The 56029-nt window shown below is 69.2% G+C and carries 52 protein-coding genes (1 of these 52 cut by a window edge); 21 read left to right on the forward strand and 31 right to left on the reverse strand.

The window, feature by feature from the left end; all coding sequences use genetic code 11:
* The 4 genes from AC0IY1_RS22330 to tesB form a co-directional block, all read right to left on the reverse strand.
* Window positions 1–1038, reverse strand: a 1038-nt coding sequence (locus AC0IY1_RS22330) for a DNA translocase FtsK 4TM domain-containing protein (protein ID WP_471772504.1), incomplete at its 3' end; no start/stop codon positions are given.
* 434 nt (window positions 1039–1472) lie between these two features.
* On the reverse strand, window positions 1473–2978 hold the full coding sequence (locus AC0IY1_RS22335; protein ID WP_055948313.1) for an ammonium transporter: 1506 nt from the start codon (window positions 2976–2978) through the stop codon (window positions 1473–1475).
* 90 nt (window positions 2979–3068) lie between these two features.
* Window positions 3069–3407, reverse strand: coding sequence for a P-II family nitrogen regulator (locus AC0IY1_RS22340; RefSeq protein ID WP_055948310.1), 339 nt, complete (start codon window positions 3405–3407; stop codon window positions 3069–3071).
* Between the two features lie 343 nt (window positions 3408–3750).
* Window positions 3751–4629 carry an acyl-CoA thioesterase II gene (gene tesB / locus AC0IY1_RS22345; protein WP_471772507.1) on the reverse strand — a complete coding sequence of 293 codons (879 nt, stop codon included), beginning with the start codon at window positions 4627–4629 and terminating at the stop codon, window positions 3751–3753.
* Window positions 4630–4917: 288 nt separating this feature from the next.
* Here tesB and AC0IY1_RS22350 point away from each other — a divergent pair, with 288 nt between their 5' ends.
* A complete protein-coding gene (locus AC0IY1_RS22350; protein WP_471772509.1) occupies window positions 4918–6174 on the forward strand; it encodes an FAD-dependent monooxygenase in 1257 nt (418 codons plus the stop codon).
* Between the two features lie 84 nt (window positions 6175–6258).
* Here AC0IY1_RS22350 and ppa read toward each other — a convergent pair whose 3' ends face one another.
* The 3 genes from ppa to AC0IY1_RS22365 form a co-directional block, all read right to left on the reverse strand.
* Window positions 6259–6807, reverse strand: a complete 549-nt coding sequence (gene ppa / locus AC0IY1_RS22355; protein WP_055948297.1) for an inorganic diphosphatase — start codon at window positions 6805–6807, stop codon at window positions 6259–6261.
* A gap of 124 nt (window positions 6808–6931) precedes the next feature.
* Window positions 6932–7261 carry a hypothetical protein gene (locus AC0IY1_RS22360; protein ID WP_471772511.1) on the reverse strand — a complete coding sequence of 110 codons (330 nt, stop codon included), beginning with the start codon at window positions 7259–7261 and terminating at the stop codon, window positions 6932–6934.
* A gap of 76 nt (window positions 7262–7337) precedes the next feature.
* Entirely contained in the window at window positions 7338–7844 is a 507-nt protein-coding gene (locus AC0IY1_RS22365) for a GNAT family N-acetyltransferase (RefSeq protein WP_055948291.1), read from the reverse strand.
* Window positions 7845–8060: 216 nt separating this feature from the next.
* On the opposite strand from AC0IY1_RS22365, the gene AC0IY1_RS22370 reads away from it, so the two are divergent.
* Window positions 8061–8786, forward strand: a complete 726-nt coding sequence (locus tag AC0IY1_RS22370) for a fused DSP-PTPase phosphatase/NAD kinase-like protein (protein WP_471772513.1) — start codon at window positions 8061–8063, stop codon at window positions 8784–8786.
* 85 nt (window positions 8787–8871) lie between these two features.
* Here the strand turns inward: AC0IY1_RS22370 and AC0IY1_RS22375 are convergent, their stop codons facing one another.
* The 5 genes from AC0IY1_RS22375 to AC0IY1_RS22395 all read right to left on the reverse strand — a co-directional run bounded on the left by AC0IY1_RS22375 (window position 8872) and on the right by AC0IY1_RS22395 (window position 12860).
* Entirely contained in the window at window positions 8872–9030 is a 159-nt protein-coding gene (locus AC0IY1_RS22375; protein ID WP_156375529.1) for a hypothetical protein, read from the reverse strand.
* 234 nt (window positions 9031–9264) lie between these two features.
* Complete coding sequence (locus AC0IY1_RS22380) at window positions 9265–9465, reverse strand: hypothetical protein (protein WP_471772515.1); 201 nt, start codon at window positions 9463–9465, stop codon at window positions 9265–9267.
* A gap of 178 nt (window positions 9466–9643) precedes the next feature.
* Window positions 9644–10930: an oxalate/formate MFS antiporter gene (gene oxlT, locus AC0IY1_RS22385; RefSeq protein WP_103710692.1), complete on the reverse strand. Its 1287-nt coding sequence runs from the start codon at window positions 10928–10930 to the stop codon at window positions 9644–9646.
* 304 nt (window positions 10931–11234) lie between these two features.
* Entirely contained in the window at window positions 11235–12092 is an 858-nt protein-coding gene (locus tag AC0IY1_RS22390; RefSeq protein WP_471772517.1) for a prephenate dehydratase, read from the reverse strand.
* Between the two features lie 24 nt (window positions 12093–12116).
* Window positions 12117–12860: a 3-deoxy-manno-octulosonate cytidylyltransferase gene (locus tag AC0IY1_RS22395; RefSeq protein WP_103710634.1), complete on the reverse strand. Its 744-nt coding sequence runs from the start codon at window positions 12858–12860 to the stop codon at window positions 12117–12119.
* Between the two features lie 370 nt (window positions 12861–13230).
* Between AC0IY1_RS22395 and AC0IY1_RS22400 the strand changes: the two genes are divergently transcribed.
* The 6 genes from AC0IY1_RS22400 to AC0IY1_RS22425 all read left to right on the forward strand — a co-directional run bounded on the left by AC0IY1_RS22400 (window position 13231) and on the right by AC0IY1_RS22425 (window position 20663).
* Window positions 13231–14124, forward strand: a complete 894-nt coding sequence (locus AC0IY1_RS22400) for a c-type cytochrome (RefSeq protein WP_471772520.1) — start codon at window positions 13231–13233, stop codon at window positions 14122–14124.
* Window positions 14125–14368: 244 nt separating this feature from the next.
* Window positions 14369–16252: an extracellular solute-binding protein gene (locus AC0IY1_RS22405; RefSeq protein WP_471772579.1), complete on the forward strand. Its 1884-nt coding sequence runs from the start codon at window positions 14369–14371 to the stop codon at window positions 16250–16252.
* On the forward strand, window positions 16249–18108 hold the full coding sequence (locus AC0IY1_RS22410) for an extracellular solute-binding protein (RefSeq protein WP_471772522.1): 1860 nt from the start codon (window positions 16249–16251) through the stop codon (window positions 18106–18108). Before AC0IY1_RS22405 ends, AC0IY1_RS22410 begins: the two co-directional genes overlap by 4 nt.
* A gap of 9 nt (window positions 18109–18117) precedes the next feature.
* Window positions 18118–19227: a microcin C ABC transporter permease YejB gene (locus tag AC0IY1_RS22415; protein ID WP_471772524.1), complete on the forward strand. Its 1110-nt coding sequence runs from the start codon at window positions 18118–18120 to the stop codon at window positions 19225–19227.
* A complete protein-coding gene (locus AC0IY1_RS22420) occupies window positions 19224–19727 on the forward strand; it encodes a GNAT family N-acetyltransferase (RefSeq protein WP_471772526.1) in 504 nt (167 codons plus the stop codon). Before AC0IY1_RS22415 ends, AC0IY1_RS22420 begins: the two co-directional genes overlap by 4 nt.
* A gap of 45 nt (window positions 19728–19772) precedes the next feature.
* On the forward strand, window positions 19773–20663 hold the full coding sequence (locus AC0IY1_RS22425; RefSeq protein ID WP_471772528.1) for an alpha/beta fold hydrolase: 891 nt from the start codon (window positions 19773–19775) through the stop codon (window positions 20661–20663).
* A gap of 4 nt (window positions 20664–20667) precedes the next feature.
* Here the strand turns inward: AC0IY1_RS22425 and AC0IY1_RS22430 are convergent, their stop codons facing one another.
* Genes AC0IY1_RS22430 through AC0IY1_RS22445 form a run of 4 tightly spaced genes read right to left on the reverse strand, consistent with a single transcriptional unit; the run spans window position 20668 to window position 27551 of the window.
* Window positions 20668–22749, reverse strand: a complete 2082-nt coding sequence (locus tag AC0IY1_RS22430; protein ID WP_471772530.1) for a hypothetical protein — start codon at window positions 22747–22749, stop codon at window positions 20668–20670.
* A gap of 28 nt (window positions 22750–22777) precedes the next feature.
* Entirely contained in the window at window positions 22778–25597 is a 2820-nt protein-coding gene (locus tag AC0IY1_RS22435) for a DUF4159 domain-containing protein (protein ID WP_471772532.1), read from the reverse strand.
* Window positions 25598–25607: 10 nt separating this feature from the next.
* Complete coding sequence (locus AC0IY1_RS22440; RefSeq protein ID WP_103710643.1) at window positions 25608–26543, reverse strand: DUF58 domain-containing protein; 936 nt, start codon at window positions 26541–26543, stop codon at window positions 25608–25610.
* A gap of 3 nt (window positions 26544–26546) precedes the next feature.
* Window positions 26547–27551: an AAA family ATPase gene (locus AC0IY1_RS22445; RefSeq protein WP_055948250.1), complete on the reverse strand. Its 1005-nt coding sequence runs from the start codon at window positions 27549–27551 to the stop codon at window positions 26547–26549.
* A gap of 239 nt (window positions 27552–27790) precedes the next feature.
* Here AC0IY1_RS22445 and AC0IY1_RS22450 point away from each other — a divergent pair, with 239 nt between their 5' ends.
* The 4 genes from AC0IY1_RS22450 to AC0IY1_RS22465 are packed head-to-tail and all read left to right on the forward strand — an operon-like array spanning window position 27791 to window position 30534.
* A complete protein-coding gene (locus AC0IY1_RS22450) occupies window positions 27791–28369 on the forward strand; it encodes a DUF1285 domain-containing protein (RefSeq protein WP_471772535.1) in 579 nt (192 codons plus the stop codon).
* Window positions 28366–29007, forward strand: coding sequence for a CoA pyrophosphatase (locus AC0IY1_RS22455; RefSeq protein ID WP_471772537.1), 642 nt, complete (start codon window positions 28366–28368; stop codon window positions 29005–29007). The genes AC0IY1_RS22450 and AC0IY1_RS22455 overlap by 4 nt, the downstream gene beginning before the upstream one ends.
* Window positions 29008–29041: 34 nt before the next feature.
* Entirely contained in the window at window positions 29042–29299 is a 258-nt protein-coding gene (locus AC0IY1_RS22460; RefSeq protein ID WP_055948241.1) for a DUF6111 family protein, read from the forward strand.
* Entirely contained in the window at window positions 29296–30534 is a 1239-nt protein-coding gene (locus AC0IY1_RS22465; protein WP_471772539.1) for a CCA tRNA nucleotidyltransferase, read from the forward strand. Before AC0IY1_RS22460 ends, AC0IY1_RS22465 begins: the two co-directional genes overlap by 4 nt.
* Window positions 30535–30553: 19 nt before the next feature.
* On the opposite strand, the gene atpC is transcribed toward AC0IY1_RS22465, so the two are convergent.
* The 8 genes from atpC to AC0IY1_RS22505 form a co-directional block, all read right to left on the reverse strand.
* Window positions 30554–30955 carry an ATP synthase F1 subunit epsilon gene (atpC, locus tag AC0IY1_RS22470; RefSeq protein ID WP_055948233.1) on the reverse strand — a complete coding sequence of 134 codons (402 nt, stop codon included), beginning with the start codon at window positions 30953–30955 and terminating at the stop codon, window positions 30554–30556.
* An 82-nt stretch (window positions 30956–31037) separates the two neighbouring features.
* Window positions 31038–31286, reverse strand: a complete 249-nt coding sequence (locus AC0IY1_RS22475; protein ID WP_055948230.1) for a hypothetical protein — start codon at window positions 31284–31286, stop codon at window positions 31038–31040.
* A gap of 4 nt (window positions 31287–31290) precedes the next feature.
* A complete protein-coding gene (gene atpD / locus AC0IY1_RS22480) occupies window positions 31291–32751 on the reverse strand; it encodes a F0F1 ATP synthase subunit beta (RefSeq protein WP_055948229.1) in 1461 nt (486 codons plus the stop codon).
* A gap of 45 nt (window positions 32752–32796) precedes the next feature.
* Window positions 32797–33672 carry a F0F1 ATP synthase subunit gamma gene (locus AC0IY1_RS22485; protein ID WP_055948226.1) on the reverse strand — a complete coding sequence of 292 codons (876 nt, stop codon included), beginning with the start codon at window positions 33670–33672 and terminating at the stop codon, window positions 32797–32799.
* A gap of 121 nt (window positions 33673–33793) precedes the next feature.
* Window positions 33794–35323, reverse strand: a complete 1530-nt coding sequence (atpA, locus tag AC0IY1_RS22490) for a F0F1 ATP synthase subunit alpha (RefSeq protein ID WP_055948223.1) — start codon at window positions 35321–35323, stop codon at window positions 33794–33796.
* A 69-nt stretch (window positions 35324–35392) separates the two neighbouring features.
* A complete protein-coding gene (locus tag AC0IY1_RS22495; RefSeq protein ID WP_055948220.1) occupies window positions 35393–35965 on the reverse strand; it encodes a F0F1 ATP synthase subunit delta in 573 nt (190 codons plus the stop codon).
* Window positions 35966–36220: 255 nt separating this feature from the next.
* Window positions 36221–36931: a DsbA family protein gene (locus AC0IY1_RS22500; RefSeq protein WP_103710648.1), complete on the reverse strand. Its 711-nt coding sequence runs from the start codon at window positions 36929–36931 to the stop codon at window positions 36221–36223.
* A gap of 102 nt (window positions 36932–37033) precedes the next feature.
* Window positions 37034–37660 carry a 2-hydroxychromene-2-carboxylate isomerase gene (locus AC0IY1_RS22505; protein ID WP_055948216.1) on the reverse strand — a complete coding sequence of 209 codons (627 nt, stop codon included), beginning with the start codon at window positions 37658–37660 and terminating at the stop codon, window positions 37034–37036.
* Between the two features lie 208 nt (window positions 37661–37868).
* Here AC0IY1_RS22505 and AC0IY1_RS22510 point away from each other — a divergent pair, with 208 nt between their 5' ends.
* A complete protein-coding gene (locus tag AC0IY1_RS22510) occupies window positions 37869–39110 on the forward strand; it encodes an argininosuccinate synthase (protein ID WP_471772543.1) in 1242 nt (413 codons plus the stop codon).
* A 38-nt stretch (window positions 39111–39148) separates the two neighbouring features.
* Here AC0IY1_RS22510 and AC0IY1_RS22515 read toward each other — a convergent pair whose 3' ends face one another.
* The 4 genes from AC0IY1_RS22515 to mtgA all read right to left on the reverse strand — a co-directional run bounded on the left by AC0IY1_RS22515 (window position 39149) and on the right by mtgA (window position 42256).
* On the reverse strand, window positions 39149–40045 hold the full coding sequence (locus tag AC0IY1_RS22515) for an NAD(P)H-hydrate dehydratase (RefSeq protein WP_103710651.1): 897 nt from the start codon (window positions 40043–40045) through the stop codon (window positions 39149–39151).
* Window positions 40042–40806: a histidine phosphatase family protein gene (locus AC0IY1_RS22520; protein ID WP_055948208.1), complete on the reverse strand. Its 765-nt coding sequence runs from the start codon at window positions 40804–40806 to the stop codon at window positions 40042–40044. Before AC0IY1_RS22520 ends, AC0IY1_RS22515 begins: the two co-directional genes overlap by 4 nt.
* 80 nt (window positions 40807–40886) lie before the next feature.
* Complete coding sequence (locus AC0IY1_RS22525; protein ID WP_055948929.1) at window positions 40887–41453, reverse strand: hypothetical protein; 567 nt, start codon at window positions 41451–41453, stop codon at window positions 40887–40889.
* Between the two features lie 104 nt (window positions 41454–41557).
* A complete protein-coding gene (gene mtgA, locus AC0IY1_RS22530) occupies window positions 41558–42256 on the reverse strand; it encodes a monofunctional biosynthetic peptidoglycan transglycosylase (RefSeq protein WP_471772581.1) in 699 nt (232 codons plus the stop codon).
* 117 nt (window positions 42257–42373) lie between these two features.
* On the opposite strand from mtgA, the gene AC0IY1_RS22535 reads away from it, so the two are divergent.
* Both AC0IY1_RS22535 and leuB read left to right on the forward strand, forming a co-directional pair.
* Window positions 42374–43336 carry a polyprenyl synthetase family protein gene (locus AC0IY1_RS22535; RefSeq protein WP_471772545.1) on the forward strand — a complete coding sequence of 321 codons (963 nt, stop codon included), beginning with the start codon at window positions 42374–42376 and terminating at the stop codon, window positions 43334–43336.
* 62 nt (window positions 43337–43398) lie between these two features.
* Window positions 43399–44505 carry a 3-isopropylmalate dehydrogenase gene (gene leuB / locus AC0IY1_RS22540; protein ID WP_471772547.1) on the forward strand — a complete coding sequence of 369 codons (1107 nt, stop codon included), beginning with the start codon at window positions 43399–43401 and terminating at the stop codon, window positions 44503–44505.
* A gap of 89 nt (window positions 44506–44594) precedes the next feature.
* On the opposite strand, the gene AC0IY1_RS22545 is transcribed toward leuB, so the two are convergent.
* Window positions 44595–45002: a hypothetical protein gene (locus tag AC0IY1_RS22545; protein ID WP_055948194.1), complete on the reverse strand. Its 408-nt coding sequence runs from the start codon at window positions 45000–45002 to the stop codon at window positions 44595–44597.
* A 103-nt stretch (window positions 45003–45105) separates the two neighbouring features.
* Complete coding sequence (locus AC0IY1_RS22550) at window positions 45106–45840, reverse strand: hypothetical protein (protein WP_471772549.1); 735 nt, start codon at window positions 45838–45840, stop codon at window positions 45106–45108.
* A 402-nt stretch (window positions 45841–46242) separates the two neighbouring features.
* Between AC0IY1_RS22550 and AC0IY1_RS22555 the strand changes: the two genes are divergently transcribed.
* A complete protein-coding gene (locus AC0IY1_RS22555) occupies window positions 46243–47256 on the forward strand; it encodes an LLM class flavin-dependent oxidoreductase (RefSeq protein WP_471772551.1) in 1014 nt (337 codons plus the stop codon).
* Window positions 47257–47522: 266 nt separating this feature from the next.
* Window positions 47523–48557: an aspartate-semialdehyde dehydrogenase gene (locus tag AC0IY1_RS22560; protein ID WP_055948190.1), complete on the forward strand. Its 1035-nt coding sequence runs from the start codon at window positions 47523–47525 to the stop codon at window positions 48555–48557.
* 596 nt (window positions 48558–49153) lie between these two features.
* On the opposite strand, the gene AC0IY1_RS22565 is transcribed toward AC0IY1_RS22560, so the two are convergent.
* Window positions 49154–49822, reverse strand: a complete 669-nt coding sequence (locus tag AC0IY1_RS22565; protein WP_471772553.1) for a CatB-related O-acetyltransferase — start codon at window positions 49820–49822, stop codon at window positions 49154–49156.
* Between the two features lie 426 nt (window positions 49823–50248).
* Here AC0IY1_RS22565 and rimP point away from each other — a divergent pair, with 426 nt between their 5' ends.
* From rimP to infB, 4 genes are all read left to right on the forward strand, one after another.
* Window positions 50249–51061: a ribosome maturation factor RimP gene (rimP, locus tag AC0IY1_RS22570; protein ID WP_055948187.1), complete on the forward strand. Its 813-nt coding sequence runs from the start codon at window positions 50249–50251 to the stop codon at window positions 51059–51061.
* An 82-nt stretch (window positions 51062–51143) separates the two neighbouring features.
* A complete protein-coding gene (nusA, locus tag AC0IY1_RS22575; RefSeq protein WP_055948184.1) occupies window positions 51144–52745 on the forward strand; it encodes a transcription termination factor NusA in 1602 nt (533 codons plus the stop codon).
* Window positions 52746–52820: 75 nt separating this feature from the next.
* Entirely contained in the window at window positions 52821–53564 is a 744-nt protein-coding gene (locus AC0IY1_RS22580; RefSeq protein ID WP_471772555.1) for an RNA-binding protein, read from the forward strand.
* Between the two features lie 73 nt (window positions 53565–53637).
* Window positions 53638–56029, forward strand: partial view of a translation initiation factor IF-2 gene (gene infB, locus AC0IY1_RS22585; RefSeq protein WP_471772557.1) — the 5' portion only. Its footprint extends 524 nt past the window's final position; the window shows 2392 of its 2916 coding nt (coding positions 1–2392); its start codon is at window positions 53638–53640; its stop codon lies beyond the right edge, outside the window.

Below are 56029 nucleotides of genomic sequence, written 5' to 3' on the forward strand. Positions count from 1 at the left end.
GGCGCAGGCCCTGATGGGCGGGCGCGCGGCCCTGGCGGCGCGCCTCGCCGACTGGCGGGCCGAGCGCGCCGGTGCGGCGGCCTCGACGGGAGGCGCCTCGAGATCGGCCGCGTCGTCGGCGTCCTCGTCGTCGTGGTGCACGGGCGGCGGGGGGCGGCGGATCGCGGACGGCGCCTGCGGCGGCGCGTCGAAGACCGGCTCCCGCCGGCCGTCCGAGGGAGCCACCCGGGCATCGGGCGCGTGGGTCGCCCAGGGGGCGTCTTCGGGCGCCGCAAAGGCGCGCTGTGCCGCGAGGGCCGGCGAGGCACCCGCATAGGCGAGTGCGGTGGCCGCCGCCGCGCGCTCGGCCCGCCAGTCGGCGAGGCGCGCCGCCAGGGCCGCGCGCCCGCCCATCAGGGCCTGCGCCATCGCCCCGAGGGAAACGATGCCGAGGCTCGGCTCGTCATCCTCGTAGCGTCCGTCATGGCTGGCATCGGGCCGGCCGCGCACGGCCGGGCGCGCGGGGGCCGGCGGCGCATCGTAGGCGTCGAAATCCTCGGTATCGAGCTCACCGACCCGGCAGGCACCCGTGAGGCACAGGATCGCGACGCCGGCGAAGAGGAAGCCCGCGAAGGCGTGGAGCGGGGTCGCCACGATGCCGAGCATCATCCGGGCGGCATGCATCAACGCGTCGCCGGCGACGCCGCCGAGACCGGTGGGCAGGGGCCAGCGCGCCGTCGAGGGCAGCGCGCTCGCCACCGCGCTCGCGGCGAAGAATCCGATGATCCAGAGGGTCAGGCGCAGGCCGCCCCGGGGCAGCGCCCGCGTGCGCATCAGCTGGATGCCCCAGAGCGCCGGGGGCAGCACGAAGGCCAGGGAGCCGAGTCCCAGGAGCTGCATCGCCAAGTCCGAGACGACGGCCCCGCCGGTGCCCAGGACGTTGTGGGCCGCATGGTCGGTGGCGTGGTTGAGGCTCGGATCGTCGATCGACCACGTCGCCAGGGCGACCGTCAGCGCGGTGGCACCGGCAAACAGCACGAGACCGCCCAACTCTGTCATTCGCTTGGCCAGGAACGGGCGAAAGCTGTCGACGAAAGTATCGTAGGGCGATGCGGAACGGCGAAGCGAGCGCATGCGGTACCAGACACGATGGGGAACTGTCCGGTGACGGTAGCGTCGGCGGAGTTAACGGCTGGCTAAGGTTGAGACTTCCCTTCGCGCTCCGTCGCAATGCGGTCCTTCGTTGGGTCGTTCCCGCCTGGGATCGTGCCTGCCTCGGGTCGTCGAGGCTCTGCGTCGTTCCGGTGCGATGGGCGCTGGACGGGCCGATGGCGCGCCACCGGGCCGGACCCGTCCCGCGGCCCCGCAACGTCGCCCGAAGCCTGCGGACGGCCGGCTCGACCGGTCCGTCGAAACGAGAAAGGCCCCGGTCACGGCGACCGGGGCCTTTCCTTCCGACGCCCGCGGGCGCCGGAGGCGTTCGTTGCTGCGGCTTAGTAGTTGTAGGCGCGCTCGCCGTGATCGGCGATGTCGAGGCCCTCGCGCTCCTCGTCCTGGGTCACGCGCAGGCCGATGGTGAGATCGACGAGCTTGTACAGGATGGCGGAGCCGACGCCCGACCAGAGGATGGTGAAGCCGACGGCCTTGATCTGGCTCATCAGCGCGGCGCTGGTCTCGTAGGCGCCGACCGCGAGCTCACCGGGCTTGGAGGTGTAGTCCGGCAGGCCGACGCCGCCGAAGTCCGGGTTCACGAGCAGGCCCGTTGCGACAGCGCCGAGGATGCCGCCGATGCAGTGGACGCCGAAGACGTCCAGGGAATCGTCGTAGCCGAGGGCGTTCTTCACCGTGGAGCACATGATGAAGCAGACCGCGCCGGCGACGAGGCCGAGGATGATCGAGCCCATCGGACCGGCAAAGCCGGCGGCCGGCGTGACGGCCACGAGGCCCGCGATGGCGCCCGACAGCATGCCGAGGAGGGACGGCTTGCCCTTCAGCATCCACTCGACGAACAGCCAGGAGAGGGCTGCGGCGGCGGTGGCCACGAAGGTGTTGAGCATGGCCATGGCGGCGGTGCCGTTGGACTCGAGGTTCGAGCCGGCGTTGAAGCCGAACCAACCCACCCAGAGGAGCGAGGCGCCGATCGCCGTCATGGTCAGGGAGTGCGGGGCCAGCAGGTCACGGCCGTAGCCGATGCGCTTGCCGAGCATGAGGCAGCCGACGAAGCCCGCGATCCCGGCGTTGATGTGCACCACGGTGCCGCCGGCGAAGTCGAGGGCGCCCCACTTGAAGAGCAGGCCGGCATCGGCGTTCACCGCGTCGAGGGCCGCCTGGGCGGTCGCCTTCGAGGCGTCGTCGGTGGCAGCGGCCAGCGCCTTGGCGGCGTTGCCGACCGCGTCCGGGCCGCCCCAGTACCAGACCATGTGCGCCATCGGGAAGTAGATCAGCGTGGTCCAGAGGATCATGAACACGACCAGGGCCGAGAACTTCATCCGCTCGGCGAAGGCGCCGACGATGAGGGCCGGGGTGATCATCGCGAACGTCATCTGGAAGCAGATGTAGACGTATTCGGGGATCACGACGCCGTTCGAGAAGGTGGCGACGGTGGAGTTCGGGTCGATGCCCTTCAGGAAGGCCTTCGACAGGCCGCCGACGAAGTCGTTGAGACCGCCGCCGTTGGTGAAGGCGAGGCTGTAGCCGAAGATCACGAACAGCAGGCAGGAGATGCAGGCGATGGCGAAGACCTGCGTTAGGACGGACAGCATGTTCTTGGTGCGAACGAGACCGCCGTAGAACAGGGCCAGGCCGGGCACGACCATCAGCAGCACGAGGGCGCTGGAGATGAGCATCCAGGCGGTGTCGCCCTTGTTCGGAACGGGCACGGCGCTCGCGGCGGCCGGCACGGCCTCCGCCGTCGGCGTCTGCGCAAGGGATGGCTCGATGAACAAGAGTGCCAGCGCGGCACCCCCCAGCCCGAGCGCCAGGGCATTGCGAAGTTTCATGGAAACGAGACTCCCGATCGCGGTGCGATGCTGATGTGAAGAGGACAGGTCAGGGGCGCCCGGACGCGATCGTCCGGACAGGCGGTCGCCTCAGAGGGCGTCGACGTCGGTCTCGCCGGTGCGGATGCGGACGGCCTTCTCGAGGGGCACGACGAAGATCTTGCCGTCGCCGATCTGGCCGGTGCGGGCGGCGGCCGCGATCGCGTCGATCACGCTGGCGACCAGATCGGAGGCCACGGCCACCTCGATCTTGAGCTTGGGCAGGAAGCTCACGGCGTACTCGGCGCCCCGGTAGATCTCGGTATGGCCTTTCTGCCGGCCATAGCCCTTCACCTCGGTGACGGTCAGGCCGTGGACGCCGATGCCGGTCAGAGCGTCGCGGACCTCCTCCAGCTTGAACGGCTTGATGATGGCCATCACGATTTTCATGGGCGACGCCCCCTTAAGCTACGAGTTGAGTTCGACGAGGTGAACCGGGTGGACAGAAACATGCGCGCGTGGAGGCCACCGGCCGGCGCACGCAAGCGTCGCGACACGATCGGACCGGCCGGTGCGCCCGAGCCGCTTCCGACCCGTTCGCCCGCACACATATTCAAGGACTATGCCAACGGAACTTTTTCGCCGGATGCGCATCTGCCCAAGAAGTATCCGGTCATTGACTTAGGACGCAGCGTTTCCACGGCCAAGTTTGCGTGCAAAATAGGCAATACGCTGCCGAAGCAGGCAACTCGTACATCGAAGCAGCGTCTTTCGCAGCTTCGACCGGGCGCGGTCAGGCCTCGGTGCGGCGAGGCCGGATCATGCCTTCCTGGGCCACGGACGCCACCAGCGTGCCGTCGCGCGTGAAGATCTGTCCGCGCGCGAACCCCCGGGCCCCATCGGCACTCGGACTGTCCTGGGCATAGAGCAGCCAGTCGTCGGCCCGGAACGGCCGGTGGAACCACAGGGCGTGGTCGAGGCTCGCCGACTGGATCTCCGGGTCGAACACGGTTTGCCCATGCGGGATCAGGGTGGCGTCGAGCAGCGTCATGTCGGAGGCGTAGGCGAGGACGGCGCGGTGGATCGCCGGATCGTCGGGCAGGCGGTCGACGGCCCGCATCCAGACGTGGAAGCGCGGCTCCCGCGGGGCCCGGCGCAGGTAGCGCTCGATCTCGACGGGCCGCAGCTCGATGGGCCGCCGCCGGCCGAAATAGGACAGGATCGGCGCCGGGATCGCGAGCCCGTGCCGGGCGGCGTCGGCGGTGGCAGCGGGCGCCTCCGGGACCTCCTCCGGGGGAGCCACGTCCGGCATGGTCGCCTGATGGGTCGCGCCTGCTTCCGCGTCGTGGAAGGAGACCGACATCGTGAAGATCGCCCGGCCGTGCTGGTGCGCCACGACGCGGCGCGTGGTGAAGCTGCGGCCGTCGCGGATGCGCTCCACCACGTAGTCGATCGGGGCCTTCGGGTCGCCGCCGAGGAGGAAGTAGGCGTGGAGCGAATGCGGCGGCCGGGTCTCGGGCACCGTGCGGGTCGCCGCCACCAACGCCTGCGCCACCACTTGCCCGCCGAAGACCCGGAACCAACCCGTCTGCAGGCTCTCGCCCCGGAAGAGGTCCGGCTCCAGGCTCTTCAGGTCGAGGATGTCGAGGAGTTCGGTGACGATGCCGGTCATGCCGCTTCCCTGGTCGCCCGGGGATCCCCGGGCCGCGTGGACGCCACGGCGCCTCGGGCGATCCTTCACATGTGAACCATCGCGCTGGCAAGGATGCGACGGCCGGGATCAGTCGGCCAGGATCTGTGGGCTAGCATCTGGGGCAAGGAGCGAGGGGCAAGGTGCGGCGACGGTTTCGCCGACCGGGCCCGGCGACGATGGCGCGGGCTCGATCCCCGACGCCGCGCGTTGCCCCCGGCGCCGGGGAATGGCACTCCCTCCCGGGCAGCGAGGGTGGCGGGGATCGGCATGGACGGATCGGAGAAGCGCGGAAACCAGCGCAGCGTGGTCATTGCCGGCGCCGGCATTCCCGGGCTGACGCTCGCCCTGGCGCTGGCCCAGGCCAACGGCCCGGCCTTGACGGTCACGCTCTGCGATCCCGGCCTCAGCGCCGGAGCCGTGCGCCATGCCGGGCGCGCCTACGCGGTGGCGGCCGGTGGGCGGCGCATGTTCACCCGCCTCGGCATCTGGGATGCGGTTCAGGGCGCCGCGCAGCCGATCCACGACATGGTGGTGAGCGACAGTCGCCTGTCAGACCCGGTGCGCCCGGTCTTCCTCACCTTCGCGCAGGAGGCGGAGGCCGGCGCCCCATTCGCCCATATGGTCGAAGCCGAGCCCCTCGTGGCCGCGCTGCTCGCGGCGGCCGAGGCGGCCGGGGTGGTGTTCGAGCCCACCGGCATCGTCGAGGCTCTGCCGGCTGGCGGCACGACGCGCATCGCCCTCGGCGACGGACGCGTACTGCAGGCCGCGCTCCTGGTCGCGGCGGATGGGGCCCGTTCACGCCTGCGCGAGGCCGCGAAGATCGGCTGGGTCAGCTGGTCCTATCCGCAGATGGGGCTCGTCGCCACGATCGGGCACGAGCGCGACCATGCGGGGCGGGCCTACGAGCACTTCCTGCCGAGCGGCCCCTTCGCCATCCTGCCCCTGGTGGACGGGGGCGCCCTCGGGCACCGCTCGTCCATCGTCTGGACGGAGCGGGCAGCTGAGGTGCCGGCCTTGACGGGCGGCGGACCGGAGGACACCCTGGCCGAGATTGAGCGCCGCTTCGGCCTCAATCTCGGGCGCCTGGCGCTGGAGCGGGGCCCGAGCGCGCATCCCCTCGCCTTCGGCATGGCCCGCAGCTTTCGCGGCGAGCGCCTGGCGCTCCTGGGCGATGCCGCGCACGTCATCCACCCGATCGCCGGCCAGGGGCTGAACCTCGGCCTCGCCGGCGCGGCGGTGCTGGCGGAAGCGGTCACCGACGCTCTCCGCCTCGGTCTCGATCCGGGGAGCCCGGACGTCCTGAGGCGCTACGAGCGGGCGCGCCGCTTTGACACCGTCGCGATGGGGGCTGTGACGGACGGGCTCAACCGCCTGTTCTCCAACGATGTAATGCCGCTGCGCCTCGTCCGCGATTTCGGCCTCGGCCTCGTCGACCGGCTTCCCGGTTTGAAGCGCCTCTTCATCGGTGAGGCGGCCGCCGCGCGCGGGCCGCAGCCACGCCTCATGCGCGGCGAGGCACTCTGAAACGCGAAACGGCGGCCCCTTCCCTCGGGAAAGGACCGCCGCAATGGGACTGCTCGCGCGCCGAAGACGGCGTGCCGGGGCCCGTTACTTGCCCTTGGCGGCCTTGTTGGCCTTCTCCCGCTCGATGCCCTCGAGGATCAGGCGATGCGCCTCTTCCTTGCCGCCCCAGCGCTTGATCTTGACCCACTTGCCGGGCTCCAGATCCTTGTAGTGCTCGAAGAAGTGCTGGATCTGGTGGATCGTGATGTCGGGCAGGTCGGTGTAGTTCTCGATCCGGTCGTAGCGCATGGTCAGGTGGCGCGACGGCACGGCGATGATCTTCTCGTCCTCGCCGGAATTGTCCTCCATCACCAGGACGCCGATCGGACGGGCGCTGATGATGGCGCCGGGGGCGATGGCGCGGGTGTTGGCCACCAGCACGTCGCAGGGGTCGCCGTCACCCGACAGGGTGTGCGGGATGAAACCGTAATTGCCCGGGTAGTGCATCGCCGTATAGAGGAAGCGATCGACCACCAGGGCGCCGGCCTCCTTGTCCATCTCGTACTTGATCGGGTCACCACCGATCGGAACCTCGATGATGACGTTCACGTCGTCCGGCGGATTCTTGCCAATCGAGACCGCGTCGATGATCATAGCTGTGCTCCCGGAAGCAGGGGCGTCACGGCCCCGTTGCCGGGTGTCTTAAGGCCCTTCCGCCGCGAAGGAAATCGCACCGTGCGGCAGGGGGCGACGTTTGCACGAAATTGTCGGGTGCGCCTCAGGGGCGGTCGGACGAGCCGAAACGCCTGCGCCAGGCCGCGACGAGGCGCCGGACCATGCGCTCGATCCAGCGGGCCGCGTGCTCCAGGGGCACCTTCATGGCGGGCACGTCCTGGCTCAGGAGAGCGAGGCCCACGGGCAGCATCCAGAGGCCGAGGATCGGCAGGATCGAGAAGATGCCGCCGAGGATGAACAGGATCGCAGCCAGGAGGCGAACCCAGAACCGCGACGGCTCGCGCAGCCAATCCACGGCGCGACGGATGCGGTCCGGCAGCTTCGCGCTGAGATCCGTGACCCGCCTGTCCCAATCCGCTGCCGTCACGCGCATCCGTCGTCCCGCTCGCCCGCCGGAGGATCCGATCCGCCGGACCGGACCGCGGGGGGCGGCGCAGGCTTCGGCGAAGTCAGCTGAAGCGGAAACCGACCTTGGGCAGAACCGTTCCGGCCATCCTGTCGATGGCCTGGCCGATCGCGATGCCGCCCAGCCCGGTGTAGAAGGCGCAGGCCCGCTCGTTCCCCTCGAGCGACCAGACCCCGACCCGGGTCAGGCCGTGGTCGGCCAAGTCGTTGGAGACCGCCCGGAACAGACGGCGTCCGAGCCCGAGCCCCTGGTAGGCCGGGCGGATGTAGAGTTCGTCGATCTCGCCGGGGGCCTGCAGAATGCGGCCCCGCGCCGGTCCGTAGACCGCGTAGCCGACGATGCTGCTCTCCTGCTCGACCACCACGAGAGGCCGGCTGCGCTGGGTGGCCCCGAGCCACCACTGCGAACTGCGCTGCGAGATCATCCGCTCCAGGGCGACCCCGGGGATGATCCCCCGGTAGGCCTCGCGCCAGGTCTCATCGAACAGGTCTGCCAAGGGGTCGGCGTCGGCCGGACGGGCGCGGCGAATGCTGGTGGTGCTCGTTCGCATGACGGATCCCCGCGCTCGATGAGGACGATGGACGGTTCGCAATCGGTGTCGACCCCCGCATCGGAAGCGACGATCCGGGCGAAGACAAGGCGACGGGGACCAACGCAAGCGCGATGCCGGTTGCTCCCCGCGCTCCACAGCGCGTTTGCCGCGGCCGCCGCGCACTGGTAGATCAACCCCCTCCCCCTTCCCCGCCAGACCGGTCCCCCCGTCCCCGTGTTCAACCGTTTTCTCTCGTACGAGACCCGCTACGCCCGGCGCATGGCGCGGATCGCGCGCTTCGAGCGCCCGATCGCCGGCCCGGTCTCGCGGGCGAAAGCCTGGGCGAACATGCTGCTGGTGGATCACGGCGTGTTCCGCCTGGCCTACCTCAACCGCCACCGGATCGGCGCGGGCAAGCTCTGGCGCTCGGCCCAGCCGACGCCGCACCAGCTGGCCTGGTTCAAGCGCCAGGGGGTTCGCACCGTGATCTCCCTGCGGGGCGGACGCGAGCACGGGTCCTGGCCGCTCCAGCGCGAGGCCTGCGAACGGCAGGGCCTGACGCTGGTGGAGTTCGTGCTGCGCTCGCGGGAGGCCCCCTCGCGGGAGACCATCCTGGCCGCCAAGGCGTTCTTCGACGGGGTCGAGTACCCGGCGATGATGCACTGCAAATCCGGCGCAGACCGCGCCGGCCTCGCGGCGGCGCTCTACCTCATCCTGCACGAAGGCCTGCCGGTCTCGGAGGCCATGGGCCAGCTCTCAGCCCGCTACGGCCATTTCCGGTTCGCCAAGACCGGGATCCTCGACGCGTTCTTCGCGCTCTACCGCCGGGAGGGCGAGCCCAACGGCCTGGATTTCCTGACCTGGGTCGAGACCGAGTACGATGCGGAAGCGCTGAAGCGCACGTTCCGCCCCGGCTTCTGGTCCGACCTCGTGGTGGACCGGATCATCAAGCGCGAATAGCCCGACACGAAAAACCCGCCGCGGCCGAGCCGGGCGGGCTTTCGACGAACCGTATGCCGGGGCGCAGGCGCCCGGCAGGGTCGCCTCAGGCGGCGAGACGGATCGTCGACGGGGCGTTCTCGTTGCTGGCGATGAAGCGGCCGGAATTGGAGAGCGGACCGTTCTTCGGGGTCAGGAGATTGGCAGCCACGAAGACCAGCGAGACGTTGAGAGCGGCGGCGGCGACAACGAGAAGAGCGATCATCGGGTGTGTTCCAAGGCGGTTGCGTTGAGCCAGATATGGCACTGCACCATTTTCCTTGGTATACCAAATTCTACACACCACTCATGCGGCCGACGCAGAGCTTCCCGCGAATCGGCGGTCGAGGCGGTTCTCGCCCCGCAATCCCCGCATCGCTCAACCCTCAGTTCTGCAAGGCTCATCCAACCTCTGCGGGGAGACTCCGTCCTCGACCGGATAGTTTTCGCAACGCAGCAATCAGTTGATCGACAGACTTTCGAGATCCGCTGCGAAGGACGAAACGTAGCTCGGACTTTCACCCGTGAGGATGATCAGCGTCAGGATCAATCCCACCGCACCGAGATACACGACCGCGAAGAGATCCTTGTCTTCGCGACCCGCCAGAACGATGCCGGCGAAGGGGATCGTCTGAAGGGTGAGTGCCGCCGCAATGTTCATCGACAACCTCGGTTCATAGGCAACTTCGCATTCGGGCCGGCCATCGGTTCGCCTGTTCCCCCGATCGGCGCACGTTCAGCCGGTCGGGCGTCGGCACTCCCTGGGTCGGCCCACCGCGGAGGGAGGGCCTGTGGACGAGCCCGGGTTGGGGCTCGTCTCACGCGGGACAAACCGCGTGTCAGGCCGCTTGCACAGGCCGGGCCGCGACGGGGGTCGCAACGGTCTCGTCATTCAGGAAGCGCAGGCGCAGGGGCTTGAGCACGAACATCGCCAGGATTGCCGCCACCACATTGAGGCCGATGATGATCGAGAACACCGCCGACCAGCCGTACTTGGCGGAGATGATGCTGGCGATCGGCACCAAGAACGAGGCCGTGCCCTTCGCAGTGTAGAGCAGGCCGGCATTCGTCGTGGCGAACTTCGAACCGAAGGTGTCGCCGCAGGTGGCCGGGAACAGCGAGTAGATCTCGCCGAAGACCCCGAAATACACCGCCGTGGCGAAGACGAAGATCAGCGGATTCGTGCCGTAGGTCAGCAGGGTAATGATCGCCAGGGCGGCGATCGAGAAGGCGATGAACATCGTGTTCTCACGCCCGATATTGTCCGAGATGAAGCCGAAGAACGGGCGCCCGAAGCCGTCGAAGATGCGGTCGAGGGAGATCGCGAAGGTGAGCGCCACCATCTGCAGACCGAACAGGCTCACCGGCACGTCGGCGACCTTGAAGTCGTGGGCGATCGGGGCGATCTGCGCCGCCGCCATCAGGCCGCCGGAGGCGACCATCACGAAGATCACGTACATCAGCCAGAAGACGGGGGTGCGCACGACCTCGCGCGGCGTGCGATCGAGCCTAGCCTGCGGCAGGCGCAGAGTCTTGCGCTGGACCGGTACCGCCTGAGACGGCTTCCGCAGGAAGAACGACAGCAGGACCACGATGGCCCCCTGACCCAGCCCGAAGAACAGGAACGCGTCCTGGTAGCCGCTGGTGGCGATCATCTTGGCGATCGGGATCACCGTGACGGCCGCGCCCGCACCGAAGCCGGCCGCGGTGGCGCCGGCGGCGAGGCCGCGGCGATGGGGGAACCACTTCAGGGCGTTGCCGACGCAGGTGCCATAGACGGATCCGGCACCGATCCCGCCGATGACCGCCGCCGCGTAGAGCAGGAAGAGGGAATCAGCGTGGGCGTTCAGGAACCACGCCAAGGCGATCATGATGCCGCCGAAGCAGACCACGATGCGCGGGCCGTAGCGGTCGACGAACCAGGCTTCGACCGGCACCAGCCAAGTCTCGGTCGCAACGAAGATGGTAAACGCGAACTGGATCGCCGCCCGGCCCCAGTGAAACTTGGTGTCGATGGGGTCGACGAACAGCGTCCACCCGTATTGAAGGTTGGCGATCATCGCCATGCAGAGCACGCCGAAGGCGAGTTGCCACCATTTGGCGGACGGTGAGTCCAGACGTTCCATCCCGAATTCCTTCTTGATCGGATTGTTCGCACCGATGCCGCCAGCATGCACCAAAATTCGTTGTATGCAATATACCAGGGAATGAAATGTCGTTTCGGACGTGGGGAGGTGGCGAAACCCCGCTCAGCGACTCCAGGCGTGTATCATCCTGCAGGTTGTTGGCGCGCGACGGTGCGTCGGGTACCGGTCGCCGGACGCGACAGCTCAGCCCGCGCGGTGGCGACGGCGACGGTTTCCGGAGGCACGGCCGCCGCCGGTCCCGGTGCGGTCATGCTCTGGTCAATAGCCTGGCGGGACGGAGTTCCTATTCCGCGGCGATGCGGCTCGCCTCCCGGTAGGGATGGGCCGGGTAGGTCCCGATGATCCGCAACTCCCGCGAGAAGTACCCGAGTTCGGCCAGGGCGCGTGACAGGCCCGGCTCCTCCGGATGGCCATCCACCTCGGCGTAGAACTGGGTCGCGACGAACTGGCCGTCGACCATGTAGCTCTCGAGCTTCGACATGTTGACGCCGTTCGTGGCGAAGCCGCCCAGCGCCTTGTAGAGGGCCGCCGGGATGTTGCGGACCCGGAACACGAAACTGGTGACCATCGGGCCCGCCTCGGGCGAGACCGGCTCCGGCTCCGGTGAGAACACGACGAAGCGGGTGGTGTTGTGGCTTTCGTCCTCGACATCGTGCTCCAGGATGTCGAGGCCGTAGACCTCGGCGGCGAGCGCGGGAGCCAGGGCACCGCGCGTGGGATCACCCGCCTCCGCCACCTCGCGGGCGGCTCCGGCCGTGTCACCGGCCACGATGGGACGCACGCCGAGGCGCCGGATGATCTTGCGGCACTGTCCCAGGGCATGGACGTGGCTGTGCACCGTCCGGATCTGCTCCACCAGCGTGCCGGGCAGGACCATCAGCTGGAAGTGGATCGGCAGGAAGTGCTCCGCCACGATGTGCAGGCCCGAGGTCGGGATCAGGTGGTGGATATCCGCCACCCGGCCGGCGATCGAGTTCTCGATGGGGATCATCGCCCGCGTCGCACGACCTTCCTTCACGGCCGCGAAGGCATCCTCGAAGGTCGGGCAGGGCAGCGGCGTCCAGTCCGGGTAGGCCTGAGCGCAGATGATGTGGGAGTTCGCGCCGGGCTCGCCCTGGTAGGAGACGATGTGCTGGGGCATGCGGGCTGGTCTTTCCGAGGCGCTTCAGTTCAGGCGGCGGGCCGACAGGATGGCGCGGGCGCGTTCCAGGTCGGCGGGGGTGTCGACGCCGAGCGGCAGGTCGTCGACGACGATGGCGTCGATGCGCATCCCGGCCTCGAGGGCGCGGAGCTGCTCCAGCTTCTCGCGGGTCTCGAGCTCGCCGGGCGGCAGGGCCATGAAGCGGGCGAGCGCCTTCCGGCGATACGCGTAGAGGCCGATGTGATGGTAGAGCGGCCCTTCCCCCCAGGGCGCCTCGGCGCGGGTGAAGTAGAGCGCGCGCAGACGGCGGGTGCCCACGATGTGGCCGACGAGCTTGACCACGTTGGGGTCACGCCGCTCGGATTCTTCGGTGATGATGGCGCAGAGGGTGGCGATGTCGACGGAGCGGTCTGCCAGCGGCAGGATCGCCGCGCCGATGATGCCTGGATCGATGGTCGGCAGGTCGCCCTGGACGTTGACCACCACGTCGTGGTTGCCGTGCGGATCGATGATCTCCAGGGCCTCGGCCAGGCGATCCGAGCCGGAGGGATGGTCGGCCCGGGTCAGGACCGCCAGGCCGCCCACGGCCTCGATGGTCTCGACGATGGCGGGCGTGTCGGTGGCGACCACCACGGGGCCGATACCGGCCTCCACGGCGCGGCGCCAGACGTGCACGATCATCGGCTCCCCGGCGAGGTCGGCCATCGGCTTGTTGGGCAGGCGGGTCGCGGCCATGCGCGCGGGAATGAGGACGATGGGATCGGACATCGGTCTGGACCCTGCTCCGGCTGGGCCGGTGCTTACCAGCGACGCCCCGAGTTGTCATGCCGGGCGTGTCATGGCGGAGGTGCCTTGCCGAGCGTGTCTTGCCGAGCGTGTCTTGTCAGAGGTGTCTCGCCGGGCCGCGGAGACCGCGTCCGCCGGCGCGGGAACCGGATGCGCCCGCCCGCGTCTGAAGAAGTGAGGGATGGCAGCGACACCTGCCGGTCTGCGACTACGCGAAGCGCGACTCGACCATTGTCAAGGTCGGGCTTCAGCGGCTAAGCACCCTCGACCGTTTCCAAAGTCCGGCACAGGCACGCGCTGGACTTCGCCCTGAATTCTCCCCCTCAGGCCGGCCGCACCGGAGTTGTCGAGAATGGACTCTTTCGAGCTGAACAAGGTTGCGGGTGCCGCGCTCGGCGCGCTGCTGTTCGCCGTGGGGTCGGGCTTCGTCGCCGAGCTGATCTATCATCCCAAGCCTGCCGGCAATGCCGGCTATGCCCTGCCCGAGCCGCAGGCGAAGGCCGCCGGCGGCGCCGCGCCCGAGGCGAAGGCCGAGCCCCTGCCGATCCGTCTGGCCAGCGCCACCGTCGACAAGGGTCAGGCCGCGGCCAAGAAGTGCTCCTCCTGCCACAGCTTCGAGAAGGGCGGCCCGAACAAGGTCGGGCCGCATCTCTGGGGCGTCGTCGATCGCCAGCGGGCCCACGAGCCCGGCTTCGAGTACTCGGCCGCGCTCAAGGAGAAGGGCGGCACCTGGACCTACGACGAGCTCGATCACTTCCTGACCAATCCGAAGGGCTACGTCCCTGGGACCAAGATGGCGTTCGCCGGCATCACCTCGCCGACCGAGCGCGCCGACGTCATCCTCTACCTGCGCAGCCTCGCCGATACCCCGGCGCCGCTGCCGGCCGCGGAGAAGAAGGCGGAGGGCGACAAGCCGGCCGAAGCCCAGCCTGCTGCTGCCAAGGCTGGGGATACCAAGCCGGCTGACGCCAAACCGGCCGACGCCAAGCCCAACCCCGAGTCGAAGCCCGCGGCCGAGGTCCGGCGCGAGCAGGCGCCGAAGCCCGCGGACGCCTCCAAGGCGACCGAGGATCAGAAGCCGGAGGTCGCCAGCCCGGCGACGGCCGCCAAGCCGACCGTCGCGGGCGAGGAGGCGAACAAGCCGGCCTCGGTGAAGCCTGCCGATGACACGCCGGTCGGGGCCGCCCCCGCCGCGCCGCCTGCCCCGGCCACCACTCTCCCGGCCGAGAAGCCGGCCCAGCCGTAGGTCGGTCTTCGGCGAGAACCGAAGCCCCTCACGAACGCGAAAAGGCCGGGCCATCGCCCGGCCTTTTCGTTTGCCGGTCCAGACCGCGGCGACACGGGCTCAGGTTCCTGCGCGCGCGCCCATCGCTTCCTGCGCGCACGCGCCCGCTTGGCGTTCGCGGCCGGTCCGTCCTAGAACACCCGCCTGCCGTCGCCGGTGCGGCGGCGGGACCGCGACCCCGGAATCCGGAGACCGCCTGCCTGTGATGCGCATTGCCCTGATCGGACGCCTCGTCGCCGCCCTCGCCTTCCTGGCCTGTGGCCTGCCCGCCCGGGCCGCCCCCGATCCGGAATCCGCCGCGCCGCGAGGCGCCTGGATGCCCGCGATCACGCTGATGGGTGAACCGAAATACGGTCCCGACTTCAAGCATTTCGATTATGCCGACCCGAACGCGCCGACCGGCGGACTCGTACGCCTCGGCGCCCAGGGCGGGTTCGACAACTTCAACTACGTGGTGTCGGGGCTGAAGGGCGACCTCGAGGGCGGGATCGTCCAGATCTACGATACCCTGATGACGGAATCTGCCGACGAGCCGTTCACCTCCTACGGCCTCCTGGCCGACGGCGTGCGCCTCGCCGACGACCTGTCCGCGGTCTCCTACCGCCTGCGCGAGGGGGCCCGCTGGCATGACGGCCAGCCGGTGACGCCCGAGGACGTGGTCTGGTCCTTCGACATCCTGAAGGCGAACAGCCCGTTCTATTCGGCCTACTATCAGACCGTGACCAAGGCCGCCGTCACCGGCCCGCGCGAGGTGACGTTCACCTTCTCGGAGGCGGGCAACCGCGAGCTGCCGCAGGTGCTCGGCCAGTTGCGGGTGCTGCCCAAGCACTGGTGGACGGGCAAGGACGCGCAGGGGCGGCCGCGCGACGTCACCCAGACCACGCTGGAGATCCCCCTGGGCTCGGGCCCCTACCGCCTGGCGAAGTTCGAGGCTGGGCGCAGCGCCACCTACGAGCGCGTCGCGGACTACTGGGGCAAGGACCTGCCCGTGAATGTCGGTCGCAACAACTTCGGCACCATGCGGAACGAGTACTTCCGTGATGCGACGGTGCTGATCGAGGCGCTGAAGGGCGATCTTTTCGACTTCCGGGCCGAGAACGTGGCGCGCAACTGGGCCACGGCCTACGACACCTTCCCCGCTGTGAAGGAGGGCCGCCTGATCAAGGAGGAGTTCCCCGATCGCGGTAACGGCAACATGCAGGCCTTCGTGCTGAACACCCGCCGGGCGAAGTTCGCCGATCCGCGGGTACGCCGGGCTTTCAACCTCGCGATGAACTTCGAGGAGATGAACCGGTCTCTGTTCTTCGGCCTCTACAAGCGGATCGACTCCTATTATTTCGGCTCGGAGCTGGCCTCGTCCGGCCTGCCGCAGGGCGACGAGCTGTCGATCCTGGAGAGTGTGAAGGACAAGGTTCCGGCCTCGGTCTTCACCACGCCCTACGCCAATCCCGTCAACGGCACGCCCGACGCGGTGCGGGCCAACCTGCGCGAGGCCGTCGGCCTTCTCAAGCAGGCCGGCTACGAGCTGCGCAACGGCCAGATGACCGACGTGAAGAGCGGTGAACCGCTCACCGTCGAGTTCCTGGAATTCCAGAGCGTGTTCGAACGGGTCGTGCTGCCCTACGCGGCGCAGCTGAAGCTCATCGGCATCAACAGCTCCCTGCGGGTCATCGACCAGGCTCAGTACCAGAATCGCCTGCGGGCCTTCGACTTCGACATCACCACGAGCTCGTGGCCGGAATCCCTCTCGCCCGGCAACGAGCAGCGCGAGTACTGGGGCTCTGCCTCCGCCGACAAGGCCGGCTCGCGCAACCTGATCGGCATCAAGGACCCGGCCATCGATGCCCTGATCGAGAAGGTGATCTTCGCCAAGGACCGCCCCGGCGTGCTGTCGGCGACCCATGCCCTCGACCGGGTGCTGCTGGCCCACAACTTCGTCGTGCCGCAATGGGGCTCGAACGTCTCGCGCACCCTGCGCTGGAATCGCTTCGGGCATCCGGCGGTGCTGCCGAAATACGGCAGCTCGGGTTTCCCCACGACCTGGTGGTACGACGAGACGCTGGCGGCCAAGACCGGGGCGCCGCGATGAGCGTCGGGCCGACCCGGCGCGCCGTCGTCGCGGGCGCCGGTGCCCTCGGGGCGACCCTGGTGCTGGCGCCCCCGGCCCGAGCGGCGGCCCGCACCAGCCACGGCCTGTCGAGCTTCGGCGACCTCAAGTACCCGGCCGACTTCCCGAACTTCGACTACGTCAATCCGGATGCGCCGCGAGGAGGGCGCTTCTCGGCGCAAATCGCCTCGACTCTGGGCAACCAGGCCTCCGACACCTTCAACACCCTGAACATCTACGTCCTGCGCGGCGACGGCGCCGCCGGCATGAACCTGACCTTCGACTCGCTCATGGTCCGCGCCCTCGACGAGCCGGACGCGCTCTACGGGCTCCTCGCCCGCTCGGTCGAGATCTCCGAGGACGGGCTGCGCTATCGCTTCGCCCTGCGGCCGCAGGCCCGCTTCCACGACGGCTCACGCCTCACCGCCCACGACGTGGCGGCGTCGCTGCGCCTCCTAAAGGAGAAGGGCCACCCCGAGATCTCGCAGGTGATCCGCGACCTCGCCGAGGCCATCGCCGAGGACGACGCCACGGTGACCCTGCGCTTCGCCCCCGGCCGCAGCCGCGACCTACCCCTCTTCGTCGCCACATTGCCGGTGTTCTCGGCCGCCTACTACGCCAACCGCGATTTCGAGGCCTCCTCCCTGGAGCCGCCGCTCGGCTCCGGGCCGTATCAGGTCAGTCGCGTGGAGGCGGGGCGCTTCATCGAACTGGAGCGGGTGAAGGATTACTGGGGCGCAGAGCTGCCGGTGAATGTCGGGCAGAACAACTTCGACGCCATCCGGTACGAGTATTTCCGCGATCGCCAGGTCGCGTTCGAGGCCTTCAAGGGCGGCGCCTTCACCTTCCGCGAGGAGTTCACCGCCCGGGTCTGGGCCACGGGCTACGAATTTCCCGCCGTTCAGGAGGGCCGCGTCCGCAAGGAGGTGGTGCCCGATGCCCGTCCGTCGGGCACCCAGGGCTGGTGGATGAACACCCGCCGCGAAGCCTTCCGCGATCCCCGGGTGCGCGAGGCGATCGGTCTGTGCTTCGACTTCAACTGGTCGAACGCCAACCTGATGTACGGCGCCTACATCCGCACGGCCTCCTATTTCGAGAACTCGGACCTGAAGGCCACGGGCCGTCCGGCGCCGGAGGAACTGGCCCTCCTCGATCCCATGCGCGGGGACCTGCCGGCGGAGGTCTTCGGCGAGGCCTGGAGCCCGCCGAGTTCCGATGGGTCGGGCCAGGACCGCGCCCTGCTCAGCCGCGCCGTGGCCCTGCTGCGGGAGGCCGGCTGCACCCGCGACGGCGGCGTGATCCGCTTAGCCTCCGGCAAGCCGCTGGAGATCGAGTTCCTCGACAACGACCCGGTGTTCCAGCCGGTGACGCAGCCCTTCATCCGCAATCTCGGCCTGATCGGCATCCGCGCCAGCATCCGGCTGGTCGATCCCTCGCAGTACCAGGCCCGGGTCAAGGATTTCGACTTCGACCTCACGGCCCGCCGCTTCGCCAGCGGGCTCACGCCGGGGCCCGAACTCCGCGAGGCCTATGGGTCCCGCGCCGCCGGTACGCCCGGCGCGAACAACCTCGCGGGCATCGCGAGCCCCGCCATCGACGCGCTGATCGAGAAGGTCACGGAGGCGACCTCCCGCGCCGACATGATCCACGCCGCGCGCGCCCTCGACCGGGTGCTGCGGGCGGGGCGCTACTGGGTGCCCATGTGGTACAAGGCCGATCACCGGCTGGCCCTCTGGGACGTCTACGGCCGCCCGGCCAAGGGACCGACCTACGATCTCGGCGTGCCGAACGTCTGGTGGTACGATGCCGCCAAGGCCCGGCGCATCGGCCGAACCTGAGGGACACCCGTGCTCGGCTACATCCTGCGCCGCATCGCGCTCATGGTCCCGACGATCTTCGGGATCATGCTCATCACCTTCGTCATCGTCCAGTTCGCCCCCGGTGGCCCGGTGGAGCGGGTGCTGGCCCAGCTCCAGGGCCAGAACGAGGGCAGCCTGTCGCGGGTGACCGGGGGGGCCGGCGACCTCGGCGGCGCCGCACGCGGCGGCGGCGGGGGCGGGGGCGAGGCGAGTGCCCGCTACCGCGGCGCGCAGGGGCTCGACCCGGCCTTCATCAAGAAGCTCGAGCAGCAATTCGGCTTCGACAAGCCGGCGCCCGAGCGCTTTGCCAAGATGATCTGGGACTATGTCCGGTTCGATTTCGGCAACAGCTATTTTCGCGATGTTTCGGTGCTGCAGCTGATCCGCGAGCGGCTGCCGGTGTCGATCTCGCTGGGTCTCTGGATGACCTTGATCTCCTACGCGATCTCGATTCCGCTGGGCATCCGCAAGGCGGTGCATGACGGCTCGCGCTTCGATCTCTGGACTTCGACCGTGGTCATCATCGGCTACGCGATCCCGAGCTTCCTCTTCGGTATCGCGCTGATCATCCTGTTCGCGGGCGGCTCCTTCGTGCAGATCTTCCCGATCCGGGGCCTGACGAGCGAGAACTTCGAGTCCCTGAGCCTCTGGGGCAAGGTGGTCGACTACGCCTGGCACATGACGCTTCCGCTGGCGGCCCTGGTGCTCGGCGCCTTCGCGACCTCGACCCTGCTGACCAAGAACTCCTTCCTCGACGAGATCCGCAAGCAGTACGTCCTCACGGCCCGGATGAAGGGCCTGTCCGAGCGCCGGGTGCTCTACGGCCACGTCTTCCGCAACGCCATGCTCATCGTCATCGCCGGTTTCCCGGCGGCCTTCATCTCGGCCTTCTTCACGGGCTCGCTGCTGATCGAGACGATCTTCTCCCTCGACGGTCTCGGACTCCTGTCCTTCACCTCGATCGTTGGACGCGACTACCCCGTGGTGTTCGCGACCCTGTACATCTTCTCCCTGCTCGGGCTGGCGGTGAACCTGCTCTCCGACCTGATCTACACCTGGATCGACCCGCGCATCGACTTCTCGGCGCGGGCGACGTGACCACCCTCCCCCTCATCATCCGACACGAGCACGCGGGCGACGCCGAGGCGATCGAGCGGCTCCATGCCCGCGCCTTCGGCCCCGGCCGCTTCGCCCGCACCGCCTACCGCCTGCGGGAGGGGACCGCACCCGTCGCGGAGCTCTGCTTCACCGCCCTGGTGGCGACCTACCTCGTGGGTTCGGTGCGGGTGGCGCCGGCCGAGGCGGGCGATCCCCTTCTCGTGCTCGGCCCCCTCACGGTCGATCCCAGCTTCGAGGGGCGTGGCATCGGTGCCGCCCTGATGACGGCCTGCCTCGACGCAGCGACGGCCGCCGGCCACGGCCTCGTCCTTTTGATCGGCGACGCACCCTATTACCGGCGCTTCGGCTTCACGCCGATCCCGCCCGGACGCCTCGTCCCGCCTTCCCCCGTCGACCCGGCCCGCTTCCTCTGGCGCGAGCTCCGGCCCGGCGCGGCCGCGACGATCTCCGGGAACGTCACAGCCCTCCGTCCGCGTTGACCCCGCCGAAGGCGCCGACCCGGCGCCGGCAGGGACGGCACTCCGATGGACACTTCGGCGATTCGGCACGACACGATCACGGCGAACGGCATCGCGCTCCACGTGGCGCGGCTCGGGCGCGGCCGCCCGCTGGTCCTGTTGCACGGCTGGCCGGAATTCTGGCTGACCTGGGAACCGGTGATGCGGCGCCTCGCCGACCGCTTCGAGCTGATCGCGCCGGATCTGCGCGGCTTCGGTGACAGCCAGAAGCCCGATCTCCAACCCTCCGACGACGCCGGCGCCGACGTGCATGCCGCCGACATCGTCGCGCTGCTCGATGCCCTCGGCATCGCCCGGGCCGGCATCGTCGGCCACGACGTCGGAGCCTCCGTCGTGCAGGTCCTGGGTCGGACGGTGCCGGAGCGCCTGACCGGGCTTTTCACCTTCGACTGCCCCTATCCGGGGATCGGGCCGCGCCTCGCCGTCCCCGAGATGCTCGCCGAAATCTGGTACCAGTCCTACCACGTGAAGCCCTTCGCGGCCGCACAGGTCGGGGCCTCGCGCGAGGGCTGCCGGCTCTATATCGGACACTTCCTGCGCCACTGGGCCGGCGGCAACCCGGCCGCCTTCGACGACGTGCTGGAGGCCTTCGTCGACAATTTCCTGGCGCCCGGCAACCTGCAGGGTGGCTTCAACTGGTACGTCAGCGCGCAGGCCGGGCGCCTGGCCATGATCCGCGGCGAGGCTCCGTCCCTGCCGCCGATCACCGTCCCGACCGGCATCCGCTGGGGCGATTCCGACCCGCTGTTCCCCCTCGCCTGGACAGACCGCCTCGGCGAGACCTTCGCGGACCTCGACTTCGCGCCCTTCCCGGGCCTCGGCCACTTCCCGCACCGGGAGGACCCCGACCGGGCAGCCGCCGCGATCGCCCGGTTCTTCGAGCGGCTGCCGGATTAAGCGCTCAGGCCGCCCGGCCGCGCCGACCCTCCACGAGCCACATCGCCAGCACGGCGGCCGCCAGGGCGGCCAACGCCCACAGCCCGAGGGCCAGGGGATAGACCTCGACGCCGCGGATGTTGGCGCTGTCGCTCGGGCGGAAGCCGATCCAGTCGGCACCACTGAGGCGGCCGCTGCGAACCGACTGCAGGCGCGGCACCACGATGCCGCCGGTCTCCGCCACGCGGCGGATCGAGCCGCCGGTGCCCTCGGCCAGGGCCTTGAGGCGCTCGGTGTCGCTGAAGACGTCGGCGAGCTCGCGCGGATTCGGCGGACCGACGCTGACGAAGGCGACGAGATTGCCCGAACGCAGGGTGTGCAGGCCCAGTTCGGCAGCCTCGAAGGTCGTCGCGAACAGGCCCGGTTCGCCGGGCGTCAGGGTCAGGGTGCGCTGGTTGCCGGTCGGGCCCGTCACGGTGACGGGCTCCACCGTGTCGGCCATGGTCTGGCGCTCGACGCGGACCTCCCGGCCGTGGCCGGTGGTCTGGGCCCGCAGAGCCTCTTCCTCCAGGGCCGGCTCCTTCATCAGCCAGTGACCCAGTCGGCGCAGCAGGTCGAGATACGGCCCGCCCTCCTGATAGCCCCGAGCCCAGAGCCAGGCATGGTCGGACAGGAGCAGTGCCACCCGCCCCTTCTCCTCGCGCGACAGGGCCAGGAGCGGCAGGGCGTCCGGGCCCTGCAGGATCGGCTGGATGCCGGGTTTCACCTGGGCGGAGACGATGCGCAGCCAGTCGCCCCAGGCGGGGGGCGAGGCCTCGGAGCCGGGCAATGCCCGGGTGACGGGATGGCGGTTGCCGACGCCCGTGAGGCTCGCCTTGTAGGGTTGCTCGACCACCCGCCCGTTGGGCTCGCCCGGTAGAATCGCGGACAGGCGCGTCCGCGACAGGCTAGAGGGCGAGGCGAATTCGGGGCCGGCCGCGATCAGCAGGGCGCCGCCCTCGCGGACGTAGCGGACGATGTTGTCGAAATAGGCCGAGGGCAGCACGCTCTGGTTGGCGTAGCGGTCGAAGATGATCAGGTCGAAGTCCTTGATCTTCTGGACGAACAGCTCGCGCGTCGGGAAGGCGATCAGGGAGAGTTCGGAGATCGGTGTGCCGTCCTGCTTCTCGGGCGGCCGCAAGATGGTGAAGTGCACGAGGTCGACGTTGGCATCGGACTTCAGGAGGTTGCGCCAGGTGCGCTCGCCCTGGTGGGGCTCGCCCGAGACGAGGAGCACCCGCAGCTTCTCGCGGATGCCCTCGATGGGCAGGACCGCGCGGTTGTTGATCGTGGTGAGCTCGCCCGGAAGCGGCTCCACCTCGATCTCGACCACGTTCGGCCCGCCATGCTCGATCCGCATGGTCAGGGAGAAAGGCTGGCCGGTGGGGAAGGTCCGACGTCCGACGTCCTCGCCGTCGCGGCGCACGGTGACGGTGGCGCTGCCGGTGCCACCGCGCTCCATGACCTCGGCCCGGATGGTCAGGTCGCGCCCGACGATGCCGAAACGCGGTGCCTCGATCAACTTGATCTGGCGGTCGCGCTCGTCCGGATGGCCGGTGACGAGGACGTGGAGCGGTCCCTTGAGGCCCAGGGCCGCCACCGAGGCCGGAATGTCGTGGACCACGCCGTCGGTGAGCATGACGACGCCCGCGAGGCGCTCGGCCGGCACGTCGGCCAGCGCCTGCGACAGGGCGGTGAACAACCGGGTGCCCCCGTCGCCCTCCTTGGCATCGGGCACGTCGATGAAGCGCGGCTCGATGTTGGTCAGTGCCCCGAAGCGGCGCTGCAACTCGGCGCGGACCGCATCGGTCATGGCCGGCCGGTCGCCGAGGGCCTGCGAGCCCGAACGGTCGACCACGATGGCGGCGATGTCCTTCACCGGCTCGCGGTCCTCGCGCACCAGGGACGGGTTGGCGATCGCCAGGAGCACCAGGGCCAGGGCGAGCGCCCGCAGGATCGCGGTGCGTCCGCGCGCCAGGAAGGCCAGCACGGCGAAGATCACGACGAGCACGCCGAAGCCGATCAGCACCGGCCAGGGTACCAGGGGGGTGAAGCTGAGGCTCAGCATGGGCGCGGGGCCTCCGGTGCGGGGTGCATCACTGGCCCAGCCGCTCCAGCAGTGCCGGGACGTGGACTTGGTCGGCCTTGTAGTTGCCGGTCAGGGTGTAGATCACGAAGTTGATGCCGCCGCGGAAGGCCATCTCGCGCTGGCGCTGGTCGCCGCCGACGATCGGGTAGAGCGGCTCGCCGCGCTTGCCCACCGCCCAGGCGGCGGCGAGATCGTTGCTCGTGATGACGATGGGCGAGACGCCGTCGCCGGCCCGCGCGGGACGGCGCTCGGAGCCCTCCCCGGCCGGCGGCAGGGTCTCGACCCAGGTCTGGCCGGTGGCGTAGCGGCCCGGAAAGTTGTCGACGAGGTAGAAGGCCTTGGTCAGCACGTGGTCGGGCGGCACCGGCTCGAGTTCGGGCACCTCCAGGGTCGCCAGCATCTTGCGGAGATACGCCCCCTCCGGCGTCGGCGGGCCGCCCGGCCGCGCGGTGAGCGCGTCACGGGTGTCGAAGATCACGGTGCCGCCGTTGCGCATGAAGGCGTCGATGCGCCGGATCGCGGCGTCGCTCGGCTGTGGCCGCCCGGCGACGATGGGCCAGTAGATCAGCGGGTAGAAGGCGAGTTCGTCCTTGGCGGGGTCGATCCCGATCGGGTCGCCAGGCTCCAGGGCGGTGCGGCTCGCCAGCATCTGGGTCAGGCCGGAGAGACCGGCCCGGCTCGCCGTGTCCGCCGCCTCGTCGCCGGTGACGACGTAGGCGAGCCGGGTGGCGAGGGCCGAGTCGAAGGCGCCCGCACGCACCGGAGGAGCCGGCTGAGCCTGGACCGGACCGGGCGTACCGACCTGCGCGCCGAGCGCCAGGCCGGCGAAGAGGAGCGCCGCCGGGCGCGAGACGAAGCCCCGTCCGCGCCGCAGGAAGCCGCCGAGCCAAAGGCCCGCGAGGGTGTCGAGGATGAGGAGCATCAGGGCCAGGGTGAAGAGGGTGGCGCGCAGGTCGAGGGTCTCGGCACCGGCGAGCGAGCCGAGGCGGGCGCCGGAAAGGGCTCCGAAATCGAGGGGCTTCAACCGGTCCGCCGCCACGAGGGCGTTGACGGCGATGCCGCCGTCGGCCGGGCCGTAGAAGCCCGGCGGGTGCTCCAGGGTCGCCCGGCCGGTCTCGTCGGCGGAGACCGCGGTGGCGCCGGCCGGCGGCGCCCCGAGGGCCCCGAACCCGTCGAGGGTGAGGCGCGGCGCCAGCACGGCCGTGGCCCGTGCGGCGGCATCGCCCGCCGGCAGCGCCTTGGCGCCCGCGAGATTCACCACCCGGCGCAGCATGTCGATGAACAGGCCCGACAGGGGCAAATTCGACCAGGTCGTGTCGGCGGTGACGTGGAACAGCACGACGAGGCCCTGGCCGCGCTTCTGGGCCGTGACGATGGGCGTGCCGTCCTGGAGGGACGCCCAGGTCCGGCCCGGCAGGTCGCCGTCGGGCTCGGCCAGGATCTGCCGGCGCACGCCGATATCGGCCGGCGGGGTCAGGCCGGCGAAGGGGCTCTCGGGGGCGAAGGCCGCCAGGGTTTTGGGACTGTCCCAGGAGAGCGTGCCGCCGAGGGTGCGGCCGCCACGGCGCAGGCGCACCGGCACCAGGGGATCGTTGCCGGCGGCGAGGCGCGGCCCGGCAAAGCGCAGCAGGAGGCCGCCCTCGTCGACGAATTGCTCGACGCGGGCGAGGGTCGGACCGTCGAGGGCGCCCACATCGGCGAGGACGAGGACCGAGACCTGGTTGTCGAGAAGCTGTCCGATGGATTCCGCGATGCCCTTGGCGCCCCGGGGCTCCTGCACGTCGGCATAGGGGCTGAGCGCGCGCGACAGGTAGTAGGTCGGCGCCAGCAGCGGCTGGGCCTGATCGCTGGTCCCGCCGAAGACGAGGCCGACGCGGCGGCGCTTGCCGCGCTCGTCCACCAGGGTGACGGCGCCGGCCGAGCGCTCCGCCGCCACCTCGATCCGGCTGATGCTGTTGCGCAGCTCCACCGGCAGGTCGAAACCGACCGCGGTCTCGGTGGCCTCCGGTCCGAAGGTGAAGGCATGCTCGGCCAGGGGCAGGCCCTTCTGGTCGACGGCACGCACGAGACCGGTGTCGCGGCCGTTCGGTGCCGCCCGCAGGACATGGGCGGTGAGCTGGCCGCTGGCTTCGGCGGCCGAGAGCGCGAGCGCCGGCGGCTGGTCGGCCTTCAGGATCGTCAGCGAAGCGCCGGTCCGGCCGACAAGGTCGGCGAAGCTCTTGCCGAACGTCTCTTCGCCCGGGCCCGCGACCCCGTCGCTGATCCAGAGGATCGCCGTGCCGGGGCTACGCTCGAGGAAGGCGGTGAGCGATGCCAGGTGCGCGGCACGGTCGGCGAGATGCGGACGCGGCGCGATGGCGCGCAGGCGCTCGAGGGCGGCGGCCGGGACCTTGGCCTCCAGGGCCGCGGCCGGCTCGGCCAGGGCCGTCACCGCCACAGGCCGGCCGTCGCGGGCCGCGCTCTCGATCGTGTCGGTGGCCACCCGCAGGCGGTCGCGCCAATCGTGGGCGGCGGTGAACCCGTTGTCGAGGACGACGAGGAGCGGCGTGCGCCCCGTGGCGGCACCCGTACCGGACGGATTCCAGACCGGGCCGGATACCGCCAGGATCAGGCAGGCGGCGGCGAGGAGGCGCAGGATCAGCAGCCAGGGCGGCGTCCGGGCCGGCGTCTCGCGCTTGCCCAGCAGATCGGCCATGATTCGCAGAGGGGGAAAATCGATGCGTCGCGGCCGCGGCGGGGTCACCCGCAGCAGGAACCAGAGAGCTGGCAAGGCCACGAGCGCGGCGAGCGCCAGGGGCGCGGCGAAGGTGAGGGGCAATCCGAGCATGCGGCGATCCTCAGCCGGTCCCGCGCGCCGCGGCGACGAGGGTCAGGAGGCGCAGGGCCGCCTCGCTCGCCGGACGGTCGGTGCGATGGATCGTCAAGGTCCAGCCCTGGGACCGGGCGATCTCCGCGAGGCGATCGCGATGGGCGGCGATCCGGATCCGGTAGGCCTCGCCCCAGGCACCCGCATCGCCGACATTGAGGCTGAGCTTCGATTCCAGGTCGTGCAGGACCGCTTGCCCCGTGAACGGGAAGGTTTCTTCCACCGGGTCGACGATCATCACGAGGTGGCCACGGGTCCCCCGGCCGGCGAGCCGGTCCACCGACGCCTTCACGGCATCGGGCGGCGACAGGAAGTCGCTGATCAGCACGGCCTCGTCGAACCGACCCGGCGTGGCCGGCGGCGGAGCATCGTCGTCCTGTCCCCTGCCATCGGCGACAAGGGCCTGCGCCATGGTCTCGACGATGCGACGGGAAGCGGTGGCCCGGGTGAGGCCGAGCAGGCCGGTACGCTCGCCACCCTCGACCAGAGCGTCGGCCAGGGCGAAGCCGAGCACCAGCGCGCGTTCGACCTTGGGCGCCTGCGCCAGGTGCGAGGCGAAGCCCATTGAGGCAGAGCGGTCGATCCAGAACCAGATGTTGTGAGTGGCTTCCCACTCGCGCTCGCGCACGTAGAGCCGGTCGTCCCGGGCCGAGCGGCGCCAATCGATGCGCGCGGCGGCCTCGCCGGCGACGAAGGGCCGGAACTGCCAGAAGCTTTCACCCGGCCCGGCCCGGCGGCGTCCGTGGATGCCGTGGGCCAGGGTCGAGGACACCCGGCGGGATTCGAGAATCAGGCGCGGCATGCGCTCGGCCAGGGCGAGCGCGCTCTCGGTCTCGCGGCGTCCGGGATTGCGTGCGCTCCGGTCGAGGACCTGGGTGGCGCCGCCGCCGGGCCGGGGAATCACCATGCCCTAGAGCTTGCCGGCGAGCTGGGCGACGAGGCCCGAAATGGTCTCGCCGTCGGCGCGCGCCGCGAAGCTCAGCGCCATGCGGTGCTTGAGCACGGGCTCGGCCAACGCCTTCACGTCGGCGATGGAGGGCGCCACGCGGCCCTCGATCAGGGCGCGAGCGCGCACCGCCAGGGTCAGCGCCTGGCTGGCGCGGGGGCCGGGCCCCCAAAGGAGCTTGCCCTTGAGCGCGGGATCGCCGCCTTCCGGGCGCGCGGCGCGCACGAGGTCGAGGATGGCATCGACCACCGCGTCCCCGACAGGCAGCCGGCGCACGAGGCGCTGGGCCGTGAGCAAGGCCTCTGTCGACATCACCGCCACCGGCTTGTGCTCGTCGACGCCCGTGGTCTCGATCAGGATGCGGCGCTCGGCAGCGCGGTCGGGATAGCCAACGTCGATCTCCAGGAGGAAGCGATCGAGCTGGGCCTCGGGCAGCGGATAGGTACCCTCCTGCTCGATCGGGTTCTGAGTCGCCAGCACGTGGAAGGGGCGCGGCAGGTCATGGCGCTCGCCCGCCACCGACACGAAGTTCTCCTGCATGGCCTGCAGCAGGGCAGACTGCGTGCGCGGGCTGGCGCGGTTGATCTCGTCCGCCATGAGCAGCTGGGTGAAGACCGGGCCCTTGACGAAGCGGAAGGAGCGATGGCGATCCGCGTCCTCGTCCAGGATCTCGGTGCCCAGGATGTCGGACGGCATCAGGTCCGGGGTGAACTGTACGCGGCGGGCATCGAGGCCGAGAACGGTACCGAGGGTCTCGACCAGCTTGGTCTTGGCAAGGCCGGGAAGGCCGACCAGCAAACCGTGGCCGCCGGCCAGGATCGTCACCAGGGCGAGGTCGACGACCTGCTCCTGGCCGAAGATGACCTTGTGGATCGCCTCGCGGGCCTGTCCGACCGAACCGAGACAGGCTTCCGCCGTAGCGACGATGCCGTCATCGAGGGTGGTGGCCGGCTGGGAGCCCTGAATCATGGGTATCGGTCCTGGCTTCTCCGCGTCGGCCGGCAAGGGCCGCACGCGGCGGGAATGCGCCATCAAAGGGCGGGCCGAGCGTCGGCCGTCTGTGCGGGAGTGTGGCGCCCTTTGCGGCACGCTGGCAAGGTCGGCGCGACGACGCAGGGTTCAGGCCTGCGCGGGCGGATGTCGAGCCGCCTGGTGAGAACGTCGCGCCGCCGTTCCCCCGTCAGCCGGATGCGCTATCTTGTGATCGCATGACTGACCCAGCCCCGCCCGCCGCCGATCCGACGATCGACCGCCTCAGCGCCGCCCTTGGCGATGCGGCGCGCCGCGGCCCGCCGCCGGTGGAGCGCTGGAAGCCGCCCTTCTGCGGAGCGATCGACATGCGGATCGCCGCGGATGGGACCTGGCACCACGACGGCGCGCCGATCCGCCGCCCGGCGCTGGTCAAGCTCTTCGCCTCGATCCTCCGGCGTGAGCCCGATGGCGGCTACGTGCTGGTCACGCCCGTGGAGAGCGTCGGCATCACGGTCGAGGATGCCCCCTTCGTCGCCGTGGAGATGGCGGCCGAGGGCGACGGTCCGGGGCGACGCATCGCCTTCCGCACCAATGTCGACGACCTCGTGCCGGTGGATGCCGACCATGCCCTGCGCTTCGAACAGGATGCGGGCGGTGGCCTGCGCCCCTACGTCCACGTCCGCCGCGATCTCTGGGCGCTGCTGACCCGGGCGTTGACCTACGATCTCCTTGCCCTGGCAGAGGAGCAGGACGGCTGGCTCGGCGTCACGGCCGGCGGCGCCTTTCACCGCATCGCGCCCGCCGAGAGCGCATGAGGCAGGACGCTGCGCTGGCGGATCTCGTCGCCCGGGCCGCCGAGTATCTGTCCGTAGAGCCGCCGGGCGATGGCGCTCCGACGGCGAATCCGCGGGGTGACCACGACCTCGACGGCGCGGATACGGCAGTGGTGCCGGAGCGTCCGCACCGGCGCGCGGCGGTGCTCGTGCCCGTGCTGCCCCGAGCCGACGGTCCTCACCTGCTGTTCACCGTGCGGGCCGCGCATCTGCGCGACCATTCCGGGCAGATCGCGTTTCCGGGGGGCAAGATCGACGCCGAGGATCCGAGCCCGGCCGACGCCGCCCTGCGGGAGGCGCGCGAGGAAGTCGGGCTTCCTGCCGAAGCGATCCGTGTGCTCGGCTACCTCGATCCCTATCTCTCCGCCACGGGCTTCCTGGTTCTGCCCGTGCTCGGTCTCGTCGACCCGGAGGCGGAGCTGTCCCTGAACCCCGACGAGGTCGCCGCTACCTTCGAGGTTCCGCTGAGTCACCTCCTCGACCCGGCCCAGCGTCGCATCGAGAGCGCGGTCTGGCGCGGTCGTCAGCGGCGCTACTACGCCATCACCTACGGCGAGTTCCGGATCTGGGGCGTCACCGCCGGGATCGTCAACAACCTGCAGGAACGCCTCTTCCCCTGAGGCAGCGTCCGCCCCTTCGCCATTCGAGACACTCATGATCCGCCGCGTCCTCGAAGAACTCCTGATCTTCCTCTCGCCGTTCCTGCTCTACGCGCTCTACCTGGCGATCCGCGGACGCCGGCCAGACCACGGCGTGCACTGGGACGGGCAGGCCTTCCGCCTGACCCTGGCGGGCGTGGTGCTCGTCATCCTCTCCCTGGTGGCGACGGGTCTCTTCAGCGAGCGCCATCGCGGCGGCTACGTGCCGCCCCACCTGGAGAACGGCCAGGTCGTGCCCGGACGGTTCCAGTGAGCGGACACGTCCTTGACAAGGCGGGCCTCGGCCATCTCCTCGACCGACCGGGGGTTCGTCGCGTGCTCGCCGCCTTGTCCGCGGAGGGCGAAGCGACCCGCCTCGTCGGCGGCTGCGTCCGCGACGCTCTGCTCGGGCGCTCCGGCGACGACATCGACCTGACCACCACGCTGCTGCCGCAGGCCGTGATCGTCCGCGCCGCTGACGCCGGTCTGCGGGCCATCCCGACCGGGATCGAGCACGGCACGATCACGCTGCTCGCCGGCGAAGCCACCTTCGAGGTCACGACCCTGCGGGAGGATGTCGAAACCGACGGGCGCCATGCCGTGGTGCGGTTCGGGCGTGATTTCGCCCGCGACGCGCAGCGCCGGGATTTCACCATCAACGCGCTCTCGCTCACGCCCGACGGCAGCCTCCACGACACGACGGGCGGGGTCGACGACCTGCGGGCGGGACGTGTCCGCTTCATCGGAGAGGCCCGGACCCGCATTCGCGAGGATGCCCTGCGCATCCTGCGATTCTTCCGGTTTCATGCCCGCTACGGGGTCGGCCTCCCCGACCCGGAGGGATTGTCGGCCTGCATCGCCGCCCGCGATGCCCTGGACGGACTCTCGCGCGAGCGCATCCGGGCGGAACTCCTCAAGCTCCTGCTGGCGCCGAACGCCGCGGCGGCCGTCGCGATCTTGAGCGAGACCGGGCTGCTGATGCGGCTGATCGGCGGATTCGGGGATCGCGGGCGCTTCGCCCGGGCCCTCGCGAAGGGCTTGGAGGCGTCCGCGATCGACCGGCTGGCAGCGCTGGCGATCTGGTCCGAGGCCGATGCCGGGCGGTTGGAGATCAGGTTACGGCTCTCGAAGACCGAAGCCGCCGCCCTCGCGGCCTATGGCCGGGCCCTCGGCGCTCTGCATGGACGGGCCATCATCGACGCTACGGAGATCCGGAGACTGGCCGCCGCTCACGATCGGCTTGGCCTCGCCCTCGCGCGGACAACCACCCAGGGCGAAAAGATGCCGGCCCTTTCGCCTGAGGCGGAAGACTATCTGGCCGAGCTGGCCGGTGGCCGCATCGGCGCGCCGAAGTTTCCCCTCGGGGGCGCCGATCTCGTGGCGCGGGGGGTTCCGCCGGGTCCTGAGATCGGTCGGCGGCTCGCTCTCGCCCGGGCCCGTTGGTTGGATCTGGGCTGCCCGGACGATACGGCCGCGCGCGAGGCTCTCCTTGAGCACGCGGCCGCGTGAGATCTCGAAGTTAAAGACCTTAGAAGTTGAGCGCGACCTTCGCGTCGCGGAGCTGGACGATCTGGCCTGTGAGCTCGTCCTTCTTGGCGAAGTCCTCGGTGGCGTCGCGTAGAAGCTCGACCGCCTCGATATCGCGATCCAGGGACTCCGGGGAGATTTCCTCGAAGGGGTTCGCGCGCTCGGCGATGACGGTGACGGAGGTCGGCCCGATATCGGCAAAGCCGCCGCGGACCAGGACGCGCTTGCCGGTATGGCCGGCCTCGTTGATCACGATGACACCGACCTTGAGGGCGGTGAGCACGGGAGCGTGGCCGGGGAGCACGGTCATCTCGCCCTCGATGCCGGGCAGCTGCACGGCTTCGATCTGACCGGAATACACCGTCCGCTCGGGACCGACGAAATCGAACTGGAAGGTGGCCATGAGGTCGAGGATCCCGGCTCGGGTTGTCTGTGCGGAGTGACGGCGCGCCGTGCCGCGAAGGCGCGCGCCGTCGAGTTCGTCGTCAGGCCCTGCGGCGATCGGCGACGAAGCCGATCCCGAGGCCCAGCACCGCGCCGATGACGGCGAAGATGCCGATGTGCTGCAGCTGCCCCGTGGTCAGGGAGCCGCCGCGGGTTCCCGCCGGCGAATCCCCCTGAACCTCCAGGCTGAACGACCCGATCTTGATCTCGGCGGCCTCGGGCCGGGTGAGATACCCAGTGAGACCGCCGACCACGAGACCGACGAGGAGGAGAACGACTTTCGCGTTCAAGACCTCAGGCCGCCGCGGCGATCTTCTTCGCCTTTTCCTTGGCGTCCTCGATCGTACCGACCATGTAGAACGCCGCCTCCGGCAGGTCGTCGTACTCGCCGTTCACGAGGCCCTTGAAGCCCTTGATCGTGTCGGCCAGTGGAACCTGGATGCCCGGCGAGCCGGTGAAGATCTCGGCCACCGAGAAGGGCTGCGAGAAGAAGCGCTCGATCTTGCGGGCACGGGCGACGGTGAGCTTGTCCTCTTCCGAGAGCTCGTCCATGCCCAGGATCGCGATGATGTCCTGCAGGGCCTTGTAGCGCTGCAGGGTCTGCTGGACCTTACGGGCGACCTCGTAGTGCTCCTCGCCGAGGACGGCGGGGTTGAGCATGCGCGAGGTGGAGTCCAGCGGATCCACGGCCGGGTAGATGCCCTTCTCGGCGATCGAGCGCGACAGCACGGTCGTGGCGTCGAGGTGGGCGAACGAGGCGGCGGGCGCCGGATCGGTCAGATCGTCGGCCGGCACGTAGATGGCCTGCACCGAGGTGATCGAACCCTTCGTGGTGGTGGTGATGCGCTCCTGAAGGGCGCCCATGTCCGTGGCCAGGGTCGGCTGGTAGCCCACCGCCGACGGGATGCGGCCGAGAAGCGCCGACACTTCCGAGCCGGCCTGGGTGAAGCGGAAGATGTTGTCCACGAAGAACAGCACGTCCTGGCCCTGGTCGCGGAAGTCCTCGGCGATGGTCAGGCCGGTGAGCGCGACGCGCGAGCGGGCGCCGGGGGACTCGTTCATCTGGCCGTAGACCAGGGCGCACTTGGAGCCTTCCGCCGAGCCATTGTGCTCCTTGGGATCCATGTTCACCTTGGACTCGATCATCTCGTGGTAGAGATCGTTGCCCTCGCGGGTGCGCTCACCGACGCCGGCGAACACCGAGTAGCCGGAGTGCACCTTGGCGATGTTGTTGATGAGCTCCATGATCAGCACGGTCTTGCCGACGCCGGCGCCGCCGAACAGGCCGATCTTCCCGCCCTTGGCGTAGGGGGCGAGGAGGTCGACCACCTTGATTCCCGTGACCAGGATCTGAGACTCGGTGGACTGCTCGGAATAGGCAGGCGCCGGCTGGTGGATGGCGCGCAGGGTGTCCGACTGGATCGGGCCGGCCTCGTCGATCGGCTCGCCGATGACGTTCATGATGCGGCCGAGGGTGTTGAAACCGACCGGGACCTTGATGGCCTCGCCGGTGTCGGTGACCTCCTGGCCGCGGACCAGGCCTTCCGAGGTGTCCATGGCGATGCAGCGCACGGTGCTCTCGCCGAGCTGCATGGCGACTTCGAGCACCAGGCGGCTGCCGTTGTTCTTGGTCTCCAGGGCGTTCAGGATCTCGGGCAGGTGGCCGTCGAAGTGAACGTCGACCACGGGGCCGATGACCTGGGTGATCTTGCCGACCTTGCTCGAGCCGGCGCCGGGGATCGCGGTGTTCGCCATGTTACGGGTCCTTTGGATACGTTGCGGTCAGGGCGTCGTCTGCGCTTAGAGCGCTTCGGCGCCCGAGATGATCTCGATGAGTTCCTTGGTGATCATGGCTTGACGCGTCCGGTTGTAGATCTGCGTCTGCTTCTTGATCATTTCGCCGGCGTTGCGCGTGGCGGAGTCCATGGCGCCGGTGCGGGCGCCCTGCTCGGAGGCTGCATTCTCCAGGAGCGCACGGAACACCTGGACGGTGAGGTTGCGCGGCAGCAGCGTGTCGAGGATCGCCTCCTCGCTCGGCTCGAACTGGAGGGCGGCGTCGGGGGCGGTGGCGCCGGTTGCTGGCAGCTCGGCCGGGATGAGCTTCTGTGCCGTCGGGATCTGTGAGATCACGGAGCGGAAGCGCGAGTAGAACAAGGTCGCGACATCGAACTCTCCGGCATCGAAGCGGGCGATGATGCTGTCGGCGATCTCGGCGGCGAACTCGTAGTCGACCGCCTTGTTGCCGCGCAGGTCGCGGTTCTCGATGATCTCGTCGCGGAACTGACGACGGAGAAGGTCGTAGCCCTTCTTGCCGACGGTGATCATCTTCACCGTCTTGCCCTCGGCGATCAGCCGGCGGGCATGGTCACGGGCGAGGCGGGCGATCGAGGAGTTGAAGCCGCCGCACAGGCCGCGATCGGCGGTGCAGACGATGAGCAGGTGGGTCTTCTCCGAGCCGGTGCCGGAGAGGAGCCGGGGGCCCTGCACGCCGCCGACGAGGTTCGCCGCGAGATTCCCGAGCACTTGGGACATCTTCTCGGCGTAGGGACGCGCGCTCTCGGCGGCCATCTGGGCGCGCCGCAGCTTGGCGGCGGCGACCATCTGCATCGCCTTGGTGATCTTCTGCGTGCCCTTCACCGAGGTGATGCGGTTCCGCAGATCCTTCAAACTCGCCATGGGGTGACTTCCAGATCCATCCGCTGCCGCTCAAGGCGAGGCGCCCGGACGACCCGGGCGCCTGCGCTCGCTCAAGATCCGGTCGCCCGCGGGCGACCGGTTTCGCTGTCGATGCCGCGTCTTAGGCGAGCGACTTGGCGACGCTCTCGACGACGCCCTTCAGCGTCTTGGCGCTGTCGTCGGACAGGTCCTTCGAGTCGCGGATCTTGGTGAGCAGGTCGGCATGCTTGGTGCGCAGGGCCGAGAGCAGGGCGTCCTCGAAGGGACGAACCTTGTTCAGCGGGAGGCTGTCGAGGTAGCCGTTCACGCCGGCGTAGATCACCGCCACCTGCTCTTCCATCTTCAGCGGCGAGAACTGCGGCTGCTTCAGGAGCTCGGTCAGGCGCGAACCGCGGTTCAGGAGCTTCTGGGTCGAGGCGTCGAGATCCGAGCCGAACTGCGCGAAGGCCGCCATCTCGCGGTACTGCGCGAGCTCGCCCTTGATCTTGCCGGCGACCTTCTTCATCGCCTTCGTCTGGGCCGAGGAGCCGACGCGGGAGACCGAGAGGCCGACGTTCACCGCCGGGCGGATGCCCTGGTAGAACAGGTCGGTCTCGAGGAAGATCTGACCGTCCGTGATCGAGATCACGTTGGTGGGGATGTAGGCCGAGACGTCGTTGGCCTGGGTCTCGATGACCGGGAGCGCGGTCAGCGAGCCGTTGCCGGCGGCGTCACCCATCTTGGCGGCGCGCTCGAGCAGGCGCGAGTGCAGGTAGAACACGTCGCCCGGGTAGGCCTCGCGGCCCGGCGGGCGGCGCAGCAGCAGCGACATCTGGCGGTAGGCGACGGCCTGCTTGGAGAGATCGTCGTACACGATCACGGCGTGCATGCCGTTGTCGCGGAAGTACTCGCCCATGGCGCAGCCGGCGAAGGGCGCGATGAACTGCATCGGCGCGGCGTCCGAGGCGGTGGCGGCGATGACGATCGAGTACTCGAGCGCACCGTTGTCCTCGAGCGACTTCACGAACTGCGCGACGGTTGAGCGCTTCTGGCCGATGGCGACGTAGACGCAGTAGAGCTTGGCGTTCTCGTCGGTGCCGGCATGGGCCGGCTTCTGGTTCAGGATCGTGTCCAGGGCGATGGCGGTCTTGCCGGTCTGGCGATCGCCGATGATCAACTCGCGCTGTCCGCGGCCGACGGGGATCAGGGCGTCGATGGCCTTGAGGCCGGTGGCCATCGGCTCGTGCACGGACTTGCGCGGGATGATGCCGGGGGCCTTCACGTCGACGCGGCGACGCTCGGTGGTGGCGATGGGACCCTTGCCGTCGATCGGGTTGCCGAGCGCGTCGACGACGCGGCCGAGCAGCGCCTTGCCGACCGGCACGTCCACGATCGCGCCGGTGCGCTTGACGGTCTGGCCTTCCTTGATGTCGCGGTCGGATCCGAAGATCACGATGCCGACGTTGTCCTGCTCGAGGTTCAGGGCCATGCCGCGCACGCCCGACTCGAACTCGACCATCTCGCCGGCCTGGACGCTGTCGAGGCCGTAGGCGCGGGCGATGCCGTCACCGACGGACAGAACCTGACCAACCTCGGTGACTTCGGCTTCCTGGCCGAAATTCTTGATCTGATCCTTCAGGATCGCGGAGATCTCGGCGGCGCGGATGTCCATCGTCGGGCCTCTTGTCTTGGATTGAATGAATGGGGTTGGGAACGGGAAGCGGTCGGGCCTCGAAGGCCCTTACCGGGCTTCCCGCATCGCGAGGCGAATTCCGTTGAGCTTGGTGCGCAGGGATGCGTCCACCATGCGGCTGCCGATCTTGACCACGAGGCCGCCGATCAGGCTCGGGTCGATCTTGAGGTCGAGGTCGATCTCGGAGCGCGCCACGTCGCGCAGGGAGGCCTTGATCTCCTCGACGACGGCGTCGGAGGGACGCTCGGCGACGGTCACCTCGGCGCGGACGATGCCCTTCGATTCGCGCACCAGGGTGCGGAAGGCACGGATCATGTCGGGGAGTGCGAACAGCCGACGGTTGGCGGCTGCGAGACGGATGAAGTTGCCGCCGATGCCACCAATGCCGGACTTTTCCAGAAGCGCGACGATGGCGGCTTCCTGCTCGGCACCCGTGAAGACCGGGCTGCGCACGAAGCGGCGCAGGTCGGCACTCTCGTTGAGCATCGCACCGAACTGGTCGAGGCTCGCCGCCACGCCATCGATGTCGCGCTCATCGCGCGCCAGCTCGAACAAGGCCGACGCGTAGCGTGCCGCTACGCCTGCAACCGGGGAACCCGCCTCGGAACCGTTCTGCGCCACGCGCCGCTCTCTCTTCAATCCTGCCTGAGGGCTCCGGCCGCGTCGCGCCGTGTTCGGCGCGGGCTCTGAAACCGTCAGGATTGGGAACGTGCCGGTCTGCGCGAGCCATGAAAAGCCCGCCCTTCCGGCGCGGCGAGGGCCTAGCATGCGTGTCCGGGGGGCGCAAGACGAGGGCACTTGTGCCGGAGCGTTGTGCAACGCGAGATGCCGAACCCTGTTCCGATGCGGACAAACGGTGGCGAAGGTGAGGCCGCCTCAGCAGGCGATACGGTCGCAGCGCCGGGTCGCGGCGACCATCCGGGCGAGCGCCTTTGGGCCGGGATGGCCGAGAAGGCCCGTATTGCCCAGAACGTAGGAAGGGGTCGCGGTGAGGCCCAGATCCGCGGCCATGCGCATCTGCGCCTTGAGGGCGAGGCGCACCTCCTCGCTGTCGGCGATGCTCTCGATCTCGGCGGCGGGCACACCGAGCTTGGCGGCGGCCTGGAGGGCGCCGGGCCCGTCGATCTTGCCGGGCTTGGCCAGCAGCGTCCGATAGAGGGTCCAGGCGGCGGCCGATCCGAGCTTGCGCTGGATCGCCAGGGCGACCTTGGCGGCCTGGGCCGATTGTACCGCGAGAATGGGATTGTTGATCAGACCGATTCGCAGCGACGGGTCGCTCTCGCTGAGGGAGACCATGTCGGCTGCCGCCTTCCGGCAATAAGGGCAATTGTAGTCGAAGAACTCGTACAGGGTCGTCTCGGCCTCGGCCGATCCGACATAGGTCACGCCGCGCAGGGCCGGGATCTCACCGACGATCTCGCCGGGCAGGCGCATGTTCGCGACCGGGCGTCCCTCATCGTTGTCCACCTTGAACGCCTGGCCATAGCCCTGAGCCGAACTCTCCCCGGCAATCGCAAGGCCGGCAGCGAAGCCGGTGGAGGCGAGGAGGAATCGCCGGCGGTCGAGGCTCGGTAGCGCGAAGCTCATGGGGCGGCCCTGGTAGCGGGGGGATCGGGAAAGCGTGCGGAAAACCGCCCGGCTTCTAGACCCACCGGTGCCCGACCGCCAGCGCCGCCCCGCCGGTCGGCCTCAGCGCATCGCGCCGGGCCGGTCCCCCGCCGCCCAGGCGAGGGCCTGTTCCAGGCGGTCATTGCCCCAGAACAATTCGCCGTCATTGGTCAGGAAGGTCGGTGCGCCGAAGATCCCGCGGGAGCGCGCCTCCTCGCCGTTGACGCGCAGCCGCCCCTTGTTGGTCTCCGCCGCAGCCTGCTTCAGGATGATGGTTCCGTCGAGACCGAGGCCGTTGAGGATCGACACCACGGCAGGCGGCTCGGCGATCGACTGGCCGCGGCCGAACTCGGCCTCGTAGACCGCCTTCGAGAAGGGCACGAGCCAGTCGTGGTCCATGCCGTAGGTCGCCGCGCGGGTGGCGCTCAGGCTGTTCTGCGGGAAGGGATCCGGGCGCTTCAGCGACGGCAGGCCGAGGCGCGCCGCCTCGCGCTCGACGTCCCGCCACATGTGACGCCCCTTGGCGGCGTAGAGGTTGAACGGCGAGGAATTCCAGCCCTGCGCCGCGAAGATGGGCCCGACCAGGAACGGACGCCAGCGGATCTCGACATCGGCCGCTTCTGCCAGGGCCTCGATCCGCATGGCCGAGAGGTAGGAATAGGTCGATGCGAACTCGTACCAGAATTCGAGGGTCGGCCTGCGCGGCATGCGTCGAATCTCCGGGATCGAGAATGGTCGTGAGTGTCGCCCGCCTGCAGGCTCGCGACAAGGCGGTTCACGACCACGGCCACGCCGAGCGAACGCGTCGGACGGCACAGCGGTTGCACGGCCCCGCGCTCCGCTGATAAGCCGCCGCAATCACGACGCGGAGGCGCGAAACGCCGACGCACACGACGCCCGAACCGGAAGCGAGCCCATGACCGACGCGAACCCGAAGCCCGTCAACAAGGTCGTGCTCGCCTATTCGGGCGGCCTCGACACCTCGATCATCCTGAAGTGGCTGCAGACCACCTATGGCTGCGAAGTCATCACCTTCACGGCCGATCTCGGCCAGGGCGAGGAGCTTGAGCCGGCTCGCAAGAAGGCGGAACTGCTCGGCATCAAGCCCGAGAACATCTTCATCGAGGATCTGCGCGAGGAATTCGTACGCGACTACGTTTTCCCGATGTTCCGGGCCAATGCCCAGTACGAGGGCGTCTATCTTCTCGGCACCTCCATCGCCCGGCCGCTGATCGCCAAGAAGCAGATCGAGATCGCCGAGAGGCTCGGGGCGGACGCCGTCTGTCACGGTGCCACCGGCAAGGGCAACGATCAGGTTCGGTTCGAGCTCGGCTACTATGCCCTGAAGCCCGACGTCACGGTCATCGCCCCCTGGCGCAAGTGGGACCTGAAGAGCCGCGAGCAGCTGATCGCCTTCGCCGAGCAGCACCAGATCCCGATTTCCAAGGACAAGCGCGGCGAGAGCCCGTTCTCGGTGGATGCCAACCTCCTGCACGCCTCCTCGGAGGGCAAGGTGCTGGAGGATCCCGCCGACGAGGTGCCTGATTACGTCTACTCGCGCACCCGGTCGCCCGAGGAGGCACCGGATACGCCGACCGTGATCACCATCGGCTTCGAGAAGGGAGACGCGGTCTCCATCGACGGCGAGCGGCTGTCGCCCGCGAACCTCCTCGCCAAGCTCAACCAGCTCGGCCACGACAACGGCATCGGCCGCCTCGACCTCGTCGAGAACCGCTTCGTCGGCATGAAGAGCCGCGGCATGTACGAGACGCCGGGCGGCACCATCCTGCTCCCCGCCCACCGCGCCATCGAGTCGATCACGCTGGACCGGGGTGCCGCACACCTCAAGGACCAGCTGATGCCGCAATACGCGGAGCTGATCTACAACGGCTTCTGGTTCTCGCCCGAGCGCGAGATGCTGCAAGCCCTGATCGACAAGAGCCAGGAGATGGTCACCGGCGAAGTCCGGTTGAAGCTCTACAAGGGCGGCGTCCACGTCATCGGTCGCACCAGCCCGAACTCCCTCTACGACCAGGACCTTGTGACCTTCGAGGAGGGCGCCGTGGCCTACGATCACCGCGACGCGGCCGGCTTCATCAAGCTCAACGCCCTGCGCCTGCGCACGCTTGCCCAGCGCAAGAAGAAGCTCGGCGCCTGAGGCGAACCGGGCCGGGTCCCCCTCCCCCAGGGACCCGGCTAGAGCGACGGTGTTGCGGAGAACTCCCGGAGGATCTGCGGCACCTCGCCCGAGATCTCCCGGGCGAGAAACCCTACGGGCCCGACCGATTTCGCGAGGCGGGCGCCTGCCTCACCGTGGAGGTAGACCCCCCAGAGGGCGGCCGTCAGCGGATCGGCGCCCCGCGCAAGGATGCCCGTGATGAGTCCCGCAAGGGCGTCGCCGGAGCCGGAAGTCGCGAGACCGACGCCGCCGCCGTCGTAGTGCCAGTGCGCACCGTCGGGGGCGACGATCCAGCTCTCAGCCCCCTTCATGATGACCACGGCCCGCAGCTGCTCGGCAGCGCGCAGAGCCGCCTTCAGGGGCTCGGCCTCGACCGCCTCGCGATCCCAATCGAGGAGTTGCGCCATCTCGCCCGCATGTGGTGTCAGCACCGGCGGGGCTTGAAGGGCGCGCACCGTCGCGGCATGGGGAGACAGGCCGCAGATCGCGCCGGCATCGAGGACGTAGGCGGTCTCGTTCTGCTCTGCGAGCAGCGTCCGGACCAGGGTCGTCGTGATGTCGCAGGTGTTCATGCCGGGCCCGAGCAGCACCGCGTCGCAGCGCTGCGCCGCCCCGGCGATACGGGGGGCCGCAGCCTCCGCCTCGATCTCGCCCGCGTCGGTCTCCGGGAGGCCGATCACCATGGCCTCGGGCACGGCCAGGGCCATCGCCACGGCGACGCTTCGTACCGAGGCGATCTTCAGCTTGCCCGCACCGGCCCGCAGGGCCGCGACGCCGGCGAGGAAGACAGCGCCCGGCACCTCGGCGCAGCCACCCAGGACGAGAACGCTGCCGCGGTCGTCCTTGCTGCCAGCCTCTGGGGTCGGAAGCGGACGGGCCCGCAGGCAGGCCGCGTCGAGTTCGGTCCCGGTCATCGCACGTCTCCCGTCAGCGAGGGTTCGGCGGTGACGGGGGCGCCGGCCCGCTGCACCGGGGCGACGAAGTTGTAGCGTTCGAGGAGGAGCCGCCCGGTGGACCCGGCCTCGGCTCGGAAGCCGTATTCGGTGACGGAGCAGTTCAGCACATCGCCCTCGGCGTCGATGCCCAGGATCTCGGCCTCGGTGAGATTTTCGATGAGGTAGCGCAGACAGAGCACCACGACCTGATGGGCGACGATCAGGACGCGCTTCTCGCCATGGTGCAGGGAGATCGTGTCCATGGCGCCGCGCAGGCGTAGGATCACGTCGCACCAGCTCTCGCCGCAGGTCGGACGATAGTAGAATTTTCCGAGGCGGGCCCGCAATTCGGCCTGTTCCGGATGAAGCGCCTCGATGCCGGTTCGGGTGAGCCGGTCGAGCAGACCGAGCTCCTTCTCGCGCAGTCGCTCGTCGACCACGTCGTCGAGCGCGTCCGACGCGATCCCGCCGGCCCGGCGAATGCCCGCAACGGTCTGCTGCGCCCGGAGGTAGGGCGATGTGAGCACCACGTTCGGGCGCTCACCGTCCGGCATCTCGGAAAACCAGCGCCCGAGCGCGTCGGCCTGCTGACGGCCGCGATCACTCAGGGGAACGTCGACGTCGCGCTCCGCGATGTCGATGCGCTCCAGCCCGGCCTCATGGGCTGCATCGCGCGCGACGTTGCCCGCACTCTCGCCGTGTCGGACGACCCAGATCCGGCTCGGCCAGCGTTGCAGCATCCGTCATCATCCTCGGCTTGTTCTCCGAGCCCAACGTTCCTGCGGGCCGATCCGTTCGCCTCCTGCGTCGTTCGAGACCTCTAAGCCGGCTGCCAGCCCGATGCCGTGCGGCTGAAGTCGCCCGGGCCGAGATCGGCGTAGCGCAGGAAGATCTGGAGCACCGGCTGCATCTCGCGGTGCTCGCTCGGCAGGTCGATGCCCGGGCCGTAGGGCGCCTCGGTGTCGACCGCCGGCACGTCGCGGGCGGCGTCCCAGCGGATCGTCAGGGCCTTGACGCGGGCGACCTGCTCAGCCGTGACGTCGAAGGTGACGTGCTCGGGCGTCTCGCCGGTGGCCGCATCGCGAAAGACGTCGCCGACGTCGTCGGAGGCGAGCTTTGCCAGGGTGTTGTGATAGGCGTAGCGCCCTGGCTTGAGGACGGCGTTGGTGGTGAACACTGCGAGCGCATCGCCCAGGGCCCGATGCTCCTCGTCGGCCCCGTCGTCGTCGCCGGTGACGTTGAAGATGTCGCCGTCGCGATCCGTGCTGCCATAGGGCGCGTCGGGATGGACGATGGGCGCCCCCACACCCTCGGGGTTCCAGGCCACCACCATTCGGCGAATCAGCGCGATGCGCTCGAGAGTGAGTTCGAAGGTCGGCTGGGTCATCGTCCGTCTTTCGCCCGTGGGGCCGCGCAGGGGCACATCGTGGTCGCGGATCAGCACCGCGACGAGGGTCTGGGGCGGCAGGTAGCCGATCCCGTGGCCCCGGGCTACCGCTTGAGGCAGCCCATGAGCCCCGACACGCCATTCATCCGCGCCTGGATCCGGGCGGCCTGAGCCCGGACGCCGCGTGACGGCACGGCCGGATTGCGCAGGATCGGGTTCGGCAGCACAGCGGCCAGGAGCGCCGCCTCCCCGCGGGTCAGGGCGCGGGCTGGCTTGCCGAACCAGCGCCGGGCGGCGGCTTCGGCCCCGAACACCCCCTCCCCCCACTCGGCGATGTTGAGATAGATCTCCAGGGTGCGCGGCTTGCCCCACAGGGTGTCGGCCACCACGGCCAGAGGTATCTCGAGAGCCTTGCGGATCACCGAGCGGCCCGGCCACAGGAAGACGTTCTTCACCGTCTGCATCGAGATCGTCGAGGCGCCGCGGCTGGGACCCTCCTCGTCGTCGACGACGTCCCGCAGGGCACCCCAATCCACACCATTGTGCAGGCAGTAGCGCTGGTCCTCTGAGGCGATGACCGCCTGGACGAGATAGGGTGAGATCGCGTCGAGCCCCACCGCCTGGCGGTCGACGGATTGCAGCGTCAACCATCGTCCGAGCATCAGGGTTGAGGGCGGGGTCAGCGCACTATAGACGAGCGCGAGCGACAATAAGAGGACGAGGCCGATGACGGGGAGGAGCAGAATGAGGTTGACGATCCGTCGCAAGCCTCTCGCCCGTTTCCTGCCGGATGCCTCGCGCATCGCCAGCGGACGCGCCGAAACCTGCCGCAACGGCTGCTCGTCGCTCTCCTCCCGATCCTGAATTCGAACCTCCCCCGCCCACGACACGACACCGTCTGACCGAAGGCCCGACCGAACATGACTTCAACGCAAGGATCCCACGCTTCGGTCAAGGCGGATGCCCCGGTCGACGCGTTTTCCCACAGGCTTGCCACGGTCGCGGACACGGTCGAGGCCTACCTCGCCGAGCGACTCACCCCGGAGACGCAAGTCGGCGAGATCACCCGCCCGGTGCGCTTGATGGAAGCGATGCGCCACGCCGTGCTCGGCGGCGGCAAGCGCCTGCGTCCGTTCCTCGCCATCGAGACCGCCCGGATGCTCGGTGGTTCCGAGACCGGCGCCCTCGCGGCCGGCTCGGGCATCGAACTGGTGCACTGCTACTCCCTCGTCCACGACGACATGCCCGCCATGGACGACGACGACATGCGCCGCGGCAAGCCCACCGTGCACAAGGCCTATGACGAGGCCACCGCGATCCTGGTGGGCGATGCCCTCCAGACGCTTGCCTTCGAGATTCTGGCCGACGCCGCCTGGCAGCCCGACCCTGCCGTGCGCGCCGATCTCGTGCTCGGCCTCGCGAAGGCCTCGGGCCTCGGCGGTATGGTCGGCGGCCAGCTTCTCGACCTCGGGGCCGAGGGTCGCTTCGGCCCCGTCTCCCTCGACGTCGACGACACGCTGCAGCTCCAGGCGATGAAGACCGGCGCGATCCTGGCCTTCTCGGTGGAAGCCGGTGCGATCGTCGGCGGCGCGACGCCGGACCAGCGTAAGGCGCTGCTGCGCTACGGCCACGCCCTGGGCCAAGCCTTCCAGATCGCCGACGACATCCTCGACCGCGAGGCTTCGTCGGAAGCCATGGGTAAGGCCACCGGCAAGGACAAGGATGCCGGAAAGGCGACCCTCGTCGACCGCCTCGGCCTCGACGGCGCCCGTGCCGAGTGCGACCGCCTCGTCGGCGTCTGCGAGGAGGCCGTGGCATCCTGGGGCGACAAGGCCGAGACCCTGCGCCAAGCGGCGCGATTCACCGTGGCGCGCAAGGTCTGACCCCTGATCCGACGGCGGATTGACCGCCCCCGTCCTTCGAACATCTATCGCGAGTTGATCCCATGACCTCCTACAAGCTCCTCCTCCTCCCCGGCGACGGCATCGGCCCCGAGGTGATGGCAGAAGTCGAGAAGGTGATCGGTGCCCTCGACGCGCTGGGTCTCGCCCGCTTCGAGATCGAGCGCGACCTCGTCGGTGGCAGCGCCATCGACGCCCACGGCAAGCCGCTGACCGACGCGGCCCTGGCGCGGGCCGATGCCGCCGATGCGATCCTGCTCGGCGCGGTGGGCGGACCAAAATGGGCGGATGTCGCTTACGAGATCCGACCCGAGGCGGGCCTCCTGCGCCTGCGGAAGGATCTCGGCCTCTTCGCCAACCTGCGCCCGGCGATTTGCTACCCGGCCCTCGCCGACGCCTCGGCCCTGAAGCGCGAGCTGGTCGAGGGCCTCGACATCATGATCGTGCGCGAACTCACGGGCGGCGTCTATTTCGGCGAGCCGAAGGAGATCACCACTCTTCCGGACGGTACGAAGCGTGCCGTCGACACGCAGGTCTACACCACGGCGGAGATCGAGCGGATCGCTCACGTGGCCTTCGACCTCGCCCGGAAGCGCTCGGGCCGGGTCGCCTCGGCCGAGAAGCACAACGTCATGAAGTCGGGCGTCCTCTGGAAGGAGGTGGTGACCCGAGTCCACGCCGAGTACAGCGACGTCAGCCTGGAGCACGTGCTCGCCGACAACTGCGCCATGCAGCTGGTCCGCCGCCCGAAGCAGTACGACGTCCTCGTGACCGACAACCTGTTCGGAGATGTGCTGTCGGACGTGGCGGCGATGCTCACCGGCTCCCTCGGCATGCTGCCCTCCGCATCGCTGGGTGCCGTCGACGCCAAGGGCAGCCGCAAGGCCCTCTACGAGCCGGTCCACGGCTCGGCCCCGGACATCGCCGGCAAGGGCTACGCGAACCCGATCGCCATGATCGGTTCGCTTGCCATGTGCTTGCGCTATTCCTTCGGCCTGGGTGAGGCCGCCGACCTCCTGGACTCGGCCGTCACCCGCACCCTCGCTTCGGGAGCCCGGACCCGGGACATCGCCGCCGAGGGTACCACGTCGATCAGCACCGCCGAGATGGGCGACGCCATCATTCGCGAGCTGAAGCACGCGGCTGCCTGAATCGACGTCGCTGTCTCTGCGCGTACGGTGCACGAACGAAAACGGGCCCCGAGAGGGGCCCGTCGCATGTCCAGCCTGATGGGCGGATCTTAGTAGGGATTGCCGACGCGCGAGACGTAGGAGGTCGGGTCGATCGCGTCGACGGCCGAGAAGTCGACGTTGCGGATCGCGCTCGACCGGGCGCCGATAAACGGGCCGTTGGTGATCGGATCGGACAAGATGCCGCCACCGAAGCGGTCGTTCCGGCCGTAGGGCGGCGAGTTCAGGTAGCTCGCCGTGATGAACTGCGGGTTGGTCGCCGGGTTGCTGACCGAGCCATTGTTCGCCTCGACCACGTTGCCCGCGTCGAGCCAGCTGCGCGGGCGGATGCGGATCGGCAGCGGCTGGCTGACACGGTAGCCGGCCGGCGCGTAGCGCCCCTGGGCCTCGGCAGCGGTGTTCGCGCCGACGGCTGCGAGAGTGAGAGCGCCCATCAGGGCAATCGAGACAGAGCGCATGACGCACCTTCGTTGAAGCTGTGGGACTGTAGGCCGCGCTTCCTTAAGAAACTGAGGCCTTCGTATGAGGGGAAGACGTGCCAGCCCGGCCGAGGTTCCCGGATTATGGCCGCGCTTCGTGCGATCGCCGCAGTTTGGCCTCATTTTTTCGTGTGGCCCGACTTTTCCGGGTGGCCCGGCCCGGGATTGATCCGGTCTCGTTTCCGATCTCCCGCGGCGACGCGGTCACGACGGCGGAACGTGGTCCGCATCCCGGATCGCGCCGGGCGTCGAAGCCCACGAAGGCGGCCTCGACCTCTGGGGACGCTCGACCCTGTAGAGAGACCCTGTCGAGGAGACAGGTGATGGCGCGCGGCTCCGGCGCCTGTCCGAGGGGCGCGCAGAGCCAACCGTCGAGACGGAGCGTGCCGGGGTTCAGGCTGGCAAAGCCCGTACAGCTACGCTTACCCTCGCCGCCGAGGGTGAGGTCGAGGGTCTCCACGGGGCCGAACTTCGTCTCGATGGCGCCACGCTCTCCGGTCCGGATCACGGCCAGACCCTGGCCATCCGCGGCCCGTCGGGCCAGGGTGACGAACAGGCCGGGGCCAGACTCGGTCGCGGATGCCTCGGTCAGGATCAGGCGCAGGTAGGGCGCCTCGATCGTGTCGAAGCCGCCCTGGACCAACAGGTCTTCCCGACGACCGTTCGACGGGTTGAGGCGGGCCGCCTCCGCGCGCGGCGCCTCGATGGCTTCAAAGTCGTCGAGGCGGAAGCGGGGCGCCGACAGGGCGAGAGGCATCGCGGGGCGGACGGTCTGGACCGAGGACGGCACGAAGCCGGGCCCAGCCGGTGTCTCCATGGCCTGCGCGGACGGGTCGGGTCCTCCACCTCGTGCCGCAAGACTTAAGATCGCGACCACGGCACCGGCTGCAAAGACCTGCGTGAGGCGGCGGACCGACGGACACGGAAGGCGCAACCGCTCCGCCGCCGTCACATCGGGGCCGCTTCCATCTCGTTCGAAAACCGTTCGCATCGCCTTCCGGGGTTTTCCGGCGGCCGCGCGCCGCCGGGGCTCACCCTGCTCCGCACTCCTGCAAACCGGGGTTTCCAAGAACGCCGCGGATGCGGCCTTTCCGACGAAAGGGTGAATCGTTGGTGTCGACCCATGCGGTTGGCACATGCCGGCTCCGGCTTGCAGCGCGCCCTGCCGATCGCGATCTCTGAGCACGGGGCACCATCGCGCGACACAGACAAGGACTCCATGATCCCCCTTTCCGTCCTCGACCTCGCCTTCGTACCCGAGGGTGCGACGCCTGCTGATGCCCTGCGCAACAGCGTGGATCTCGCTCGCCATGCCGAAGACCACGGCTATCGTCGCTTTTGGCTGGCCGAGCACCACAACATGATCGGCGTCGCCAGTGCGGCGACGGCCGTGGTGATCGGGCACGTCGCCGCGGGCACCCGTACGATCCGCGTCGGCGCGGGCGGCATCATGCTGCCAAACCACGCCCCCCTGGTCATCGCCGAGCAGTTCGGCACCCTGGAGACCCTGTTCTCCGGCCGGATCGATCTCGGCCTGGGACGCGCACCCGGCACCGACCCACGCACCACGCGCGCCCTGCGGCGCTCGCCCGACGCCGCCGATACCTTCCCGCAGGATGTGCTGGAGCTTCAGGCGCTCCTCGGCGATCCGCAGCCCGGACAGGCGGTGCAGGCAGTGCCCGGAACCGGACTGAAGGTGCCGCTGTGGATCCTCGGGTCGAGCACTTATGGCGCGCAGCTCGCCGCAATGCTGGGGCTGCCTTATGCGTTCGCCTCGCACTTCGCACCGGAGCAGCTGCTGCCCGCGCTCGCCATCTATCGCGAGCGCTTCCAACCCTCGGCTCAGCTGAGCCGGCCGCACGCGATGATCGGCGTGAACGTCGTGGCGGCCGAGAGCGACGCCGCGGCGCGCCGGTTGTTCAGCTCGGCCCAGCAGCAGTTTACTAATCTCGTGCGCGGCACGCGTGGCCTGCTACGCCCGCCGATCGACGACATCGAGACGTATTGGGCTCCCCACGAGAAGGCACAGGCTTCACGGATGCTGGCCCGCAGCCTCGTCGGCTCGCCGGAGACCGTGCGGCAGGGACTCGCCGCGCTGATCCGCGAGACCGGCGCCGACGAGATCATGGTCGCGGCGGCGATTCACGACCAGGGCGCGCGGCAGCGATCCTACGCCATCCTGGCGGAGGCCCGCGACGCCCTCGGCGCTGCCCCGGCCGCCCTCGTGGCATGATCGGGGCGCCCGACCCTTGACAGCAGCGGGAGCGAGGCGTCTTGCTCCCGCGCTTGGCGACTCATGCTGCGGTGCGGCGGGTCCCAGACGGAGCGGACCGGGATCGGGCCGCGGAACCTTCGCGGCCGGCGGGCCGCCGGCTGCCACGGGCGGCTCGGCGCACGGCAGGGAGGCTTGAGAACGGCGCCGGACCCGGACGCTGCGGCTCGCCAGACCGGCGAGCGTCGCACCGGCCTTGGCGCCCGCGCAGAGCGGAGTGAAGAGCAATGGGTTACAAGGTCGCCGTCGTGGGTGCCACGGGCAATGTGGGCCGCGAAATGCTGGACATCCTGTCCGAGCGCGCCTTTCCGGCGGACGAGGTGGTGGCGATTGCCTCGCGTCGCTCGGCCGGCCAGGACGTCTCCTTCGGCGACAAGATCCTGAAGGTGAAGGCACTCGATTCCTACGACTTCTCCGACACCGACATCTGCCTGATGTCGGCCGGCGGTGAGACCTCGAAGGAATGGTCGCCCCGCATCGGTCAATCTGGTTGCGTGGTGATCGATAACTCGTCGGCCTTCCGCTACCACCAGGACGTGCCGCTGATCGTGCCCGAGGTGAATCCGGAGGCCATCCACGGCTTCTCCAAGCTCAACATCATCGCCAACCCGAACTGCTCCACGGCGCAGCTCGTGGTCGCGCTGAAGCCCCTGCACGATGCGGCCACGATCAAGCGCGTGGTGGTGGCGACCTACCAGTCGGTCTCCGGGGCCGGCAAGGACGCCATGGACGAACTCTTCCAGCAGACCCGTTCGGTCTTCACCGCCGGCGAGATCAAGGCCGAGAAGTTCCCCAAGCGCATCGCCTTCAACGTCATCCCGCACATCGATGTGTTCATGGAAGACGGCTACACGAAGGAAGAGTGGAAGATGGTCGCCGAGACCAAGAAGATGCTCGACCCCAAGATCAAGCTCACGGCCACCGCCGTGCGGGTGCCGGTCTTCATCGGCCACGCCGAGGCGGTGAACGTTGAGTTCGAGCGTCCGATCACGGCCGAGCAGGCCACCGCGATCCTGCGCTCGGCTCCCGGCCTCATGGTCGTCGATAAGCGCGAGCCCGGCGGCTACATGACCCCCCACGAGGCGGCCGGCGAGGACGCCACCTACGTCTCCCGCATCCGCGAGGACGCGACGGTGGAGAACGGCCTCTCGTTCTGGTGCGTCGCCGACAACCTGCGCAAGGGCGCGGCCCTCAACACCGTGCAGATCGCCGAAATGCTGGTGAACCGGAAGCTCTTGAAGCGAGCGCAGGCGGCCGCCTGAGCTCGATAGCATGTGAGACCGGTCGCCGAATCTCAGGGGCCGACAGAGTTGCATTCGGCGCCGTCCCACCCCGTGGGGCGGCGTACGGCGTTTCAGGATCCGGTAACCTCACGCACCAATCTTTGAATTTTTTCCCATAGGGCTATGTGAGAAAGCAAGCACGTAGCGCCGACAAGCGTGCCGTGATGTGAGATCCCAGGCTCGTTCTCAGGAACGCTCAGCCAGAGACGGCTACCCGCTCGATGCTGCGCCACCGACCGCGAATGCCACGAATTTTCGCGATCGCACCCAGATCGTAAGTATTTTTTCCTGCTCAAGCGGCATCTCGCTGTCTGCATCGCCCTCGACGAGATTGGGTTAGGCCCCGGAGATCTGGGCATTACTGAGACCGGTCTGCCTTAGCGGTGACGTCCGGCAAAACGCTTTACAGCAGCATATACGCAGCCGACTTCGCCTGCTCGCCCAGCCTCTCCGGCAGGGAGACGGAAATGCGTTCGTCGTGATCCTGCGTCGATGGAAAGCCGAGACCATCGCCGCATCGCCGCGAGAGCCCTGCTGGTCGCCCGGACACGACCCGTCCTGACGGCGATGATGGCTCATCCGTCGGCCTGAATTCGTGCCGCCTCGGCCTCCAAGGCCGCCACATCCCCACCGCTGATCGCCGGCAAGCAGCGTGTGATCCGCTCAGGCGTCCAGTCCCACCACGCCACGGCGAGCAGCCGTTCCGCCACCTCCGGCGGCACCCGCATCCGCACGACGGTGGCCGGGTTGCCGGCGACGACGGCGTAGGGAGGCACGTCGCGGGTCACAACGGATTTCGCCGCCACCACGGTGCCGGTGCCGACGGTGACGCCCGGCAGGATGGTGCAGTCGTAGCCGAGCCAGACGTCGTGGCCGATGATCGTATCACCGCGATTCGGGAAGTCGGTCTCCTCGGGAAAGCGCCCGGTCCAGGCGCCGCGGAAGATGGCGAAGGGATAGGTCGAGGGGGCTTCGAGGCGGTGGTTGCCGCCGTTCATCAGGAAGCGCGTGCCCGACGCGAGGGCGCAGAAACGGCCGATGCGCAGGCGGTCACCCAGGAAAGCGAAGTGATAGAGGATGTTGTCGAGGAAGGCCTGCGGACCGGCGGGATCGTCGTAATAGGTGTAGGCGCCGACCTCGACGTTCGGCGGCAGATCCAGGTTGCGTAGGAAGGTCACGCGTGGATGGTCCGGCAGCGGATGCAGTGCGTCCGGATCAGGACCGAAGCGGGGGTCGTGGGGCATTGTGGGGGCTCCGAGGAAGGCTCGGGTCTGCGGTGGTCGTCATGGAGGATTGAACCACCCGTGATTGCATTCCCGTCGGGAGGCTCCTTGTCAATCCGGGGCGCCGGAGGCGAGCCCGGAATTCGGTTCCATCGACGGTGTCAGGCCTTGCACCACCAGCGGTTCCGGATTCCGGGCTTCGCTGCGCAGCCCCGGACCGGCGCGATGGCTCGTCCGCTCTCGTTCCACGACGCGACGCCGGCCGCGACCGGATCGGCCGAAACCGCTTGAAAACCGCGGCGAACCAGCCTACTTTGCGATTATCAGTTCTGGTTGCAGTTGTGAGACTGCGGTTCGGGAGTGGGCCCCACCGGGTCCGCTCTTTTTTATTGCCGCAACGCCTCCTGCGCCGGATCGCCTCGGACAAGGCCGGACTTCAAGCGCAGCATGGCGGACCATTCCAACACCGACGCGTCGCACAGCGACCTCACCGAGAAGCGCCTGATCACCGAGACGGGCGTGGCTGCGCGGGTGGTGCAGGTGATCGAGGCCTCGATCCAGGGCCTGGGCTACCGGGTGGTTCGGGTGAAGGTGTCGAGCGCCAACGGCTGCACGGTGCAGATCATGGCCGAGCGGCCGGACGGCACAATGACGGTGGACGATTGCGAGGCGGTGAGCCGGGCGATCTCGCCGCTCCTTGACCTCGACGACCCCGTCGGCAAGGCCTACTACCTCGAAGTCTCCTCGCCGGGGATCGACCGCCCCCTGGTGCGGGCCGTCGATTTCGCGCGCTGGGCGGGCTACGAGGCCAAGGTGGAGCTCGCCGTGCCGATGGACGGCCGCAAGCGCTTCCGGGGCATCATCGGCGCGCCGAACCCCGACGGGCTCACGGTGCCGATCGACCTGCCCGACGTGAAGGAGGGCCTGCCGAGCCGCATCGACCTGCCGCTGCGCGACCTCGGCGACGCCTACCTCGTACTCACCGACGAACTCGTCCGCGAATCGCTTCGCCGCGGCGGTCCGCCCGTGCTGGACGCGGACGACGATGACGAAGAGTCGGATGAGATCGAGGCGGAGGCCGAGCTGCCCCCCGCTCCGCTGAAGAAAAAGGTGACCCGGCCCCTGAAGCCGAAGGCCTCGCAGAGGCCCAAGCCCGTCAAGGTCGAGACCGAGGAAAGCCTCGCCATCAAGGCGAAGAACAAGGCCAAGCCCGTCCGCACCAAGGCGGTGCGGGTGAAGGAAGACGGCAAGCTCCACTAGTTTTTCCCCCGATCTCCCGGTGCCGCCGTGGCCCGGGATGCGGGATGTGAACGCCCTACGACGAAGAGAAGGACGAAAACCGATGGCCGTCGTCAGCGCCAACAGGCTCGAACTCCTGCAGATCGCCGAAGCGGTTGCCCGTGAGAAGGTGATCGACCGCTCCATCGTCATCGACGCGATGGAAGAAGCGATCGCCAAGGCCGCGCGCTCCCGCTACGGGGCCGAGACGGACGTGCATGCCGAGATTGACCCCAAGACCGGCGCGTTGCGCCTGTCGCGCCACCTCGTGGTGGTGGACCAGGTCGAGAACGATGCTCGAGAGGTCACCCTCGATCAGGCCCGCCGCTACAACCCCGGCGCCCTCGTGGGCGACGTGATCTCCGACACCCTGCCGCCCTTCGATTTCGGGCGCGTCGCCGCTCAGTCGGCCAAGCAGGTCATCGTGCAGAAGGTGCGCGACGCCGAGCGCGACCGTCAGTTCGACGAGTACAAGGACCGGATCGGCGAGGTCGTGAACGGTCTCGTGAAGCGCGTCGAGTACGGCAACGTCATCGTCGATCTCGGTCGCGGCGAAGGCATCGTGCGCCGCGACGAGATGATCCCGCGCGAAACCTTCCGTCCGGGCGACCGCATCCGGTCCTACCTGTTCGACGTGCGCCGCGAGGTACGCGGGCCGCAGATCTTCCTCTCGCGCTCGCACCCGCAATTCATGGCCAAGCTCTTCGGCCAGGAAGTGCCGGAGATCTACGACGGCATCGTCGAAGTGAAGGCGGTGGCCCGCGATCCGGGCTCGCGCGCCAAGATCGCGGTGATCTCGCGGGACGGCTCGATCGACCCGGTCGGCGCCTGCGTCGGCATGCGCGGCTCCCGCGTCCAGGCGGTCGTCGGTGAGCTTCAGGGCGAGAAGATCGACATCATCCCGTGGTCCGAGGACCAGGCGACCTTCATCGTCAACGCGCTGCAGCCGGCGGAAGTGGTCAAGGTGGTGCTGGACGAGGAGGCCGACCGCATCGAAGTGGTGGTACCCGACGACCAGCTCTCGCTGGCGATCGGCCGCCGCGGCCAGAACGTGCGCCTCGCCTCACAGCTCACGGGTTGGGATATCGACATCCTCACCGAGGCCGAGGAGTCGGAGCGCCGTCAGAAGGAATTCGCCGAGCGCACCGCGATCTTCATGGAAGCCCTCGATGTCGACGAGACCGTGGGGCAGCTCCTGGCAGCGGAAGGCTTCCGCAACGTCGAGGAGATCGCCTACGTCGAACCGGGCGAGCTCGCCAACATCCAGGGCCTCGACGAGGAGAGTGGAACCGAGATCCAGGCTCGCGCCCAGGATCACCTCGCCCGCGTCGAATCGGAATTCGATGCCAAGCGGCAGGAACTCGGCGTCCAAGACGAGTTGCGCGAGATCGACGGCATCACCACGCCCATGCTGGTGGCGCTGGGCGAGAATGACGTGAAGACGATCGAGGACCTCGCCGGCTGCGCCACAGACGATCTGGTGGGCTACACCGAGGGGCGTGGCCCCGAGGCCAAGCGGCACGCAGGCTATCTCGACGGTTTCGAGATTTCGCGGGCGGAGGCGGAGGCCATGGTCATGACGGCCCGTGTCCATGCCGGCTGGATCGAGGCGCCGGCCGAGACCGAAGCCGCCGAGACCACCGACGAAGAACCCGCTTCGGCCTGACGAAGCGAATCATTGCGCCCCGCGGTCGTCGATCGCGGGGGATATGTTCCGGTCGACGAGAGACTCCCACGCCGCATGACGGGCGAAACCGCAGACGTGACCGACGCCGCCGCAGAACCGGATCCGAGCACGCTGCTCGATCCGGGTCTGGGGCGAGGTCGTGCCAATGCTCTGCGCACATGCCTCGTCACACGCGTGGCGCAGGCGCCATCCGGCTTGATCCGCTTCGTGCTCGGACCCGACGGCACCGTGGTGCCGGATCTCCGAGCCCGCCTGCCGGGCCGAGGCGCCTGGCTGATTCCCACACGAGTGGTGGTCAATGAAGCGGTGAAGCGGCGTGCGTTCCAGCGCGCCTTCAAGAGCAAGGATGCGGTCGCATCCGATCTCGCCGACCGCATCGCGGAGGGTCTGCGCGCCGACCTGCGTCAGTCGCTGTCCCTGGCCAACAAGGCCGGATGCGTCGTCGCGGGCTTTGCCAAGGTGGAGTCGGCCATCGGCGACAAGGCCGGCGTCGCGGCAGTGATTCAGGCGTCCGACGGCAGCGCCGACGGACGGCGGAAGATCGTCGCGGCATTGCACCGGCGGCATGGCAGTGCCATATCGTGCATTCCCGTCATCGATGACCTGTCCAATGAAGAATTGGACATGGCCTTGGGTCGGGATCATGTGATACATGCGGCTCTCGTCGCAGGAGTCGGAGCTTCCGGCTGCCTTGCGCGTTGGCGTCGGCTCCGCTCCTTCGAGGGTTTGGCGACGACGGCCGAGGAGGCCGGCTCCGCCCGTATTGGGCAGGCCGTTTCCGATCTGCACGACGATTGAAGTGACGGATCTACCCGGCGCACAGCAGTTTGCCGGTTCACGGGACGATGGAAACCCTCAGGGTTTGGACTGAATGAGCGATACGAACAATCCGGGCGACAAGACGCAGGCGAGACCCCCTTCGAAGCCGCTGTCCTTGAAGCGTCCGATCGAGCAGGGAACGGTGCGTCAGAGCTTCTCCCATGGCCGCACCAAGCAGGTCGTGGTCGAGACGGTGAAGCGCCGTGTCATCGGTGCGGCTCCGGCTGCCCCGGCGCGTGAGACGACGCCCGTCGCCCCTGCGACGCGGGTGGCCCCGCCCCCGCCGCCAGCGGCTCCGCGCCCGGCCCAGCGCTCGGCGAACGGCGTCGTCCTGCGGACGCTCAGCGAGCAGGAGCGCGATGCCCGCGCCGCCGCCCTCGCCGACGCCCAACGTCGCGAGACGGAGGCCCGCAACCGTGCCGAGGCGGAAGCCGCTGCGGAGCGTGAACGCCTGGCTGCCGAGCAGCGCGAGCGTGAAGCGGCCGAGGCCAAGAAGCGCGAAGAAGAGACTCGCCGCCGCAAAGAGGAGGAGGAGCGTCGTGCCGCCGAGGAGGCGCAGCGCGCCGCCGAAGCTGCGGCGCAGGAGGCAGCCAAGGAACAGGCTGTGCCGGCCTCTGCCCCGACGGTGTCGAAGACTGCCCCGATGCCCGCGGCTCCGACGATCGTTCGCTCGGCGCCCCCCGCAGCCGCTCCGGCGGCAGAGCGTCCCGCCGCTGCCGCTGCGCCGGCCCGTCCGGCCGCAACAGCAACTCCTGCCCGTCCGGCTGCCCGCCCGCCGTTAACGGCGCGTCCGGCCACGGCAGAGCCGCGCAAGACCATTACGGCGGACGTGCGCAAGCCGCGTGATCTCAATTTCATGGCTCGTCCCGCTCCGGCGCCGGAGCCTGAGCCCACCGCCCCGACGGCCGCCACGGCCGCTCGCCCGGCCGGTGGTGCCACGCCGGCCCGCACGGCGGGTCGTCCGCAGGCTGCCGAGGAGGAGAGCGAGCAGAAGCGCGTGATCCGCCGCCCGGGCATGCCGCTCAAGATCATCACGCCGCCCAAGACACCGAAGCAGCCGGGTGGCGACCGCAACCGCGGCCGTCTCACGATTGCCACCGCGACCTCAGGTGAAGACGAGCGCACGCGCTCCGTCGCGTCGTTCCGTCGCCGCCAGCAGCGCATGAGCGGAAACCGGCAGGTCGAGCAGAAAGAGAAGCTCTCCCGCGAAGTGATCATCCCGGAGACGATCACGATCCAGGAACTCGCCAACCGCATGTCGGAGCGAGCGGTGGATGTCATCCGTCTGCTGATGAAGCAGGGCGAGATCCACAAGATCACCGACGTGATCGACTCGGATTCAGCGCAGCTGATTGCCGAGGAACTTGGCCACACCGTGCGCCGCGTCGCGGAGTCGGACGTCGAGGAAGGCCTGTTCAGCGACGAGCCCGAGCTGGAAGAGGATCTCGATCCGCGTCCCCCGGTCGTCACGATCATGGGCCACGTCGACCACGGCAAGACCTCGCTCCTCGACGCGATCCGCAAGACCACCGTCGTCTCCGACGAGGCCGGCGGCATCACGCAGCACATCGGTGCTTATCAGGTTGCAGCCCCGAGCGGCGACATGGTCACCTTCATCGACACCCCCGGCCACGCAGCCTTCACCTCGATGCGCGCCCGTGGCGCCAAGGTGACGGACATCGTCGTGCTCGTGGTGGCGGCCGATGACGGCGTCATGCCCCAGACGGTGGAGGCGATCTCCCACGCCAAGGCGGCCGGCGTGCCGCTCATCGTGGCGATCAACAAGATCGACAAGCCCGAGGCGAACCCCCAGCGGGTGCGCACCGAGCTGCTGCAGCACGACATCCAGGTCGAGTCCATGGGCGGCGAGACCCTCGAATTCGAGGTTTCGGCCAAGACCGGCGACGGTCTGCCGGAGCTTCTCGAGGGCCTGCAGCTCCAGGCCGAAATCATGAACCTGCGCGCCAACGAAACGCGTGACGGCGAGGGCACGGTCATCGAGGCCAAGCTCGATCGCGGTCGCGGCCCGGTGGCAACGGTCCTGGTCCAGCGCGGCACCCTGTTCACCGGCGACATCGTCGTGGCCGGTGCCGAGTGGGGCCGCGTGCGTGCTCTCATCGACGACAAGGGCGAGAACGTGCCCTACGCCGGACCGTCGGTCCCGGTGGAGGTGCTCGGCTTCAACGGCACCCCGGATGCAGGCGACCGCGTCGTGGTCGTGCCGAACGAGGCGCGGGCGCGCGAGGTCACCGAGTACCGGGCTCGCCAGAAGCGCGAGCGCCTGGCCGCGCGCACCGGCGGTGCCAACCGCTCGCTCGTGGACATGATGCGCGACCTGAAGGAGGGCGCCGGCCGCAAGGAACTGGCGCTCGTCGTCAAGGGCGACGTGCAGGGCTCGGTCGAGGCCATCAACGGCGCGCTGGAGAAGCTCGGCAACGACGAGG

The sequence above is a fragment of the Methylobacterium sp. AC690 genome (assembly GCF_979256535.1).

Bases quoted from the DNA above. Each gene is read 5' to 3' on its own strand.
- AC0IY1_RS22335 (WP_055948313.1), bottom strand. From the start codon at position 2,978: ATGAAACTTCGCAATGCCCTGGCGCTCGGGCTGGGGGGTGCCGCGCTG.
- AC0IY1_RS22340 (WP_055948310.1), bottom strand. From the start codon at position 3,407: ATGAAAATCGTGATGGCCATCATCAAGCCGTTCAAGCTGGAGGAGGTC.
- tesB (WP_471772507.1), bottom strand. From the start codon at position 4,629: ATGACCGGCATCGTCACCGAACTCCTCGACATCCTCGACCTGAAGAGC.
- AC0IY1_RS22350 (WP_471772509.1), top strand. From the start codon at position 4,918: ATGGACGGATCGGAGAAGCGCGGAAACCAGCGCAGCGTGGTCATTGCC.
- ppa (WP_055948297.1), bottom strand. From the start codon at position 6,807: ATGATCATCGACGCGGTCTCGATTGGCAAGAATCCGCCGGACGACGTG.
- AC0IY1_RS22360 (WP_471772511.1), bottom strand. From the start codon at position 7,261: ATGCGCGTGACGGCAGCGGATTGGGACAGGCGGGTCACGGATCTCAGC.
- AC0IY1_RS22365 (WP_055948291.1), bottom strand. From the start codon at position 7,844: ATGCGAACGAGCACCACCAGCATTCGCCGCGCCCGTCCGGCCGACGCC.
- AC0IY1_RS22375 (WP_156375529.1), bottom strand. From the start codon at position 9,030: ATGATCGCTCTTCTCGTTGTCGCCGCCGCCGCTCTCAACGTCTCGCTG.
- AC0IY1_RS22380 (WP_471772515.1), bottom strand. From the start codon at position 9,465: ATGAACATTGCGGCGGCACTCACCCTTCAGACGATCCCCTTCGCCGGC.
- oxlT (WP_103710692.1), bottom strand. From the start codon at position 10,930: ATGGAACGTCTGGACTCACCGTCCGCCAAATGGTGGCAACTCGCCTTC.
- AC0IY1_RS22390 (WP_471772517.1), bottom strand. From the start codon at position 12,092: ATGCCCCAGCACATCGTCTCCTACCAGGGCGAGCCCGGCGCGAACTCC.
- AC0IY1_RS22395 (WP_103710634.1), bottom strand. From the start codon at position 12,860: ATGTCCGATCCCATCGTCCTCATTCCCGCGCGCATGGCCGCGACCCGC.
- AC0IY1_RS22400 (WP_471772520.1), top strand. From the start codon at position 13,231: ATGGACTCTTTCGAGCTGAACAAGGTTGCGGGTGCCGCGCTCGGCGCG.
- AC0IY1_RS22405 (WP_471772579.1), top strand. From the start codon at position 14,369: ATGCGCATTGCCCTGATCGGACGCCTCGTCGCCGCCCTCGCCTTCCTG.
- AC0IY1_RS22410 (WP_471772522.1), top strand. From the start codon at position 16,249: ATGAGCGTCGGGCCGACCCGGCGCGCCGTCGTCGCGGGCGCCGGTGCC.
- AC0IY1_RS22425 (WP_471772528.1), top strand. From the start codon at position 19,773: ATGGACACTTCGGCGATTCGGCACGACACGATCACGGCGAACGGCATC.
- AC0IY1_RS22430 (WP_471772530.1), bottom strand. From the start codon at position 22,749: ATGCTGAGCCTCAGCTTCACCCCCCTGGTACCCTGGCCGGTGCTGATC.
- AC0IY1_RS22435 (WP_471772532.1), bottom strand. From the start codon at position 25,597: ATGCTCGGATTGCCCCTCACCTTCGCCGCGCCCCTGGCGCTCGCCGCG.
- AC0IY1_RS22440 (WP_103710643.1), bottom strand. From the start codon at position 26,543: ATGGTGATTCCCCGGCCCGGCGGCGGCGCCACCCAGGTCCTCGACCGG.
- AC0IY1_RS22445 (WP_055948250.1), bottom strand. From the start codon at position 27,551: ATGATTCAGGGCTCCCAGCCGGCCACCACCCTCGATGACGGCATCGTC.
- AC0IY1_RS22450 (WP_471772535.1), top strand. From the start codon at position 27,791: ATGACTGACCCAGCCCCGCCCGCCGCCGATCCGACGATCGACCGCCTC.
- AC0IY1_RS22455 (WP_471772537.1), top strand. From the start codon at position 28,366: ATGAGGCAGGACGCTGCGCTGGCGGATCTCGTCGCCCGGGCCGCCGAG.
- AC0IY1_RS22460 (WP_055948241.1), top strand. From the start codon at position 29,042: ATGATCCGCCGCGTCCTCGAAGAACTCCTGATCTTCCTCTCGCCGTTC.
- atpC (WP_055948233.1), bottom strand. From the start codon at position 30,955: ATGGCCACCTTCCAGTTCGATTTCGTCGGTCCCGAGCGGACGGTGTAT.
- atpD (WP_055948229.1), bottom strand. From the start codon at position 32,751: ATGGCGAACACCGCGATCCCCGGCGCCGGCTCGAGCAAGGTCGGCAAG.
- AC0IY1_RS22485 (WP_055948226.1), bottom strand. From the start codon at position 33,672: ATGGCGAGTTTGAAGGATCTGCGGAACCGCATCACCTCGGTGAAGGGC.
- atpA (WP_055948223.1), bottom strand. From the start codon at position 35,323: ATGGACATCCGCGCCGCCGAGATCTCCGCGATCCTGAAGGATCAGATC.
- AC0IY1_RS22500 (WP_103710648.1), bottom strand. From the start codon at position 36,931: ATGAGCTTCGCGCTACCGAGCCTCGACCGCCGGCGATTCCTCCTCGCC.
- AC0IY1_RS22505 (WP_055948216.1), bottom strand. From the start codon at position 37,660: ATGCCGCGCAGGCCGACCCTCGAATTCTGGTACGAGTTCGCATCGACC.
- AC0IY1_RS22510 (WP_471772543.1), top strand. From the start codon at position 37,869: ATGACCGACGCGAACCCGAAGCCCGTCAACAAGGTCGTGCTCGCCTAT.
- AC0IY1_RS22515 (WP_103710651.1), bottom strand. From the start codon at position 40,045: ATGACCGGGACCGAACTCGACGCGGCCTGCCTGCGGGCCCGTCCGCTT.
- AC0IY1_RS22520 (WP_055948208.1), bottom strand. From the start codon at position 40,806: ATGCTGCAACGCTGGCCGAGCCGGATCTGGGTCGTCCGACACGGCGAG.
- AC0IY1_RS22525 (WP_055948929.1), bottom strand. From the start codon at position 41,453: ATGACCCAGCCGACCTTCGAACTCACTCTCGAGCGCATCGCGCTGATT.
- mtgA (WP_471772581.1), bottom strand. From the start codon at position 42,256: ATGCGCGAGGCATCCGGCAGGAAACGGGCGAGAGGCTTGCGACGGATC.
- AC0IY1_RS22535 (WP_471772545.1), top strand. From the start codon at position 42,374: ATGACTTCAACGCAAGGATCCCACGCTTCGGTCAAGGCGGATGCCCCG.
- leuB (WP_471772547.1), top strand. From the start codon at position 43,399: ATGACCTCCTACAAGCTCCTCCTCCTCCCCGGCGACGGCATCGGCCCC.
- AC0IY1_RS22545 (WP_055948194.1), bottom strand. From the start codon at position 45,002: ATGCGCTCTGTCTCGATTGCCCTGATGGGCGCTCTCACTCTCGCAGCC.
- AC0IY1_RS22550 (WP_471772549.1), bottom strand. From the start codon at position 45,840: ATGGAGACACCGGCTGGGCCCGGCTTCGTGCCGTCCTCGGTCCAGACC.
- AC0IY1_RS22555 (WP_471772551.1), top strand. From the start codon at position 46,243: ATGATCCCCCTTTCCGTCCTCGACCTCGCCTTCGTACCCGAGGGTGCG.
- AC0IY1_RS22560 (WP_055948190.1), top strand. From the start codon at position 47,523: ATGGGTTACAAGGTCGCCGTCGTGGGTGCCACGGGCAATGTGGGCCGC.
- AC0IY1_RS22565 (WP_471772553.1), bottom strand. From the start codon at position 49,822: ATGCCCCACGACCCCCGCTTCGGTCCTGATCCGGACGCACTGCATCCG.
- rimP (WP_055948187.1), top strand. From the start codon at position 50,249: ATGGCGGACCATTCCAACACCGACGCGTCGCACAGCGACCTCACCGAG.
- nusA (WP_055948184.1), top strand. From the start codon at position 51,144: ATGGCCGTCGTCAGCGCCAACAGGCTCGAACTCCTGCAGATCGCCGAA.
- AC0IY1_RS22580 (WP_471772555.1), top strand. From the start codon at position 52,821: ATGACGGGCGAAACCGCAGACGTGACCGACGCCGCCGCAGAACCGGAT.